This window comes from Pelagicoccus sp. SDUM812005, from assembly GCF_031127875.1.
Classification (GTDB): domain Bacteria; phylum Verrucomicrobiota; class Verrucomicrobiia; order Opitutales; family Opitutaceae; genus Pelagicoccus.
Genome location: NZ_JARXIA010000019.1, coordinates 1 through 57,671, shown reverse-complemented (window position 1 = coordinate 57,671; position 57,671 = coordinate 1). Strand labels below are relative to the sequence as shown.

The 57,671-nt window shown below is 57.9% G+C and carries 48 protein-coding genes (1 of these 48 running past the window's edge); 16 read left to right on the top strand and 32 right to left on the bottom strand.

Going from position 1 to position 57,671, the window contains the following annotated elements:
- Window positions 1-1,451 carry the 3' portion of a threonine--tRNA ligase gene (gene thrS / locus QEH57_RS19595; protein ID WP_343224820.1) on the top strand. Its footprint begins 382 nt before the window's first position, so the window shows 1,451 of its 1,833 coding nt (coding positions 383-1,833); its start codon lies beyond the left edge, outside the window; the stop codon is at window positions 1,449-1,451.
- A 138-nt stretch (window positions 1,452-1,589) separates the two neighbouring features.
- On the opposite strand, the gene QEH57_RS19590 is transcribed toward thrS, so the two are convergent.
- Window positions 1,590-5,459 (bottom strand): beta-propeller fold lactonase family protein, encoded by a 3,870-nt coding sequence (locus QEH57_RS19590; protein ID WP_309008482.1) that lies wholly within the window; start codon window positions 5,457-5,459, stop codon window positions 1,590-1,592.
- Window positions 5,460-5,709: 250 nt separating this feature from the next.
- Between QEH57_RS19590 and QEH57_RS19585 the strand changes: the two genes are divergently transcribed.
- The gene (locus QEH57_RS19585) at window positions 5,710-7,272 is read left to right on the top strand and encodes an adenylosuccinate synthetase (RefSeq protein ID WP_309008481.1); all 1,563 of its coding nucleotides are present in this window, start codon (window positions 5,710-5,712) and stop codon (window positions 7,270-7,272) included.
- A gap of 82 nt (window positions 7,273-7,354) precedes the next feature.
- Here the strand turns inward: QEH57_RS19585 and QEH57_RS19580 are convergent, their stop codons facing one another.
- From QEH57_RS19580 to QEH57_RS19565, 4 genes are all read right to left on the bottom strand, one after another.
- A complete protein-coding gene (locus QEH57_RS19580; protein ID WP_309008480.1) occupies window positions 7,355-8,260 on the bottom strand; it encodes a 2-dehydropantoate 2-reductase in 906 nt (301 codons plus the stop codon).
- Window positions 8,261-8,922: 662 nt separating this feature from the next.
- A complete protein-coding gene (locus QEH57_RS19575; RefSeq protein ID WP_309008479.1) occupies window positions 8,923-9,807 on the bottom strand; it encodes a YegS/Rv2252/BmrU family lipid kinase in 885 nt (294 codons plus the stop codon).
- 43 nt (window positions 9,808-9,850) lie between these two features.
- Window positions 9,851-10,999 (bottom strand): glycosyltransferase family 1 protein, encoded by a 1,149-nt coding sequence (locus tag QEH57_RS19570; RefSeq protein ID WP_309008478.1) that lies wholly within the window; start codon window positions 10,997-10,999, stop codon window positions 9,851-9,853.
- A gap of 40 nt (window positions 11,000-11,039) precedes the next feature.
- Entirely contained in the window at window positions 11,040-11,816 is a 777-nt protein-coding gene (locus tag QEH57_RS19565) for an FKBP-type peptidyl-prolyl cis-trans isomerase (RefSeq protein WP_309008477.1), read from the bottom strand.
- Between the two features lie 132 nt (window positions 11,817-11,948).
- Here QEH57_RS19565 and QEH57_RS19560 point away from each other — a divergent pair, with 132 nt between their 5' ends.
- Entirely contained in the window at window positions 11,949-13,859 is a 1,911-nt protein-coding gene (locus QEH57_RS19560; protein WP_309008476.1) for an LOG family protein, read from the top strand.
- Window positions 13,860-13,934: 75 nt separating this feature from the next.
- On the opposite strand, the gene QEH57_RS19555 is transcribed toward QEH57_RS19560, so the two are convergent.
- The gene (locus tag QEH57_RS19555; protein WP_309008475.1) at window positions 13,935-17,591 is read right to left on the bottom strand and encodes a bifunctional proline dehydrogenase/L-glutamate gamma-semialdehyde dehydrogenase; all 3,657 of its coding nucleotides are present in this window, start codon (window positions 17,589-17,591) and stop codon (window positions 13,935-13,937) included.
- Between the two features lie 249 nt (window positions 17,592-17,840).
- Here QEH57_RS19555 and purD point away from each other — a divergent pair, with 249 nt between their 5' ends.
- On the top strand, window positions 17,841-19,133 hold the full coding sequence (purD, locus tag QEH57_RS19550) for a phosphoribosylamine--glycine ligase (protein ID WP_309008474.1): 1,293 nt from the start codon (window positions 17,841-17,843) through the stop codon (window positions 19,131-19,133).
- A 143-nt stretch (window positions 19,134-19,276) separates the two neighbouring features.
- Window positions 19,277-20,665 carry a hypothetical protein gene (locus QEH57_RS19545; protein ID WP_309008473.1) on the top strand — a complete coding sequence of 463 codons (1,389 nt, stop codon included), beginning with the start codon at window positions 19,277-19,279 and terminating at the stop codon, window positions 20,663-20,665.
- Between the two features lie 94 nt (window positions 20,666-20,759).
- Here the strand turns inward: QEH57_RS19545 and QEH57_RS19540 are convergent, their stop codons facing one another.
- The 6 genes from QEH57_RS19540 to QEH57_RS19515 form a co-directional block, all read right to left on the bottom strand.
- Window positions 20,760-21,593 carry an HAD-IIB family hydrolase gene (locus QEH57_RS19540; RefSeq protein ID WP_309008472.1) on the bottom strand — a complete coding sequence of 278 codons (834 nt, stop codon included), beginning with the start codon at window positions 21,591-21,593 and terminating at the stop codon, window positions 20,760-20,762.
- Between the two features lie 44 nt (window positions 21,594-21,637).
- Window positions 21,638-22,840, bottom strand: a complete 1,203-nt coding sequence (gene mpgS / locus QEH57_RS19535) for a mannosyl-3-phosphoglycerate synthase (protein ID WP_309008471.1) — start codon at window positions 22,838-22,840, stop codon at window positions 21,638-21,640.
- Window positions 22,841-23,009: 169 nt separating this feature from the next.
- Window positions 23,010-23,435 (bottom strand): GNAT family N-acetyltransferase, encoded by a 426-nt coding sequence (locus QEH57_RS19530; RefSeq protein WP_309008470.1) that lies wholly within the window; start codon window positions 23,433-23,435, stop codon window positions 23,010-23,012.
- A 2-nt stretch (window positions 23,436-23,437) separates the two neighbouring features.
- Window positions 23,438-24,094, bottom strand: coding sequence for an alpha/beta fold hydrolase (locus QEH57_RS19525; protein ID WP_309008469.1), 657 nt, complete (start codon window positions 24,092-24,094; stop codon window positions 23,438-23,440).
- A 15-nt stretch (window positions 24,095-24,109) separates the two neighbouring features.
- Entirely contained in the window at window positions 24,110-25,300 is a 1,191-nt protein-coding gene (locus QEH57_RS19520) for a hypothetical protein (RefSeq protein ID WP_309008468.1), read from the bottom strand.
- Between the two features lie 12 nt (window positions 25,301-25,312).
- The gene (locus QEH57_RS19515) at window positions 25,313-25,888 is read right to left on the bottom strand and encodes a Maf family protein (RefSeq protein WP_309008467.1); all 576 of its coding nucleotides are present in this window, start codon (window positions 25,886-25,888) and stop codon (window positions 25,313-25,315) included.
- 181 nt (window positions 25,889-26,069) lie between these two features.
- Between QEH57_RS19515 and coaD the strand changes: the two genes are divergently transcribed.
- Window positions 26,070-26,552 (top strand): pantetheine-phosphate adenylyltransferase, encoded by a 483-nt coding sequence (gene coaD / locus QEH57_RS19510; protein ID WP_309008466.1) that lies wholly within the window; start codon window positions 26,070-26,072, stop codon window positions 26,550-26,552.
- A 41-nt stretch (window positions 26,553-26,593) separates the two neighbouring features.
- Window positions 26,594-27,751, top strand: coding sequence for an iron-containing alcohol dehydrogenase (locus QEH57_RS19505; protein WP_309008465.1), 1,158 nt, complete (start codon window positions 26,594-26,596; stop codon window positions 27,749-27,751).
- Here the strand turns inward: QEH57_RS19505 and recF are convergent.
- The 9 genes from recF to lysS all read right to left on the bottom strand — a co-directional run bounded on the left by recF (window position 27,748) and on the right by lysS (window position 36,620).
- Window positions 27,748-28,830, bottom strand: a complete 1,083-nt coding sequence (gene recF / locus QEH57_RS19500; protein ID WP_309008464.1) for a DNA replication and repair protein RecF — start codon at window positions 28,828-28,830, stop codon at window positions 27,748-27,750. The genes QEH57_RS19505 and recF overlap by 4 nt on opposite strands.
- Window positions 28,831-28,840: 10 nt before the next feature.
- A complete protein-coding gene (locus tag QEH57_RS19495; RefSeq protein ID WP_309008463.1) occupies window positions 28,841-29,524 on the bottom strand; it encodes a 7-carboxy-7-deazaguanine synthase QueE in 684 nt (227 codons plus the stop codon).
- Between the two features lie 25 nt (window positions 29,525-29,549).
- A complete protein-coding gene (locus tag QEH57_RS19490) occupies window positions 29,550-29,999 on the bottom strand; it encodes a 6-carboxytetrahydropterin synthase (protein ID WP_309008461.1) in 450 nt (149 codons plus the stop codon).
- Window positions 30,000-30,048: 49 nt separating this feature from the next.
- Window positions 30,049-30,780 carry a 7-cyano-7-deazaguanine synthase QueC gene (gene queC, locus QEH57_RS19485; protein ID WP_309008460.1) on the bottom strand — a complete coding sequence of 244 codons (732 nt, stop codon included), beginning with the start codon at window positions 30,778-30,780 and terminating at the stop codon, window positions 30,049-30,051.
- Between the two features lie 135 nt (window positions 30,781-30,915).
- Window positions 30,916-32,088 (bottom strand): lipid-A-disaccharide synthase, encoded by a 1,173-nt coding sequence (gene lpxB / locus QEH57_RS19480; protein WP_309008459.1) that lies wholly within the window; start codon window positions 32,086-32,088, stop codon window positions 30,916-30,918.
- Window positions 32,089-32,105: 17 nt separating this feature from the next.
- On the bottom strand, window positions 32,106-33,038 hold the full coding sequence (locus tag QEH57_RS19475) for a Gfo/Idh/MocA family oxidoreductase (protein WP_309008458.1): 933 nt from the start codon (window positions 33,036-33,038) through the stop codon (window positions 32,106-32,108).
- A 25-nt stretch (window positions 33,039-33,063) separates the two neighbouring features.
- Window positions 33,064-33,741, bottom strand: coding sequence for an ABC transporter ATP-binding protein (locus tag QEH57_RS19470; protein WP_309008457.1), 678 nt, complete (start codon window positions 33,739-33,741; stop codon window positions 33,064-33,066).
- Window positions 33,734-34,909 carry an ABC transporter permease gene (locus tag QEH57_RS19465; RefSeq protein WP_309008456.1) on the bottom strand — a complete coding sequence of 392 codons (1,176 nt, stop codon included), beginning with the start codon at window positions 34,907-34,909 and terminating at the stop codon, window positions 33,734-33,736. Before QEH57_RS19465 ends, QEH57_RS19470 begins: the two co-directional genes overlap by 8 nt.
- A 244-nt stretch (window positions 34,910-35,153) precedes the next feature.
- Window positions 35,154-36,620, bottom strand: coding sequence for a lysine--tRNA ligase (gene lysS, locus QEH57_RS19460; protein WP_309008455.1), 1,467 nt, complete (start codon window positions 36,618-36,620; stop codon window positions 35,154-35,156).
- A 142-nt stretch (window positions 36,621-36,762) separates the two neighbouring features.
- On the opposite strand from lysS, the gene lipA reads away from it, so the two are divergent.
- The 7 genes from lipA to QEH57_RS19425 all read left to right on the top strand — a co-directional run bounded on the left by lipA (window position 36,763) and on the right by QEH57_RS19425 (window position 43,346).
- Window positions 36,763-37,644 (top strand): lipoyl synthase, encoded by an 882-nt coding sequence (gene lipA, locus QEH57_RS19455; RefSeq protein ID WP_309008454.1) that lies wholly within the window; start codon window positions 36,763-36,765, stop codon window positions 37,642-37,644.
- A gap of 41 nt (window positions 37,645-37,685) precedes the next feature.
- On the top strand, window positions 37,686-38,147 hold the full coding sequence (locus QEH57_RS19450) for a RidA family protein (protein ID WP_309008453.1): 462 nt from the start codon (window positions 37,686-37,688) through the stop codon (window positions 38,145-38,147).
- A gap of 629 nt (window positions 38,148-38,776) precedes the next feature.
- Complete coding sequence (locus tag QEH57_RS19445) at window positions 38,777-39,553, top strand: DUF3450 family protein (RefSeq protein ID WP_309008452.1); 777 nt, start codon at window positions 38,777-38,779, stop codon at window positions 39,551-39,553.
- Window positions 39,554-39,591: 38 nt separating this feature from the next.
- Window positions 39,592-40,989: a MotA/TolQ/ExbB proton channel family protein gene (locus tag QEH57_RS19440; protein ID WP_309008451.1), complete on the top strand. Its 1,398-nt coding sequence runs from the start codon at window positions 39,592-39,594 to the stop codon at window positions 40,987-40,989.
- Between the two features lie 96 nt (window positions 40,990-41,085).
- On the top strand, window positions 41,086-41,490 hold the full coding sequence (locus tag QEH57_RS19435; RefSeq protein ID WP_309008450.1) for a biopolymer transporter ExbD: 405 nt from the start codon (window positions 41,086-41,088) through the stop codon (window positions 41,488-41,490).
- A 12-nt stretch (window positions 41,491-41,502) separates the two neighbouring features.
- Window positions 41,503-41,913 carry a biopolymer transporter ExbD gene (locus tag QEH57_RS19430; RefSeq protein WP_309008449.1) on the top strand — a complete coding sequence of 137 codons (411 nt, stop codon included), beginning with the start codon at window positions 41,503-41,505 and terminating at the stop codon, window positions 41,911-41,913.
- A 35-nt stretch (window positions 41,914-41,948) separates the two neighbouring features.
- Entirely contained in the window at window positions 41,949-43,346 is a 1,398-nt protein-coding gene (locus tag QEH57_RS19425; protein ID WP_309008448.1) for a tetratricopeptide repeat protein, read from the top strand.
- Window positions 43,347-43,451: 105 nt separating this feature from the next.
- Here the strand turns inward: QEH57_RS19425 and uvrB are convergent, their stop codons facing one another.
- The 8 genes from uvrB to QEH57_RS19385 form a co-directional block, all read right to left on the bottom strand.
- Window positions 43,452-45,455: an excinuclease ABC subunit UvrB gene (gene uvrB, locus QEH57_RS19420; protein WP_309008447.1), complete on the bottom strand. Its 2,004-nt coding sequence runs from the start codon at window positions 45,453-45,455 to the stop codon at window positions 43,452-43,454.
- A 24-nt stretch (window positions 45,456-45,479) separates the two neighbouring features.
- Entirely contained in the window at window positions 45,480-46,751 is a 1,272-nt protein-coding gene (locus QEH57_RS19415) for a dicarboxylate/amino acid:cation symporter (RefSeq protein ID WP_309008446.1), read from the bottom strand.
- A 103-nt stretch (window positions 46,752-46,854) separates the two neighbouring features.
- Window positions 46,855-48,255 (bottom strand): hypothetical protein, encoded by a 1,401-nt coding sequence (locus tag QEH57_RS19410; protein WP_309008445.1) that lies wholly within the window; start codon window positions 48,253-48,255, stop codon window positions 46,855-46,857.
- A 15-nt stretch (window positions 48,256-48,270) separates the two neighbouring features.
- On the bottom strand, window positions 48,271-48,873 hold the full coding sequence (gene cysC / locus QEH57_RS19405; protein ID WP_309008444.1) for an adenylyl-sulfate kinase: 603 nt from the start codon (window positions 48,871-48,873) through the stop codon (window positions 48,271-48,273).
- Between the two features lie 54 nt (window positions 48,874-48,927).
- Window positions 48,928-49,674 carry a hypothetical protein gene (locus tag QEH57_RS19400; protein WP_309008443.1) on the bottom strand — a complete coding sequence of 249 codons (747 nt, stop codon included), beginning with the start codon at window positions 49,672-49,674 and terminating at the stop codon, window positions 48,928-48,930.
- The gene (locus tag QEH57_RS19395; protein ID WP_309008442.1) at window positions 49,664-50,482 is read right to left on the bottom strand and encodes an ABC transporter permease subunit; all 819 of its coding nucleotides are present in this window, start codon (window positions 50,480-50,482) and stop codon (window positions 49,664-49,666) included. Before QEH57_RS19395 ends, QEH57_RS19400 begins: the two co-directional genes overlap by 11 nt.
- Window positions 50,479-51,342, bottom strand: coding sequence for an ABC transporter ATP-binding protein (locus tag QEH57_RS19390; RefSeq protein ID WP_309008441.1), 864 nt, complete (start codon window positions 51,340-51,342; stop codon window positions 50,479-50,481). Before QEH57_RS19390 ends, QEH57_RS19395 begins: the two co-directional genes overlap by 4 nt.
- Window positions 51,343-51,344: 2 nt before the next feature.
- Window positions 51,345-51,629: an acylphosphatase gene (locus QEH57_RS19385; protein ID WP_309008440.1), complete on the bottom strand. Its 285-nt coding sequence runs from the start codon at window positions 51,627-51,629 to the stop codon at window positions 51,345-51,347.
- A 184-nt stretch (window positions 51,630-51,813) separates the two neighbouring features.
- Between QEH57_RS19385 and QEH57_RS19380 the strand changes: the two genes are divergently transcribed.
- Entirely contained in the window at window positions 51,814-52,467 is a 654-nt protein-coding gene (locus tag QEH57_RS19380) for a hypothetical protein (RefSeq protein WP_309008439.1), read from the top strand.
- Window positions 52,468-52,530: 63 nt separating this feature from the next.
- On the top strand, window positions 52,531-53,343 hold the full coding sequence (locus tag QEH57_RS19375) for a hypothetical protein (protein WP_309008438.1): 813 nt from the start codon (window positions 52,531-52,533) through the stop codon (window positions 53,341-53,343).
- 66 nt (window positions 53,344-53,409) lie between these two features.
- Here the strand turns inward: QEH57_RS19375 and QEH57_RS19370 are convergent, their stop codons facing one another.
- The 3 genes from QEH57_RS19370 to QEH57_RS19360 all read right to left on the bottom strand — a co-directional run bounded on the left by QEH57_RS19370 (window position 53,410) and on the right by QEH57_RS19360 (window position 57,400).
- Window positions 53,410-55,143: a response regulator gene (locus tag QEH57_RS19370; protein ID WP_309008437.1), complete on the bottom strand. Its 1,734-nt coding sequence runs from the start codon at window positions 55,141-55,143 to the stop codon at window positions 53,410-53,412.
- A 119-nt stretch (window positions 55,144-55,262) separates the two neighbouring features.
- Window positions 55,263-56,105, bottom strand: coding sequence for a universal stress protein (locus QEH57_RS19365; RefSeq protein ID WP_309008436.1), 843 nt, complete (start codon window positions 56,103-56,105; stop codon window positions 55,263-55,265).
- Window positions 56,106-56,119: 14 nt separating this feature from the next.
- Window positions 56,120-57,400 carry a glucose-1-phosphate adenylyltransferase gene (locus QEH57_RS19360; RefSeq protein ID WP_309008435.1) on the bottom strand — a complete coding sequence of 427 codons (1,281 nt, stop codon included), beginning with the start codon at window positions 57,398-57,400 and terminating at the stop codon, window positions 56,120-56,122.
- Window positions 57,401-57,671: the final 271 nt, after the last annotated feature.

The following is a 57,671-nucleotide window of genomic DNA, read 5'->3' as shown; positions in this document are numbered from 1 at the left end:
ACTACACCAAGAAGATCAAAGCCTTCAAGCTGCTCTCCATCGCCGGCGCCTACCACCGCGGCGACGAGAACAACAAGCAGCTCCAGCGCATCTACGGCACCGCCTTCCCCAGCAAGGCCGAGCTCGACTCCTACCTCGAACAGCTCGAGGAATCCCGCAAGCGCGACCACCGTCGCGTCGGCAAGGAGATGGGCCTCTTCCACATCGACGAAGCCGTCGGCCAAGGCCTCATCCTCTGGAAACCCAAGGGCGCCATCATCCGCCAGGAGCTGCAGGACTTCATCTCCGAGCAACTGCTCAAGCAGGAGTACACCCAAGTCTTCACGCCGCACATCGGCAAGCTCGGCCTCTACAAGACCTCCGGACACTTCCCGTACTACCAGGAATCCCAATTCCCGCCACTCATCGAACGCGATTCCCTCGAGGACCTCGCCAACGAAAACGCCACCTGCTCGACCCTCACCAACCACCTCGAGACCGGCGACATCGAAGGCTACCTCCTCAAGCCGATGAACTGCCCCATGCACATCAAGATCTACGACTCGGAGCCACACTCCTACCGCGATCTTCCCGTGCGCCTCGCAGAATTCGGCACCGTCTACCGCTGGGAGCAATCCGGCGAGCTCAACGGCATGACCCGCGTGCGCGGCTTCACCCAAGACGACGCCCACATCTTCTGCACGGAAGACCAACTGCAAGGCGAAATCCAAGGCTGCCTCGACCTCGTCAAGATCGTCCTCAGCTCCCTCGGCATGGAGAACTACAAGGTCCGCGTCTCCCTGCGCGACCCGAATTCCGACAAGTACGTCGGCGACCCCGCCAATTGGGACAAAGCGGAAAACGCCCTGCGCGAAGCCGTCAAGACCCTCGAAGTTCCCTACGTCGAAGTCGAAGGCGAAGCCGCATTCTACGGCCCGAAAATCGACTTCGTGGTCAGCGACGTCATCGGCCGCGAGTGGCAGCTTGGCACCGTACAGGTCGACTACAACTTGCCCGTGCGCTTCGACATCAACTACACCGGATCCGACAACAAGCCGCACCGTCCCGTCATGGTACACCGCGCCCCCTTCGGCTCCATGGAACGCTTCTGCGGTCTGCTCATCGAGCACTTCGGCGGCGACTTCCCCACATGGCTCGCCCCCGAGCAAGTCCGCGTCCTGCCGATTTCCGACAAGGTGGCCGACTACGCCCAAAGCCTCGTCGACCAACTAAAGGCCAACGGCGTCCGCGCCACCGGCGACTTCAACTCCGAAAAGCTCGGCGCCAAGATTCGCAACGCTGAACTCGACAAGGTCCCCAACGTCCTGATCGTCGGCGAACGCGAAGCCGAAGAAGGCAAGGTCTCCGTGCGCAGCCGCTTCCACGACGGCAAGCCCACCATGCTCTTCGAAGAGTTCGAGACCGAAGTACTGCAGCTCATCAACAACCGCACCCTACAGATCAAGAAGTAGGGTTCGAGCAACGAAACGCTTTACCAAACAAGAGCCGCCTCCCATTCGAGGCGGCTCTTTTTGTATCCAAATTCTCAGTGCGACGCTTTCCCATCCGCTGCAGTCCTGGCGAAGGCGGAAGCCCGCCGCAATACAGGCTCACCGAGCATCATAGATCTCCAGCATCGCGGTCCCCACGCTGCCAGTCGCGCTACTCAACACCGCCACATACCTGCCGCTGCCTAGCATCGTCAAAATCCGAGCTTCACTCCCATCCGGCGAAAGCTCCGCCACCGCTCCCGTTTGCAAGACCGCATCCTCCAAGGTAATCGTAGCGTCCCCCTCAGCCGTAGCCGCATCCGACTTGCTCGCAACCAGCCTCAGAACATTGCCCTCGCCGATTTCATACAAGACTAACTCCAAATCCGTCGCTCGAGACGTCTCGTAAGCGGCGTCGATACTCGAGCCAACAGCCTGCAGCAAAATCGGCAGCTCCATACCTCTCTCTATTTCGAAACCGACCACGATCGCCGCATCCGCGTCGAGCAATTGCCCCATCGCTCTCGCCCCACGCGGAAAGGCATTGCCCTCTCCCAAGCCGCTCGCCGCATAGGCGATATGCTCCCGGCTCAAATCGAAAGCCACGCCGCCCTTGGCCTCATCCAACTGAAAATAGGAATTCCAATCCAGTCCCGACTCCTCCCCCAGCAACTCAAACGCTCCCGCATCCGAATCCAAACGGTAGTGAGATACCGGATACCGAGCACCAAAACTCATCTCTCCAAAACGACCGCCCGCAGCCTCGCGCTGCAGCAAGATCTCCCCATCTCCAGCCAAGGGGATTTTAGCCTCCAACGCCTTGGTATCCGGCGATGCCTCCACATGCAGTGCCACGCTTTTCAGGTAGGCCGAAGGGATCAGCTCGGACGTCGTTACAACTTCATCCGACTCGCCAATCGCATCGTAGGAAACGAGCGCGTACTCCACTTCCTTGCCGCGAGGCGCGTCCCTGTCGAAATACGTCGTCGTCCCCGCCGGCATGTCAGCAACCTCGAAAACGCGCTCCGCGCCCACGGTTCGGCGCCGAATCCTAAAGCCAAGCTCGTCGTCCGACAGATCCCGCCAGACCAGCTCCGCTCCCAGCGGCCCTACCGTTACTCTAACCCATTCCGGTTCGAGCACCTGCGACTCTAGCGGGGGATCCTGGGTGATGCTGATCGCCTGGTCGTTGACCAAAATGTCCGCCGTGCGAACCGAAGGCGTGTCGTTCGCCGCTACCGAAAAAGCCACGACCCCATCGCTCGAGCCACTCGTCCCAGCCGTGAGAGATATCCACGGAACGGATACGCTGGCGCTCCAATCAACGTTGGCAGTAACGGATACAGATCCGGCACCGCCGTCCTGGTCAAAACGTGTTTCAGCGGCACTCAGCTCCAGCACGGGCAGCTTACCCGCCTGTTCGACGATATGCGTTCGATCGTTGATGGTCAGCTCGGCAAGGCGCTCGTCGAAGCTGTCGTTCGCCGCAACGCTCAACACCACCGAACCATAGTTCGATCCAGACGCTCCCGAAGTGATCGAGATCCAATCCGCCGCTTCGCTCGCCGTCCAATCCTGGTTCGACTCGATGCTCACGATCTTCGTCCCACCACTGGCAGCTACTTCCGTGCGCGATGGGCTGATTCTCAAAAACGGAGGCGAGCCCTCCTGCACAACGGTGTGCTCCAGACCGCCTACAATGATCTTTCCCGTTCGCTCGTTCTGCGACTCGTTCAGGAGCGAGCGATAGCTCACCCCTTGATTTCCGGATCCGGCCCCATCCACTGGACTGCTTACGATCAGCCATTCGACCTCCGAAATCGCTTCCCAGCTTTTCGACGAAGTGACGCCGATCGAATAACCGCTAACCGCGTCTCGCGGGATAGGCCGCGATACAGGAGTGATGGATTCGACCGGAATCTCGCTCGTAATCGCCACCACCGAATTCGTGTAGTCGGAATTGCCCGACTCATTGTAGGCCTGAACCCGATAAGCATAGGTCGACAAAGGGTTCACCGTCCGATCCACGTAAGTCGTTACATTCTTCTCAACCGTTGCCACCACGCCCCAAAGCGATCCCGCTTCATCCAAACGACGGTGGATGCGAAAACCGTCTTCCACCGCGGACCGGTCCGACCAGCGCAGCGCCACCTTATTATACGTTTGCTCGGTAACCGTAAGGTTCACCGGCGACTGCGGGGCATCGTCAAACGACTCGATCACCGCATCGTTCGACCAAAGCGATACCGACTCCCCCTTGCGAGCGCGCACTCTGTAAATATAGGTAGTAGACGCCGCCAGGCTCGCATCGTCATATTGTATTTGATTTTCAAGCACAGTTACCAAGCCCGAAAACTCGCCGCCAGGCTGCCGCCTTTGGATCTCGAAACTCGTTTCGTTGTCGCTTTGGTCCTTCCAGATAAGGCGCGCCGAATTGCTGGAAATATCCAAGGCCGTCAGGTCAAGTGGAGCATTTACCACCACCGGCGGCAAGACGGTCAGGTCCACCGCAGCGCTCGTAAGCACGCCTCCCGGATTGCTCACTTGTATAGTAAAGGAGCTTCCATCGTCTCCCGCGCTCACCTCAGGGATCGTCAACACCGGCAGCGTTTCACCGCTTACCGCCACCCCGGCGCGCAGCCATTGGTAGCTTAAGTCCACCCCTTGCGCCAAAGCGTAGAAGGCAACCGTTTCCCCCTCCTCGATGCTCTGGTCAACCGGTTGCACCACGAACTCCGGCGGATCGACCAGGACCTCCCTACGGAACGTCACGATGGAGTGCGGCGTAGACCCCGCTCCCAGATAAACGTGCTCCCCATCCGGACTCGTCCCAATGGAAATCGGCCCCTTCAGTACCCAATCGTCCTCCTCCGTCGAAGTGACGCTCTGGTAATAAGTCAGTCCTCCGGTGCTCGCATCGCGTTCGAAGGAAGTCACCGAATGGCTGCTGGACGCCGCCACGTAGAGGTAGGCGCCATCCGAGCTGATGGAAATCGCATGAGGACCGTCCAAGTTCGAAACGCCGCTCGCTCCATTGAATAGATTCGTCTGGTGCGTGATCGCTCCCGTCGACGTATCCCGCGAAAAGACGCTGATCGCGTCGTTGTTCCAAGAGGCCACATACAAGTACTTCCCGTCCGGGCTCAAAGCCAAGGCCCGATTCGACTCCTTCCTGCTCTCGCCGGCCAGGTAGGACAAGCGACTCTTGTAGGTGAGCAAACCGCTGGAGCTATCGCGGTCGAACACGATGATCTCGTTGCTGAACAACGCCACGTAAAGGCTCTTCCCGTCAGGACTGAGCGCCAACGCATGCGGTGACGAGAGCTCCTCGACTCCCTGATCCCCCTCTTCGTAGACCCCCAAGAAACTGGCCGCTCCCGTTACGCTGTTACGGCTAAACACGCTCAGCTTGTTGTCGTTGTAAGCGGCCACGTACAAATTCTTCCCGTCGGGCGACATCACCAGCGATCGCGGTTGATCCAAAACATCGACTCCATTGTCGGCATCGTAGATAGCATCCACGAAACTCAAGGCTCCCGAAGACCTGTCCCGGTCGAAGGTAGCCAAACTGTTCGAAAACATCGCGACCGCGTAGACGAATTCCCCGTCCGGACTGATCGCCAGCGATCGAGCCCCGCCCAAAGCGTTCTCGCCGATATCCGCCTGCGTTACGTGCCCCGCGTACAGCAACTCCCCATTCTGCTCGTCGCGGGAAAAATAGCCGATCGCCGAATTCCCCTGCGAGGCCACGTAGACGTGCCCCCCATCCGGGGCGACCTTCACGTCATAAGGTTGCCGAATTCCGTCAACGACCCCCGCCTCGTACTCGTGCTGCTCGATGAAAACCAGTTGCTTGATCACCTCAACCACCGGCTCCTCCTCTTCCGCCGCCTCCTCTTGCCCGCACGCGAAAACCGCCGCGATCAACCCCAGCAAAAGGGCGATCGCGGAACGGAACCAAAGGGGGCAGCTAGGCAAAGTTCGTCTCATCAAGTCGTGCGCGTACCCCAGAGCACCCCACATGCCCCACCCCCCGATTTCACAATTCATTTACCGCAAATTCCTCCCGACTCCCGCGCCCCGTCGCGCAAAAAGTTCATCAACGTTGATACGTTTTTCGCGCGCAGACGGGGCCTCGCGGGGAGCGATTGGAAGTTCGCAGCAAGTTTTGCTCGATCTCTGGCGTCAAGCTGTGCATTTTCTCGCGGCTTTGGTCGTAACCGCCGAAGCAGACACAGACATGGCCCTCACAGAGTACAAAAGCAAATTCATAGCCGACTGCGGCATCAGCATGGGAGACGAAGGTAAAGGACGCCTCATCTCCGAAGTCGTCGAGGAGCTTCGTGAAAAGACTGGCGTGGAAAATCCCGTGCAGGTCGTCCTCAAGGTCAACGGAGGCGCCAACTCCGGACACACCGCCGGCGGGCTTAAGCTCAACCTCCTCCCTGCCGGAGTCGTCGACCAATCCGTCGACACCCTCGCCATCGGCGCCGGCGTCGTCGCCGATCCCCGCAAGTTCATGTGGGAACTCCTCCCCGTCGACCACAAGGGCTACCGCGTCACCGAACGCCTAGCCATCGACGAGCGTTGCATGGTCTCCGACGTCATCCACCGCCTGCTCGACCTCGCTTGGGAATGGTACCGCGTCAATATCATCAATGAAGAGCCGCGCGGCAGCACCGGCCGCGGCATTACGCCTGCCTACCTCGACGAAGTCGGCCAATTCCAAATCGTCTACTCGGATTTCCTAGCCGACCAGGAGCTCTACGCGAAGAAGGTCGCCAACCGCGCCGATCGCGCCTGCCGGGTCATCCAGCACGTTTGCCAGGTCACTCCCGAAGCGTGGGACAGCTTCTTCGACACCCTGACCGAAGGCGAAACGCGGGCCAACGAAGAAGCCATCAAGCTCGGCATCTTCGACGAAAACGAATTCGACTTCACCATCTTCAAGGGCGAAGAGCCCTTCACCCTCGACGTCGAGAAGATCGTCGAAATCTATTGGGACACCGCTCAGAACCTCGCCGACAAGGTCGTCGACGTGCGCGAGCTCGTTCGCGGCGCCCAAAGCGCCGACCGCTACGTGATCGGCGAATACGGCCAAGCCTACTGGCTCGACAAGCGCCAAGGCTTCTCGCCAAACGTATCCGCCTCCCACACTTACGCTCCCGAGTTCTTCAACTCCGCCTGCCAGCCCGTGCAACCTCTCCACGTCTTCGGCGTGGCCAAGGCCTACGACACCAAGGTCGGTACCCACGTTTTCATTACGCAAGAGGACCCCGAACACCCGCTCTTCAAGATCCTTCGCAAGTTGGAATTCGGCGTATCCACCGGACGCCAGCGCATGGTCGGTTGGTACGACGCGGTGGAAAAGGGCGACACGCTTCGCTATGGCGGATTCGACGATCTCATGATCAACAAGATCGACGCCCTCACGCATTCCGGCGACTGGAAGGGCAACCTCAAGATTTGTATCGCCTACGAGGATACAGAAGGCAACCGCCTCTATCGCGTTCCACGCACCGAAGCGCTTCGCAAGACGCTCAAGCCCATCTACCAGGAATACGCCGGCTGGACGCAGGACATTTCCCAGTGCCGCAAGTTCGACGAGCTCCCCGCTGAAGCTAAGGCCTACATCGCCGGCATGATGCGCTCGCTGCTCGACTCAGCCTACCACGGCGCCGAATGGCCAAGCGAATTGCCTAACCTGCGCTACGTCGGCGTCGGCCCCATGCCCTCGCAAGTCATTCGCGACATCCCGGAAATCCGCGAACTGCTCAAGCACGACAAGCCACTGGAAGCCTAGACAGGCATCCTATCAGGCGGGACGCATCGGAGCGGGCGCCAAAAGAGCCCCGACTTCGCGGCATCTCATCGATCGCGCCAGCTCAACGGCAAAGCCGCTTGAGCAAGGCGTAGAGCAACTCCAACTTCGGCATCGCAAGGCCCGCCTCCTTGGCCTGGCGCAAGGGCTCGCCCCAGATCGCCTCCAACTCTACGGATCGATCTTCCACGAAATCGATCATGCTCGAGGGACGGTAAGGTCCCATCGGGCGCGTGATCTCGATTTGGTAATCGGCAAATCCATCCCCAAAGTCGTAGCCAAAGCGCTGCGCCGCCGCCAAGATTTCCGCCATCAGCGCCCGCGCCTCCGCGCAAAGCGCCTCGTTCTCCACGATCATATCCGTCGTAACCCCACCTGCCGCGATCGCCAGCCCATTGAACGGCACGTTCCAAACCAGCTTCTTCCACTGCACCTCGCGTAGCTTCGGTTCGCAACGGGTTTTCAAGCCGGCTGCCGCAAAAAGGTCCGCAATTTCCCGAGCAGCTGCCAAATCGCCTTCCACTCGCGGGCCGATGCTGACCGATCCGGCCATGTAGTTTTCGACCACCGCCGGCGCGGTACGATTCAAGCAAACGAAACACAAGCCGCCCAATACCGTGTTTTCCGGAAAAAGCTCGGCCAGCAGACGGTCGTTCCCCAAGCCGTTCTGCAAGGTGAGCAACTTCGTACCCTCGCCCACCAACGGCGGCAAAATCTTGGCCAGCCCGTCGTTGCCAGTCGCCTTCATGGCCACCACCACCAAATCGCAAATCCCGATCTCCGCCGCATCGCCAAAAGCGGCCACGGTGTCCAAAACAAAGGTTTCGTCCTTTTTTACAACTTTGACGCCCTTCTCCTTCGCAACTGCCAAATCGCTTCGCATAAGAAAAGCTACTTCCTGCCCGCTGCGCTGCAGCAAAGCTCCATAGTAAAGTCCGATGGCTCCTGGCCCAACAATCGCGATTTTCATAGTCTGCTGGAGCAATAAAACCGCGTTTTCATGGAAGCAAGACAGCAAGCTAGTGAGATTCCCCGAAACGTTACAACAGGGTTAACTCCCAAGTTTCTTCACAACTTGTTTTCGAAAATAAGAATTTTGCTTCGCGTTCAAAAAAACTAGGGAATTCTCCCTGATTTCCAAGCTACGTGCCAGCCCCGCATTTGCCCCTGAATCGCTCGGTCGCCCCGGAGCCCCGTCACGATACGGAAACGTCCCCGCAGGCCGCTCTGCGCCGACTCAGCCGCTTCCACGAATCGCAGGACAACCGCCCTGAGAACCCGCCAAAAAATCTGTTCGCTACATATTCTCTATCAACAACTTGTGATTCTTACTTAAGACTTCACAACAAAGGACCGGCGACGGCGCGCAACCGACACCTTGCGCCAAATCCGCGACAAGCGAAGCAAAGACGAAAATCGGCCCTTGGATTTCTTTCGAGGCCGGTTCAACGAAAAAATCGAGCCTTCTCGCGGCTCATGTAAAAAGCTCGAAGCGCTCCAAGCCGCTAAATCTGCTCAGATCATGCATCTGCAGCAGTTGCTACCAAGTTATTCACAATGAATTTGAGCGCAATTTAGGGCAAATTCGGTGCTCTTGGCGGCGTTTTTCTAAGCCTAAAAAGCCTCCTCAAGCTAGCACGCCATGGCCACGATACGCAGCGATTTAGGGCAAGCTTTAACGGTAAGATTTTTACCGCATTTGAAGATTTCGCCATCTACATGAAAAAAACCGCCGCTCTTCATGTGCAGGGTAAAACTCTCAGCGCAGATGGGCGTGACGCGCGGGCTATGATAGAGCTTTTTACGAAACATCCGCCAAATAAGGATGAAAAAGCTCAGGAAATTGGGCTCCGAAATCGCTACCAAGTTAAGCTTCCCATCAGTCATAGACGCATCGGGAGCGATAAAAGCGTTGCTGCCGTACTGGGAGGAATTCGCCACTGCCACGATGTAAGCGCTCAAGGACTTCGAGCCGGAACTGGTTTCGATATCGCAATACAGGGAGCGGTATCCGCGGAACGCCTTCCAGCCTTCCCGCATGTAGTTGAGCAACCCGCGTCCTTTGGTTTGGTTAAAGCGCCGGCCGACTTCCGCGTCGAAACCGATGCCCATCACATTGAAAAAGGGACGTCCGTCGGCTTCACCCGTATCCACTTTGATCGCGCAGCCGGTCGCCGCCAGCTTCAAGGCCCGCTCGAACCCCAGCGGTATGCCGATGTGGCGAGCCAGCCCATTGCCCGATCCCATGGGAACGAGGCCAAACTCGCAGCTCGAGCCAACGATCACGCGCCCCACTTCGTTGATCGTGCCGTCGCCGCCGACAGCGATCAAGCGCTTCACCCCCTGGTCGAGCGCCTTTCGGGCCAGCTCGGGAGCGTGTCCCGCTTTCAAGGTTGGCCAGACAACGGCATTCAAACCTTGGCTCTCAACGAAAGCTTGCACCCGAGCGATTCGCTCCGGCCCTTTGAGGCGCTTTCCTGATATCGGGTTAACGATAAATGCCAGTTCCGTTGTCATTTACCCCAATCCTCAACACGCATGATCGCAAAAAAGCAACCACCTAGCTGCTATTGCGATCAACAAGTGCGCGCAAAGAGGTTTGGAAGCTCTCCACAACGGAATCCCAACTGATCCCCTCCGCGGTCTTCCGGGCTGCCCGGCGGATCCGATCCAGCTCCTCGTCGCCGAGCGAGCTCAACGAAACCGCCTGGGACACGAAGGCTTGCTCGTCCCCGAAATCCGCCAGAAATCCATTTTCGCCTGGGCGCACGTACTCGCGTCCGGCCGCGTAATCGTAAGTGCAAACCGCCAGGCCCGAAGCCATCGCCTCCGTTACCACGTTGCCAAAGGTTTCGGTCACGCTGGCAAACAGGAAAATGTCACCGGACGCGTAGTGCCGCGCCAGCGCCTCGCCCTTCTGCATTCCTGCGTAGCGGATATCTGGATACTTACGCTGCAAACGCTCCAGCTCCGGCCCTCCGCCGACCAAAATCAGCCGATCCTTCGGCCGCTCTTTCAAGATTGCCTGGTACGCTCGCACCACGAGGTCGATGTTCTTCTCCTTGGCGACCCGCCCCACGTAGACGATCGCTCTTCCCCCATCCTGGATTCCCCAAGCGCGCCGCAAGGACTCGTCGCGCTTCTCGGGCGAAAAGTGCTCCGTATCGACACCGCGCGAAAGCACGCCCGTGTTGCGATAGCCTTCGCTCGCGAGGGCTTCAGCCATCTGCCGCGTGGGAGCAAGGGTGCAGCCGCAATAGTTGTGCACCATGCGCAAATAGGCGGACATCGCACGCTGCGCCCCGCCGACGCTGTAGTGGTCGCTATACTGGTCGAAGTTCGTGTGGAAGGTAGAGGCGACCGGAATCTCGAGCAGCTTGGCCGCAATCAAAGCCGCAACGCCCAGCGGACCTTCGGTCGCGATGTGAACCACATCCGGACGCTTTTCCTTCCAGATTCGATGCAGGCTGAATCCTGCCGGCTCGCCCATGCGCAAGCTCGAATAGCCCGGCAAAGGCACGCCCGCTACGATAAACTCCTCGAACGGTTTCGACTGCGGAACATCGTCCACTTCCTCATGCTCCTGAACGGGCCGCACGACCAGCAGATCCCAGCCGCGTTGCACGAGTCCGTCACACAAACGTCCCAAAGTCATGGATACGCCATTAACTTCGGGAGGAAAGGTTTCCGTGACCAGAGCGAGCTTCATTGATTCCTAATCAACCAAGAGCTCCGCCAATGCAAGCCGACTATTGGGCTGGAGCCGCCGTATCCGGCTGGGCAGGCGCAGCCGACGGATCGCTTACGCCTTCCGGAAGACCAACCTTGATGAGCTGAACTTCGAAAATCAAAGTCGACGCTGGCGGGATGCCAGGACGGCCCTCATCGCCGTATCCAAGCTTGGACGGCACGTAGAGCTTTATCTTTCCGCCTTCTCCGATCAACGGAATCCCTTGGGTCCAAGCAGGAATCACTTCGTTGAGCTTGAAGGCGATCGGTGTGCCGCCAGCGGTCGTATCGAAAACCGTATTGTCCAGGAAACGGCCTTCGTAGTGCACCACCACTGTATCCGAGGCGGTAGGACGCACGTCGTTGCCAGGCTCCTTGATCTCGTAGAACAGGCCAGTGCCCAATGAAAGCATGCCCGGGCGCCCGAACAAGGAGTCGAAGAACTCCTCTCCCTGGCGGCGGTTTTCCTTCAGCTTTCGCTCCTGGATCATCAGCTCCCGCTGCGAAAAATAATCCTGCAAGGCGAGCTGCGACTGGTTCAAGTCGGTAGGAGCCTCCTCGCCCAGCACCTGGCTCATCATCCCGGCAGCGATCCAATCCAGCTCCTGCGGCGAAATATCGAGATCCCTCAGAGTAAAGCGCTCGGCCAGCAGCCAGCCCCACGAGCGCAGCAGCTCCTCCTCGGAATAGTGAGGCTCAGCGTCTTCGGCCACAGGCATTTCAATCATATCTGCCAGCTGTCCCCAGACGGGCATCGAGAAGGCGCAAAAGGTGGCTGTCGCTAGAAACTTTTTCATAAGATATTAGTCATCAATACATTAATTCTCGCTGATCCGAGAATGAGGTGGGAGCAGTGCTTGCCAGTCGTAGCGATTTGACTAGGCTTGTAAATATCCAAAATCCCAAGCAAACCCTACCACAACTCCCATATGAACGAAGAATCCTTCTGGATAAGCGACGACGGTCTCATCACCTCCATCAAGCAAAGCTCAGACGAGAGCAGTGTTGCACTGACCATAACCTTTAAACTTCGTTCCCCCGAAGAAGTCGCCTTCGTTTCAGAACGACTCGAGAGCATTCAGTTCAGCGAACGTAGCTCGCTAGCCAGAATCGGCATCGAGATCTACACGCCCAAGCCGCCTCGCATCAATCGAGACCGTCTTATCCTAGAAGGAAGCGCCTTCGTCTACGACACGGACTTCCCCTGCGCCCCCTACGCCAGCGAGCTCCTCCAAGCCGGCATCGCCGCTGGACGCGTCTTCTACGCGCCAGAAAGCCAGAAGCTCACCTCCGACGAGATTTGGCAAGCCCTGCAGGAAAACCGTATCAAGCTACCCAATACCACCTCGATCGACCGTTTCGGGCGGGTTTTCCTAACCCCGCACAAGGTCCAGTACACCCTTCCCCCGAACGTCACCGAGCTCGACCACCTTCGACTCGTCAAGGGCCTCCTGCCTCGCAGCTTCCTCGACAAGGTCCAGAGGCGCGAAGACCTGCAGGTCGTCTCCATCGAGCCACACTCCGGACTGCTCACTAGCTGCTCCATGTACTTGAAGGAGCACTACGTCGTGCTCAACCGGGGCGAAGGCAACTTCGGCCTGCACTCCGGCGCCGTCCTGCTCGACCCCATCAAAACCTTCGGCTCCGGTATCATCTTGGAAATCTACAACCGAAGCGACCAACCCGTCATCAACCCGGTCGTATCCATCGAAGTCTACCGAGCCCCACACTTCGACCAGGACCGTCTCGCCGAAAAACGCGACCAACGCATGGTCTTCTTCTCCAATCTCGACAAGGTCTACCGCCAGCTCGACGCCAAGCCCAAGCAGCAGTTCGACCGCCTGCGTCCAACCACCGACATCTCCCTGCGAGGCCAGAGCGCCAAGACCGACAACCAGAGCATCCTCATTCGAGCCGAGAACTCGATTCAGGAGGAACTGAAGCGCGTCGCGCGCAACGGCCACTTCGGTTTCCGCACCGTCAACCAAGCCCTGCGCAAGGGCGACCAAGAGGCCGATACCCTCGTGCTCGACTACTTCCCTAGCCTCGCCGAACACATCGAAATCCTCGCCAACATCAATCGCCTCAAGCTAAAGAATATCGTCTTCCGCAAAGCGACCCCGCTGCAGGAATTCTTCCTCACCAACGAAGCCCATTCCCACCTCGAAACCTACCACCAGCTGGGAATTAAGGTCCATTGGCTTACGCTCGACGACCTCTACGTGCACGCCTACAAGCACGACCACGGTTACTTCATCCGCGAAGAAGACGTGGACCGCTTCCTCGCTTGCACCATCCTCGCCTTCTACGGCTCGGCGCTCGGCATGGATCCCGCAGAGGAAAAGAAGATCAGCGAGCTGGTCGTGCGCATGACCGACTTCTTCGGCAACAACGTCGGCATCCTGACCGGCGGCGGAGAAGGCGTGATGGGACTGGCCAACGACGTAGCCCGCCAACGCGGATGCCTCACCGGTGCCGCCTTCCTAGAGCTGGAAGCCCAACCGCCCAAAGTCGGTGTTAACTTTTTCAATACGTTCCAGGAAACCAATCGTCACAACCGACAAAAGTGGTTCCAAGTCGCTGACTTCTGCATCTTCAACATCGGAGGAGCCGGCACCATGGAGGAAATCGGAATCGAGCTCTGCAACATGAAGCTCGGCATCCGCCCCCGCGTTCCCTACGTCTTCTACCACGACACCTACTGGAAGAACTTGGAAAACCAATTCAGCCAACTGGTAGCCGACGGCCGCATGCCAGCATGGATGAAGGAACAGCTGCTCTTCTCCGGAGACTCCGAAGAAATCATCAACTTCTATCGCAAAAGCCTACAGATACTTTAACGGCGCCGCAGCGCGGTGCGAAACTAACCCGCAACCGCAGCGCCTGATCTAAAGCTTAGGAATCTGAGCTCCTGTTTACTCCTCTTCCTCGTCGCTCTCCTCGTTTCCATTCGACGAATACACCTCTTCCGGCAAGGCGCCGGGCGCCAGCACGTCCGCGGCGTGCACATCGAGCTGGTGCTGGCCGAGGTTTCCGTAGCGATGGTAGCAGTGCGTCACGCACTGCTCGCGGAAGTAGAGCAGCAACTCCAACCTAGCATCCACCAAGGGAGGGCTGGTCGCCACGTAGATCCCTCGTTTCGCCGCGGCCGCCCAAAGCTCATCCGATACCGGTTCGGGACTTGCGAAGCGCACGCGCTCGTACTCGGGCAGCCGGGAACAAAGCTCCGACTGCTCCTCTACCACGAACTCTGCCAACAGATCCGGAGCGTGCATGCGCAGCCAGTCCCTGAGCGGCTCCGGCACTTCCGGCGAAACGCTGATCGTCAGCTCCGTTTTGGAAATGTACGCGTTGAACAAGCGGGAAAAGATACTAAAGGGCGAATCCGAGATTTCGATCCGGACCGCCATGTCATGGATTTTCAGATACCGGCTTTGGTTCGTCTCACCGCGGATCTTAAAGTAATCCTCAATCTTGCTGTACACGTTTTCATATTCGTAGAGCGAACTTTCGAATGCCGCACGCAGCCGCCCCGCCTCCTCTGCGTCGATTTCCGCAGGAAAGCTTTCGATCATGAAGTCGAAACGCGTGAGCAAAGGATCGTTGGGACGCCGATCGCGGGGCAGTCCAACTTCCTCCGCGTCGCAAAACTCCAGCGGGTAATTCCAGCCGCCGACCTTCACGCCCGGCCCGATGGCCGACTTCGCCATCCCGCCAAAAGGCTGGCGAAGAACGATAGCCCCTGTCGTACCGCGGTTGATGTACAAGTTGCCAGCCCGGATCGCCTCGCGCCATTGGGCGATTTCTCGCTCATCCAAAGAATGGATACCGGAAGTTAGCCCGTAATCGGTTTCGTTCACCAAGCGGATCGCTTCGTCCAGAGTGTCGTAACACATGACCCCAATGACCGGCCCGAACAACTCCTTGCGATAGCAATAGGATGACTGGGTGACGTTCCACAGAATCCCCGGCGTTACCATATGCGGGTCAGATTCGGAAAGCTCCGGACGCAAGGCCCACTCCTCATCTTCCCCGATTTCCTCGATCGCCTTCTGGAGCGGACCGCCAAGCGGGTTCGCGAGCGGACCGAACTTGCTCTTGAAATCCCACGCATATCCCACGGGCAAACTCTGAGCCGCATCGACCAAGGAAGCTCGAAACGCCTTGTCTTCGAAAAGCGAACGCTGCAGCAGAACCAACGAGGTCGCGGAGCACTTTTGGCCGGAATTTCCGTAGGCTGATTGCACGATGTCCGCGATCGCCTTGTCGCGATCCGCCATCGACGAAACGATCATCGCGTTTTTCCCTCCGGTCTCCGCATAGAGCGGAAGCCGAGGACGCTTCTTGAGCATATTTAAAGCCGTTCTCGTGCTGCCCGTAAATATAACGTATGCAGTTTTTGGATGCATTGCGAGATGGCTCGCTTCCGGGTCATTCCGGCACGGGAGGAACTGCAGGGCCTTTTTAGGAACGCCGGCCTTCCACAGCGCTTGGCAAATCACCCAACCGCAATAGGTCGCCTGGGGCGAGGGCTTGAGGATCGTGTTGTTTCCCGCTGCTAGGGAGGCCAGCACGCCGCCTGCCGGGATAGCGATCGGAAAGTTCCACGGCGGAATAACCACGCCCACGCCCTTGCCCTTGAACTTCAGGTTTTTGCGCTCTTCGAAACGCCGCATGGCGAAGGGATAGAACTCCGCGAAATCGATCGCCTCCGATACTTCCGGGTCCGTCTCGGCGAATAGCTTTCCGACTTCCGCCGCCGCCACGCCAATCAAGTCGCCCCGAGCTTGCCTGAGCTCATCCGCTGCAGCGCTCAATATCTCATGTCGTTTTGTAAGCGACATTCGAGCCCAACCGCTTTCATCGCTCGCAGCGATTTCCATGGCCCGATCGATATCCTCGACCCTCGCAAGAGCGTACCGAGCGATCGGCAGCTGCTCCTCGTACTGTGAATGATCGATAATTTCCTGCGTATCCAAGTTTTCGTACAAAAACTCATCCCCGACCGATATAGGAATCTCTTCGAGCTTCCCGCGCGGGACAGCCTTCCATTTCCCGCGAATAAGCTCCGCCCAATCCCGATTCGCCGCAAGCGTCCAATCCGTGTCCGGCTCCTCTCGAAACCGGTCGCTGCCCAGGGTAGACCGCGATGCATTCCCTTCTTCGTGCAAACGATCTTGCGTTCGGAAGGCTTCGCTTCGGATCCGGCTGATCCTCCCGAAGGAAAAGCGAAATTGGTTCGCCAGAAACGCCCAATCCTCGTCGCCGGGCTCCAGGTTGAAACTGTGCGTAAGGAAATTTTGCGGACTGGTATTCTCGTCGAGCCGCCGCACGTAGTACGCGATCGCGTGGGTGAAGTGCTCGCGAGTCGCGACTGGAGCGTAGAGCAGAACCGGTAAGCCTTCCTTGCTGAATACCTTGACCGTCGCATCGGCCATGCCTTCCAGCATCTCGAATACCATGTGCTGGGAGGTGCCCAGTTCCTCCGCCAGCAAATGGGCGTGAGCCAACTCGAAAAGGTTATGCGACGCGATACCTAGCTCCACGCAGCGAGCGTTTTCCGGCTGCAACGCGTAGCGCAGCAAGCGCTTGTAGTTCGCATCCGTATCCAATTTCTCATGATATGGAGCTTGCGGCCAAGCTCGCATGGACGACTCCGTTTGCTCCATATCCATGTTGGCGCCCTTTACGATGCGGAGCTTTATGGGAGCTCCTCCATCCGCCACGCGGGCCTTCGCCCATTCCGTCAGACGACGATGCCAGTGGTAGGAATCCGGCAAATATGCCTGGAGCACGATACCGGCTCGAAAGCTCTTAAACTCAGGCTTGTCCAAGGTTCGCTGGAATGCCTCCACCGTGAGGGCGAGATCCCGATATTCCTCCATGTCGAGGTTGATGAACTTGTGCGCCATCTCCCCGTTTTCGCTGGGATAGCGATTCTTTTGGGCGCAGCCAAAAAGCTCGCTCAGCCGCTCCACCAGCACCTCCACCGTTTCCTCGAAAGCAAGCGGAGTGATTTGCGAATAGATCGTGGAAATCTTGATGGACAAGTAGTTGACCGACTCCGACTGCAAGGCCTCCTGGTAAATTTGGATACGCTTCGACGCCTCTTCCTCGCCCAGTAAGGCTTCGCCGATGATATTCACGTTCGAGCCGATCTTCTCCTTTTTGCGACGGCTAACATGCTTCGCTAAGGCCTCTTCTTCGCCCTCGAGGATCACGCCCGACGTTTCGGAACGGATGCGGCCGACGATAGCTGGAACCGAGACGCTGGGAACGCGTTTGCCCACCTTATTGAAAAGCTCGATCAGCAGCGACTCGAAAGGGTCGAACAAGTCCACGTTCTTGTATTTGCCCAGCAAATACCCGATTTGATCGGCGACCCGCTTCGCGTCGCGAGGCCGGAAGCTTTGGTCGATCAATTCCGTGAGGAAGACCTTGTTCACCGGGTTCCTCACCATCTTTGCCACCTTCTCGTCAAATTCGATCTGGCGCTTCGTTTTCAAGCGATTGCTTTCCTTTTGCCAACGCTCGGCGAGCTCGACACTTCGAGTTATGATTCCTTCCTCCATAGTCTTGGGCACCCTCAACACTCAACTTGGTTCAAAAACCTGTTTCCGGGACATCTTACAGCGCAAGCATACGCTCATCCCTCGAGCCTGTCTAATAAAGGTGCAGATAAACCCATCCCATGGGAGCGCCCTCGCCGAATCAAGAAGGAATCCGGATTCCCTTCCCGAAGAAGCGTCCTAGCCTCCGAACTACTCCCTCGCGATCCAAAACAATTGACATCCCTGCAGCCTTCCCAAACTCCCAAACCCATGTCTGAAAACTCTCCTCTCACCGCCCTCGTCGTAGGTTCCGGCGGCCGCGAACATACCCTCGCTGCCGCATGCGTGAAAAGTCCGCTGGTCGGCCGTACCCTCGCCGCTCCCGGAAACCCTGGCATCGCGGCGGATTGCGATTGCTTCGACGTCGCCGCGGACGACATCCCCGGTCTCGTCGCTCTAGCGAAAAAGGAAGCGGTAGACTTCGTGATCGTCGGTCCAGAAGTGCCGCTCACCCTTGGCCTCGTCGACGAGCTGCAAAAGGAAAACATCCTCGCCTACGGCCCTAAGGCCGACGGAGGCCGCCTCGAGGGATCGAAGAACTACACCAAGGAAGTACTGCTCAAGTACAACATCCCCACCGGCGCCGCCGCGAGCTTCACCGAATCCGCCGCCGCCATCGAATACCTCCAGACCGCTTCCATGCCGATCGTCATCAAAGCCGACGGATTGGCAGCCGGCAAAGGCGTGGTCATCGCCCAAGACCTCGACGAGGCCACCAAGACCGTGACCGACATGATCGACGGGGGAGCCTTCGGCGACGCTTCCAAGGAAGTGCTCATCGAGGAATGCCTTTTCGGGGAGGAAACCTCCATCCACGTCATCGTTTCCGGCAAGGACTACGTCATTCTCCCCACCAGCCAAGACCACAAGCAAGCCTACGAAGGCGACGTCGGTCCCAACACCGGCGGCATGGGCGCCTACTCTCCGGCAGACTTGATCAACGACGAGCTCATGGCCGAAATCGAGCGCAGCATCGTCAAGCCTTCCGTCGACGGAATCGCAGCCGAAGGCATCGACTTCCGCGGCACCCTCTTCATCGGACTCATGATCACCAAGTCAGGTCCGAAGGTTCTCGAATTCAATACCCGCTTCGGCGACCCCGAAACCCAAGTCCTCCTGACTCGCCTCGAAACCGACCCAGTCGAAATCATGCTCGCCGCCGCCAAGGGGGAACTCAGCAAGATCGACGTCAAGGTGAAGCCCGACTACGCCATGGTCGTAGTGCTCGCCAGCGGCGGTTATCCCGGCTCCTATCCGAAAGGCGAAGTCATCAGCCTTCCCGAAACGGTCGGCGAAAACGAGATCGTCTTCCACGCGGGCACAAAGTTCGACGCGGACAAGAACATCGTCACCAACGGCGGCCGCGTCCTCGGCGTGACAGCCCTCGGCCCAGACCTCAAGACCGCGGCCGACAAGGCCTACGCCCTCTGCGACCAGATCGACTTCAAGTCCAAGTACCTGCGCCGCGACATCGGCTTCAAGGAGCTGAACCGCCAAAAGTAGCGCCGCTCCCCGACGAGGCTGCTCCAGTCCCACTTTCGAAGGCGACCGATACGGTCGCCTTTTTTGGTCGGCATTCCAAGACTTCTAATTAGTTATTCTACTTTACTTCCACCCCCGCATTAGCTAGATTCACATCAGTAGCCATGAAGGATAAACGCGCAGCAAATAAGCTGCTGTTTTTCGTGGCGGCTCTTGCCCTCTCGGCCTGCAGCGACCCAAGACAAGAACCGACCCCTAGAACGGCGGAAATCGAGGAAGTCACCAACGAGGCGGACGCAAAGTCCTGGTTCCTTAAAAGCATCGATTGGGAAAAGCGCCCTGGAGCCCGAGCCGTCCTCTGCGAGGAGCTGCTCAAGCGAAACGATTCCCTCGGCGAACTGAGCAGCCGAACCAACTATCACCCCAACCAATACGAGTGGTTCGCCTACATCGACTACGAACCCGGCGCCTACTTCCGCCACCCCACCGCCTATGCGCTCCTGAGCTACGAAAAGCCTAGCATCAGCCTATACTTCCGTTCGAATCTTCCCTTGCTCAACTATCAGCTCGTCTGGGAAAACGCCGCCGCAGTGCTGGCCGATCCGAACGTCTTCTACGACAAGTCCTGGCTTCAGCGGACTCCTTTCCGCGACTCTACATCCATTCTCGCCCATGCCCCTCTCGATTGGCCACCTCGCATGTCGGCCGATCGCTGCTCCAACGAAAAGCGAGCCTACGCGCTGCTCATTCACAATCTCGAAGACCTAAGCCACAGCCCCGAAACCGTAGAAAACCTCGCCGGCATGGCCGACGCCCTCGCTGCCAATGGATACAACGTGCAAGAGTTCATCTTCGACGCAGCCACTGGCGAAAAGCGCCCCTACCTCGACCTCTCCGCTCCCAAGGGTGGCGGCATCTACCAGTTGCTGAACTTCATCAATATCCACTTGGACTTCAACGATTGCTGCGAGGAGATCATCGTATACATCACTGGAGAAACCAAAATCGAAACCTCGTCCTACCGGGAAGAGGTATCCTTGGACTTGCCCTTCGCCTACTCCGGCAAGTTCAACGACCGAAAACCGGAGCCGAAACTCTACCCAGAGGATTTAGCAATCATGTTCGACGAGCTTAAGACCTGCCACCTCAACTTCATTGTCGATACCAACAACGCTCACGGATTTGCCGGAGACCTGCTTCGCATCCCGAATACCGAAAGCGTTCTGACCTCGTGCCAGAACCATGAATACACATACTCCAGCGCCGTAGAAACTCTGGCCGGCGGTACCTTCGAAGACACCTACGGCATACGCCACGGGGAGAAAGGAAGCGAGTTCACCAGCAGCGTCGTTAAGGCCCTGCTAGAAAACGCTCAGGCACGCGCCGAGGACGCCTATCCCACTGCCGCAGCGACGCTCGTCAAGGCTGCCTTCGAATCCGTAAAGCTCTTCGACATCGCGTACCACGGGGGCAAGACCACCCCTAACCTCCAAGGCAGAACCCTAAGCTCCCAGTGCCCCTGCGGCGTAGAAAGCCCGGAAACGCGCTATTAGAAACCCCAACTACGGTCGCTCCCCAAACGAAAAGGACAGAGTCGCCACTGACGATCTTCCGTCCTTAAAAATCAACTACCAAGAATGGAGAACCCTAGACCTTCGCGGGCGTTTCGCCGAGCAGCTGCTTGGCTACCTTGATCCAACCTCTGGGGCCCACTCCGTTTACGCGCTCGATGCGACGCCCGGAGATCCCTGCCCACGACCCATTGGGACGCTTCACCAGATGCGGCCAGTCGACATTCTCCAGCAGCTCCTGGTCGTTCTCGCTGTCGCCAAGACCGAAGGATACCAAAGTCTCTTCCGACTGCGCTTTCCACAATTCCGCGAACTTGCGGATCGCGGCGCCCTTGTCCGCGGAGCTGTCGATCACCGTGTGGAATCGTCCCCCGGGCAAACACTTCAAGCCTTCGTACTCGAAGGCCGAGTCCAAGCTCTCCCAAACGTCCAGCGGAAGATTCGCCGACAGCGTCTCGCTGTACTCGCGCTCCTGGGCTCGGCGGGCCGAACCGATATCCAAGCCGGTAATGCTCGCCACGTCTTCCGTCATCATTCGGCTAAAGCCTCGCAGCGACTCCCCGAACTTAGACTCCACCCGAGCCAGGCGCTGGCGGATCTCCGCCGCAGGCTTACCCAGCTCCACGCGCTGCCAGCCATTGACCATGCGCACCGGCGTGATCGACTCGTCCCAGAACCCCGCCGGAGCGACGATGGCGCTGCCGTTCTCGACGATGCAGGGCATCTCGATGCCAAGTTCCTCTTGCAGCACTCGCTGCTCGTGGAAGGTCTTCGACGAGCAAAACACGACCAAGTAGCCGAGCTCGATGAGCTGCAGCACGTAGGGTCGGGCAAGATCGCTGGAGTAGTCGTTGAAGTCGATCAACGTGCCATCCAAGTCGGTGAAAATTGCGATTTTTCTAGATTCCATGAATTGGGGTCCGGGGGGAGTGGAGCTAAGCGAGTGAGCCTTTTTTACACAAGGGAGAGAGATTCGGATTCGCTGCTGAAGGCTGCCTCGCAGTGCTCCAAGAACGTATCCAAATTCAGATTACTTAAATTACTGTAAACGCGAACCGGCGCAACCCCTTCAGGCTGTTCCAGGTTCATTCGCTTGGCGCGATCTTCCGCGATCTCCCGCTTGAGGAGTTCCGGGCAAAGCGGCGAATTGTAAATGACGGAAAGGGACGCGTCGATCATGTCCTCCACGTGTTCGTCGCCCTTGGACTCGTGCAAGTGCGGGTTTCGCGATTCGATCTGGCAGATCGTCACCTTGTCGCGGTGGGCGATTTGCTCCTTGGGCGGCAAGATGCCTCCCCAGCTTTCGATGATGTTTACGTAGTGGTGCGTCTCTACCGCATAGCCGGAAGCGTACTCGAGGTTGAGGGCCAGATCGACGGTCAGGGCATGCTCCCCGGCGTTGCCGGTCTTGACCACTTCCGTTTCGTATCCACTAAAGTGCGACAAAAGCAAATTGAGGGTCTTGTTGGAGTGCACGGAGCTGCGCCCCCACTTCGCGAAGAAGAGGGAGTTTTCCATCACCTTCGGCTTCGAATTCCAGGAGATGCGGACGAACGTGCTGTCCGTGTCGAACATCTCGAATCCCGCCGCGTATTCCTGCACGTACTCGTGCACCGCGCCGGGGAAGTAGTTGTCGCTATCGACGAAGCCGATGTACTTGTTGTTCAACCACCGAGCCAGCAAGGTGCCCATTATCATGCCTTCCGCCTTGCCGGAGCGGACCAGACCGTCCTCGCCTAGCAGCTCGCCGTAGCCTGCCATTTCGATGGCTTTGGCGATACCGGCATCCTTCTGGTGAACCACCAACACCTTCTTGTTGGTGAACTTGCAGAAATTAGTAATCGCTTCCTTTTCGATATGGAAGCGATCTACGGGACCTCGGGGACTGTTGGAAACGACGATGATTTGGCACGGGTGAGGGATTCCTACCAAAACGCCTTCGATGAGCTTGAGGCGTTCGTTCTTCACCGGCACCACGATGGCCATGTTCTTCTGTCGCTCGTAAAGGGCCTCGGAGGGTATGCTGCGGATCACGTCGTTGTGCGAAGTATCTACCTGTCCGGAGTTTCCGCCGCTATCGAGTTCGTAAACCTTCTGAAGGCCGTAAATCTGTACCGCGCCTAGGCGCTCGCAATCTCTGGGTATTTCAATCTTCATAGTCTATCAGCTCTCGGGTTCCTGCTCTTTTCTGAGCAAATCGTTTCAGTGAGTTCCTATAAGCAGGGGCAATGCCAACTGTATCGGGACAACGATTCAAAGTCGTTTCCATTAGAAACATTCACGCTACAAGCGCAGGGCGCTTCCCTGCGAACCCCGACCACCCCGACTAGGCCTCGAGCGTCATTTCCACGTGGGGAATACCGGCTTCCTCGAAAACCGGACCGCGGCGAACGAAGCCCAAGCCCTCGTAGAAAGGAGCCGCATGGACCTGGGCCGACAAGACGAAGCTTCGCAACCCGGCCTCGCGTCCTAGCCGCATCAATTCCTCCATGATGCGAATTCCTACGCCTTGCCCGCGGTAACTGGGCAACACCGCCAGCCGGCCGATATGGCCATCCGGCAACAGCCGCCCCGTGCCAAGCGCGGTGCCAGCCTTGCTCGCCAATACGTGACGCGAGCAGGCGTCCCACTCGTCCATCTCGATCTCGGCAGGCACCCCTTGCTCCTCGACGAAAACTGCGAAGCGCACCGATCGGATCGCATCCAGCCGCTCCGCAAAATCCACTTCCAACACCTCTATCGCTTCGGCCATAGCTACTCTGCCAAAAACGCTCCCGTTCGCACGAACGCCAAGGCGTTCTCCTGAACCTCGCGATTTCTCATGATAAACGGATGGCTAGCCGGCAAGGCGCGAAACGCCTTCTGCCCTGCCAGCTGGGCATGGGAAACAGCGACCTTTCCGTCGTTGGGCTTGGGCAACAGCTGGGAGAGGATGAGATTGATGCTGCGCGTGCCCGCCAAAACGCCTACCTCGAAATCCACCGGACCCAGCGTCGCGGGCAGGCACCCCGGCCCCGTACCCAGCTCCCGACCTGCCGGACCGTTCAACCAGCCGAAGGCCGGCCACGCCCCTAATCGATCCACCACATGGCTGCCTTGGCTCGGCGGGGCCAGCATTACGCAGCGGCCGAGCTTGGGAAGCGGCCCTTTCGCCTGCAGCTGCCTCAGGACGATGCCTCCCATGGAGTGCGTCACGAAGTGCAGCCGTTCGAAACGCTCGGCCAAAGCCAGCAGCTGCGGTCGCAGGCCTTCCGCGATCTCCGCGACTCCCTGCCGCGTCGATGGGTAATCTAAATTCTCCACCGCGTAGCCCTGCGTCTCGAAGATTCGCCGCAACGGCTCCATCGATCGAACGGTGCGACACAATCCGTGCAACAGGACCACGCACTCACATCCTCGCGATTCAGCCATCCCGCTCCAGTCCCTCTAGTAATAATGGAAGGTGAAGGTGATATCCTCCTCCTCGCCGAACATGTCCACCAAACCTTCCGGCCAAGGCCCGAAGGGAACGCTACGCTCAATCGCCTGGCGGCACATGTGCGTGCCGAACACCCGAGCGGTCGTGCCTTCCAAAATTTCAATGTCCGTAACGTAGCCCTCGGACGTCAGCATGAAGCGAATCTTCACCGTGCTCTTGCGCTCCACCGAGGAGCTTCGCTGCACCAGGTCATCCCAATTGAGCTTCACCGTCTCGATCAAGCGCTCCATGTACTCGCCGAACTTGCTCGCCTTCGCGTCCACCGCCAGCTGGCCCACCGACGACACGCCCAACTTCGACTGTCGCGTCGGCGCCGAAGGCAAACGCGGCAGCTGGGGACGCGCTTTGGGCGAAGGAATTCCATCCTCCGAATCCACCGCCTGAACCGGCAAGCTAGCGATCCTGGCCGGAGCCGCCGGGCTCTTCTCCGCCGTAGCCTCGTCCTCGCCCTCTTCCTCCTCGCCTTCGATCAGATCCGTCACGTTGGTCGGCGGTTCCTCCAGCTTGGAATAATCGTAGTCCGCGATGCCCGACTCGTCCTCCTGTTCCTCCTGGGAACCGAAAAGCGGAACCTCCTTGCGCTGGGCCGTAGAGCTGGCGTCGACCGCTTGCAATAGCGGCTGGTTCGGCGACGGTGGCTGGGCCGCTTGCTGCTGCTCCGCCTCCTCCGGACTCGGGCTGGGGGGCGGAGCCAGCACGGGCTCGTGCAAGCTGCCCGTCAACGTCTGATCCGACTCCACCGTGTCCTCGCTCTCCACCGCAGGACGATCCTCCGGGTCGAGCTCCTCGGGCTTCTCTTCGTTGGCCGCTTGCTGGTCGCGGGCCGCATAGCGGTTCGTGTCGTCCGGCTCGTTTTCCGGCACATCCGGATTCGTCTCCGTATAGAACTGCTCTTCCTCCTCCTCTTCCGGATCGGCCAGCTCGATGCTGAAGTCGCGGTAGCGATCCTCCGACTTGATTGGCTCCGTATCGAACCACCCGAGCGAAAGCATGTAGAAAAACCAAATGTGGGCCAGCAAAGTACCCAGCACGCCCACGACCACCTGCTCCCGCGAATAGGCCCGCCTACGCTTCACCGAGCGCTTGAGCGGATGCTCAAAAGTGTCGGTATCTCGATCTGGCGGAGTAGAAACAGGCATCGATTCGGAATTTCAAAGCAAGTTGTGACGCTCCAGCAGAGCCTTTGTTTCATCCAAAGGCAAACCCATGATGTTCGAATGCGAGCCCACGAAGGACGCGATGATCAGCTCCGTGCCTTCCTGTATCCCGTACGCGCCCGCCTTGTCCAAAGGATTCACGATCTTGAAATAAGCATCGATCGTGGCGTCGTCCAAAGGCTTGAAGGTCACTTCGCTGCGGGCCCCGTCGACCACCTCCAACTCCCGATCGCGGCAAATCAAGGCAAAGCCTGTATAGACGAAATGGGTACGCCCGCCCAAAGTCCTCAGCATACGACGGGCATCGTCCAAATCCACCGGCTTGGCGAGCACGCGGCCGTCGATATGTACCGTCGTATCCGATCCCAGCACGTAGCGGCTCGGATGCTGGTCTGCGACCCAAGCAGCCTTCAGCTGGGCATTGTGGCGGACCATGCCCTCGGGATCCCCATGGCCTTCCTCAAACTCCTCCACCTCCGCCGGCAACACCTCGAAACGCGCCCCGATGCGATCCAACAATTCCCTGCGACGCGGCGACTGCGACGCCAATATAAACTTAGCCAAACTCATGTCCCTCCGCTTCTCTCAAGGAAATCCCTCCCCCCGCAACCCCAAACCCCATCCGCTTCGCAACCAAGCCTCCCCAATCCAGACCCAGTCCCTGCGCCTTAGGCCGCTGCGGCGGGAGCTACCGCATTCCGTCATTGCCAAGCCCTTACAGTTTCCGCAAAGTCTTCGTTTTTATCGGCTTATGAAGATTGGCATTTACCCGGGCACCTTCGATCCCATCACCCACGGCCACCTAGACGTCCTGCAACGCGCTTGCAGGCTGTTCGACAAGGTCATCGTCGCCGTTGCCGAAAACGCGGGAAAAGGCCCCTTTTTCTCCACCGAGGAACGCATGAAGATGGTCGAGGAAAACCTGGTCGGCATCCCCAACACCACCGTCATGACCTTTAGCGGGCTGCTCGTCGACCTCGCGAAGCAAGAAGGCGCCATCGCCTTGATTCGCGGCCTGAGAGCCGTATCCGATTTCGAATACGAATTTCAAATGGCCCTGATGAACCGCCACCTCGCCTCCGAGATAGAGACCATCCTGCTCATGACCAAGGAGGGCTACAACTATACCAGCTCCAGCCTCGTCAAGCAGGTCGCCAAGTTCGGCGCGGACATTTCCAAGTTCGTCCCCGCCAACGTGAACGCAGCCCTCAAGGCCAAGCTTCAGTCTTCCTAGACGCTCCCTGCCTCCTCCTCTCCTCACGCTCCGGTTCGCCCATGTCCAGCTTCACCTTCGCCACCTCCCGCAACATCCACTTCGGAGAAGGAGTCGCGAAGACGATTCCGAGCTTGCTCGACGAGTCGCTCTCCCCGCTGTTCGTCCTCACCGGCAGCGACTCGAAACGCTACGCCCAACTGATCGGCCTGCTTACCCAAAGCGGCTTCGAAGTCTTCATTCATCCCGTCAACGGCGAACCGGACATCAAGTCCGTTACCCTCGCTAGCGAAGCGGCCCGCGACGCCGGAGCCAAATGCGTCGTCGCCATCGGCGGCGGCAGCGTGATCGATACCGGCAAGGCCGTAGCAGCCCTCGTCACCAACTCCGGCAACCTGATCGACTACCTCGAAGGCGTCGGCAAAGGCAAAGCCCTCAGCGAAAAGTCGCTCCCCTTCATGGCAGTGCCCACCACCGCGGGCACCGGAGCGGAGGCCACGCGCAACAGCGTCATCGGCGTCCCCAAAGCCGGCGTCAAAGTAAGCCTACGCAGCGTTTCCATGCTGCCGACCTGGGCTGTAGTCGATCCCGAACTCACCTATAAACTTCCCCCAGAAATCGCCGCCTACACCGGCATGGATGCCCTCATCCAGTGCCTCGAGGCCTACCTCTCCAAATTCGCGAACCCGCTCACCGACGGCATTGCCCGGGAAGGCTTGCGACTCGCAGCCCGCTCCCTGCGGAAAGCGTGTAGGACGGAATTGGATACGGAAGCGAAGTCCGACCTCTGCGCCGCTAGCCTCTGCGGCGGCATTGCCCTTGCCAACGCGAAGCTCGGCTCCATCCACGGCTTCGCCGGACCGCTCGGCGGCATGATCCCCGCTCCCCACGGAGCTATCTGCGCCAGCCTGCTCGTCTCTTGCTTCTCCGCAAACCTGAGAGCCTTCGATACCCGCAACCGCGAAAACCCAAGCCGGGCGAAAATGAACGACGTCGCCACCCTGCTGACCGAAAACCCGCAAGCGAAAGCCTCCTACGCGCTCGCCTGGTTCGAATCGCTCTGCAACGAACTCCCCCTCAAATCCCTCGGAGAACTGGGACTCGAGCGCAGCCAAATCGAAGAAGCCGCCCGCAAGTCCGCCAAGTCGAGCAGCATGAAGGGAAATCCTATCGAGCTCACCAAGTTCGAGCTCGTCGAAATCCTCGAAGCCGCCCTTTAGGGAGCGGAAGGCTTAAACTCCCCCTTCTCGACCTCGTAGACGCGCCATTCCTTGCCGCTGGCCGCATCCGGAAGTTCCGTGCCCGTAGCGATCAACTGGATACCGCCGTCCAAGGCATTCCAAAAGCGCTGGCGCCGCATCGGGTCGAGCTCCCCCAGGACATCGTCGATAAGCAAAACCGGACACACCCCGAAACGTTCCCGCCAATACGCGATGGTAGCGAAAGCGAGAGACAAGGCGATGCTGCGCTGCTGTCCATCCGAAGCGAAGTCCGCGGCGGGCCGACCGTTCAAGCTCAGCTCAAAATCGTCGCGATGCGGCCCCTTGCTCGTGCTGTGCATGATCTCGTCGCGACGCCGGTTTCGCTCCAACAAGGCCCAATAGGCGTCCTCGTCTTCCGGCGACGCGTTCGGCTTGTAGCTCATTCCGATCTCCTCCGCCGAACCGGAAAGCATTTCGTAGAAGCGACTGGCCATGCCGCCCAACTCTCCGATCACCTTCTCGCGCTTGCGAATCACCTCCAGGCAAGGCTGCACCATTTGAACCTCGAAGGGCTTCATCAAGTTCGCAGCCGCTCCCTTCTTGAGCAGCGCATTGCGTTCTTGGATACACTTTTGGTAACGCTGCAAAGCAACGTAGTAATCCCGATCGATCCCGCACAAAAAGGTGTCGATAAAGCGCCGCCGCCCACCGGGCGACCCTCGCACGATGCTCAAGTCCTCCGAAGAGAGCATAACCGCAGGGAATCGCCCCACGAAGTCGGAAGCCCGCCGAACCGGCTCGCGGTCGAGGTACACTTCCTTGCCCTTCTTCTTAATCCGAACCCGAGCTTCCACCTCGTCGTACTCCTCGTGCTCCATCTCGAAGAGAATCTCCGCCTGCGGCGATTCGGGGCCTAGCAAGGTCTCGTTTTCCCGAGCTCGAAAGGCTCGCAGCGAAGTCACGTACCCGGTCGCTTCCAGCAGGTTGGTTTTGCCCTGCCCGTTGCGGCCAAGGAAGAACACACGATCCGCGTCTACATCTAAGCGAGCGAATTTTATGTTCCGATAATTGGATACAGCTACCGTCTTAAACCTCATCGCTTAAGCGCTAGTAGCCCTTCGTCTCGTCGCCACCTAAGGGAGCAGATTTTCTGGAATTCGGATCCAGCAAGTCCGCCCGATAAAGCTTATGCATCTGATAGCCCGCCCGATAGGGATCTCCCAAGTCCTTAACCGCTCGAGTGATCGACTCCAATACGGCGGCGTTTCCATGCTGCGACCACTCGGGATGCAGCCAGACCGGGCGCCCTTCGCTGAAGCTGGAGCCAATGGTGGAAATCCATTTCTGGATCGACTCGACATCCTCCACGATGAGCTTGAACTCGGAAGCGATCGCGAGGTTGTCCATCAAGGGCAGCTTCTGCCACTTCGGGCTCAAGGTTATCCAATCGAAATCTCCGCGAATCTCGAATCCGCCGCTGGTTTCCAGATGCCGGCCGATCCCGCGTTCCCGCAGGGCTGCCGTCAAGTCGTTCAAGTCGTGGATCGCCGGTTCGCCACCGGTGATTACCGCAAACTTCGCCCCGCTCTCCAAGGCCGCATCCGCCAAGTCGTCCGCGGAAAAGCGATCCACATTCTTCGGCACGTAGTCCGCATGCCATGTCCCAGCCGAGTCGCACCACGGACAGTGCACCGGACAGCCGAACAAGCGGATAAAGTAGGCGGAGCGTCCCAGGTGCACGCCTTCGCCCTGCCACGAGTGAAAGCGCTCGTGCACTGGCAAGGTCTTCAACGGTCCGCCCATATTCAAAATCCAACTACCGACGAGCCGGCTCGTAAGTCGCGCTGTTCTTGGCGTCCTCGATCACCTCCACCGAAGTCAAGAACGCCCGTCCATTGGTCATCTCCGTCACTTTCGGCCCCATCACTTCGAAGAGATGCTGGGCGATCCCTTCGCTCGAGCACAGCTCCACGACGTAGGGTTGGTATACCCGGCAACCACTCTGCTCGTTGATGGCCAGGATGTCCTGCAGGAGCGGATCGTCATGGTTGAAGACGCAGGCGTGGTCGAGGTTTTCGTCGATCCAAGCCTTGATGGGCTTGAGCTTGCCGAAGTCTACCACGAAGCCGCACTCGTCCAGCTCGTCGCAGCCGAAGGTAAAGGTGAAGCTCCAGTTATGCCCATGGATCTGCGCGCAATGCCCGTCGTGCCGGTGCTGCCGGTGGGCGAACGGAATGTCCGCATAAGTCTTTTTGCAGGTAAACATAGTTATCGAAAGCTACCACCACCCAACACTCGGTACCTAGCAATCCAAATTAGAGTTTCCAGCCGGATTTCACCAGATCGGAAACCGATGGAGCGCTCGCAAGGTAATCGGTCCTATCCTCCACTCCGGCCAAATAAAAGGCTTCCCGCCGCTCGACGCAAGTGCCGCAGCGACCGCAGTGCAAGGCCCCGCCTTTGTAGCAGGACCAGGTTTTCTCCAAGCTCGCGCCGAGACGGTCCCCGAGCGCAGCGATCTCCGCCTTGTTCGAGCGCACGAAGGGGCGGTAAAGGAACACCTTGCTCCAGTCGCACAGGCGAATCGCATCGTCCAAGGCATTCGCGAATTCCTCCCGGCAATCAGGATAAATGGCATGGTCTCCGCCATGGGCCGCATAGGCAACCGCCTCGGCATCCAAGGAAATCGCCCAAGCGGTCGCGGTCGCCAGCAAAATCATGTTCCGATTCGGCACCACCGTGGACTTCATCTGGAGCTCCTCGTAATGCCCTTCCGGAACTTCCTCCTCGCTGTTCGTCAGGCTGCTCTTGCCGAACAAGTCCTGCAATCCGCTGAGGTCCGCCACCTTATGCAAAATACCGAGCTCCTCGCAAAAGTCGGCCGCTACCCGCAGCTCCTTCGAGTGCTTTTGCCCGTAGTCGATGCTCAACGCCCCCTTGATCTCGATGCCAAGCTCCCGCATGCGATACAGCATCACCGTCGAGTCCATCCCGCCCGAGTACACTGCCACCGCCGATCGAGGAATCGAATTGTCCGAAATTTCCATACCGCCCAATAACCGCTGAGCAAAAGCCAAGTCAACAAACCAAAGCCAGATCGATTCCAAATGCGTAACACCTGGCTAAGCGGCTCGCAAAGCAGCGCTGCCCACCCGAATCGCTCCGCTTACAACAATCGCCGCTTACCAGTAGTCGAGAAGCCACTCTGCAGGACCGCCGGACCTTGGCTTATCCAACAACTCTCGCAATTCGGCCGCCCAGTTCCGGGTCTGCTTAATACGTTCCGCATTTTCGATACAGTCCGTAATCTCGGCCGCGAGGCGTTTCTTGGTCGCAGCGCCTTGGATAAACTCAGGATAGAGCGGCTTGCCTAGGAGGATGTTCGCGATCCCGATATAGGGAACCTTTACGAGCATCCGCCCCATCATGTAGGTGAGGGGATGCGTGCGATACACGACCACGCCAGGGATGTTAGCGAGAGCGCAATTCAGCGACATCGTGCCGGAGCTCGTGAGCACTGCCCGAGCTCCAAGCTCGTCGGTGTTCGGCCGCAATTCGATACGTTGCTCCACTTCGGGAAAATTCTTGAGAATACTCTCCAACAACTTCTTCAAGTCCTCCGAAGCGTAGATGCAGACCGCCCTCAATTTGCTCTTACTCTTCAGGCATTCGCTAAAGGCAGAAAAGAGAATGGGAGCGATTCTGCCAATGGCAGCTTTGCGGCTTCCCGGCAGCAGCAGGATCGGCCCACTCGGATCGTAGCTAACCGGCAAATCGTAATCGCTGGACAGAAACGGATGCCCCACGAAACGCGTATCGAGCTTGGTCCCTTCGAAGACATCGACTTCAAACGGGAATATAACCGCCAGAGAGTCGAGCATCTTGGCCATCTTGTACTTCCGCTTCGCCTTCCAAACCCAAACCTGCGGGCTGATGTAATAAAGCAGCTTCACATCTCCCCCGGCCTTATTTGCAATACCCTTGTCCATAAGGGACTTAGCAATGCGAAGATTCATGCCAGGGTAGTCCACAAACACCACCATCTTAGGGCGGTATTTTTCAATCCAACTTATGGTTTCGTCGAAGATTTTCTTATACTCGCTGTAGTGCTTCAGCACCTCGACTAGACCGATGACCGAGTAGTCGATCAGATCGAATATCACCTGGGCGCCCGTCGCTTCGAGATGCCGCCCCCCAATAGCGCAAACCTTGAAATCCGGCCGTTGGGCCATGACAGACTTCATCATGCGAGCGGCATGCTCGTCGCCCGAGTGCTCGCCAGCGATAACGAGAATATCAACCCAACCTCCCTCGGCGGGCGGAAATGAAATTTCTGCGGATTCAGATTTCGACATTGGGAAAAGCGCAGCCCTTACATCGCCGCGCGCTCGCGGATCTGCTTGGTGATCGTAATTGCCAGTTCGAGAGCCGTCTTGCCCAATTCGCCGCCTACCTTGGGTTGCTTGCGCTCGTTCACGCTCTCCACGAAACTAGCCAGCTCCAGCTTAAGCGGCTCGCCCTTTTCGATCGGCACCTCCGAGGTCTTCATCTCGCCGCCGTCGATCTTCACGACATGCCCCGCTTGATTCATGAAATCGAGCGACAAGTAACCGCTCGGCTGAAAAACGCGAATCTCGCGCAGCTTCTTGCTGCTCACGCGACTTGTATTCAGATTCGCAACACAACCGTTTTCGAACTCGATGCGAGCGTTGGCAATATCCTCCGTCGGCGACAAGGCGCTCACCCCCACGCTCTGCACCAGCTTGACCGGCGACTTCACCAGCTGCAGCACGATGCCGATGTCGTGGATCATCAAGTCCAAGGTCACGCCAACCTCCGTGCCGCGCGGCTGGAAAGGCGCCAAGCGATCCGCCGTGATAAACTTCGGAGCCGAAACCGCTTCCTCCAAAAAACTCATCACCGGATTGAAATGCTCGATATGCCCGACCTGCACCAACAGGTTCGCAGCCTTGGCCTTTTCCAGAATGTCCGCCGCCTCTTCCAGGCTTTGGCAAATCGGCTTCTCGATAAGCAAGTGGCAGCCGCATTCCAGCAGCGGCAAGGCCACCTCGTGGTGCTTATCGGTGGGGACCACGATGCTGACCGCATCGCAAACCTCGCCCAGTTCCTTGATCGAAGCGAAAACCGGACAACCGAACTTCTCCGAAATCTCCGCCGCCCGCTCCGGGTTGGTCTCGAATATCCCGGCAAGCTCGACGTTTTCGAGCTCGTTGTAGATTCGCGCGTGATGCTGGCCTAGGTAGCCTACTCCGGCTACGCCACATTTAAGTTTCGATTCGCTCATGGTGATAGAGGTTTGAAGGGAAATGCTAGTGGATGCGTCCTTGCGACAGGGTGAGTTGACGGTCGGCCAAAGCCGCATGCTCCGCGTTGTGCGTAACGAGAACGAGAGAGGTTCCGAACTCTCGGCAAAGCTCACGCAGCTGGTCCATTACCCGATTGCCCGTGGCTTCGTCGAGATTGCCCGTCGGCTCGTCGGCTAGGATCACCGCTGGATTGGTGAGCAAGGCGCGGGCGATGGCAACTCGCTGGCGCTCGCCGCCTGAAAGCGTATTCGGCATTTGGTGACAGCGATCGCCCAGCCCAACCTTCGCCAGCATGGCCCTCGCTTCGTCGACCTGTTCCTTGCCTACCCTGCCATCGACGATGCGTCGGCTCATAAGCACGTTTTGCAAAGAGTCTATTTCCGGAACCAGGTAGTAGGATTGAAAAACGATACCCAAAAAGCCGCCGCGCTTCACGGCGAGGGCGTTGCGTCCCAGCTTCTCGATTCGCTCCGTCCCCCATTGCACGTATCCAGAGTCTGGCGACTCGATCCCCGCAAGCACGTTGAGCAGCGTCGTCTTGCCGCAGCCCGACTCGCCTTGGATACTGACGAACTCGCCCTTGTTCACGCTCAGCTCTACCGACCTCAAGACCTCGAGAGTCGATTCGCCCGTGGTATACGACTTCGCTACGCCGCTGGCAGAAATCGCTAGCTCACTCACTGCGCAAGGCCTCCACTGGTTTGAGCAAGCCAGCCTTGATGGAAGGCACGAGCCCCGCGAGGGTAGCGATGGAAATCGTCAACACCGCGATCACGATCAAGTCGCTCGCATTGTAGTGCACGGGAAGCTCCGAGAAAAAATAGAACTGCATGGTCTGTTCCCTTCCGCCAATTACTCTGAAAATCGCATCGATGATGGTCTCGCGAGCGCTCAGCAAAGCGAAGCTGAGAGCGAACCCGATTCCGGTGCCCACTACTCCAACCGAAAATCCTTGCAGGCAAAAGCAGGCGATAATCTGCCGGCTGGTCGCCCCCATGGAACTGAACAAGCCGATCTCCCGCGTCTTCTTGACCACCGACGTGAACAGCGAAGTCGCGATGGAAAAAGACGCCACCAGCACTATGATCAACAAGATGAAAAACATCATGCGCTTCTCGAACTCGATGATGGCGAGGTAGTCGGCGTTGCTCTCCAGCCAAGTCGAAACACGAAAGGGAGGCTCGAACAATTCCTGCAGCTCGCGGGCCGCTTTCTCCGCATCCACGCCCTCCACCAGCTTGACCTTGAGGGCATGCACCCCTTCGCCAAGTCCGTACAGGTCCTGCATGCTGCGGAGCGTCGTGATGATCGTATTTTCGTCGACCTTCGTAAATCCCGTTTCGAAAACCGCCGCGACCCGCATCAAACGCGGCAGCAGGACCTCGTTCTGGTTGAGTCGCTGGATCATCAGCGGCGTGTAGAGCTCGACCTCGTCCCCCACCCGCAGCCGCAGGGTATTCGCAATGCCAGAGCTGATCAGCAAGGAGTCGTCGTCCAACTCGTCCAAATCGCCATAGCGGATGTAATCGTCCAAAGGAACGATCTGACGTTCCTTGTCCACGTCGATGCCCTGCACCTGCGGCACGATGGGGCGATTGTCCGTTTGCAACATGACCATGCCGAAAGCGGAAGGGGCGGCAGCCGCTACGAGCGGCGAGGCTTCCAGCAGATCGACCTTCTCCTCGTAGTCCTCGAAAATCCGGCCGTTCATGACCTTCAGGTCCCCTGTCGTGTCCGCGACGACCTCGCGGATGGCATGGCCAAAGCCGTTGAAGACGCTGAGGACTACAACCAAAGCCATCGTTCCCAGCACGACACCCGTGACCGACATGATCGTAAAAAAGGGCAAACGCTTCCCTTTGGGAAAGGTGTGTCGGATCGCGATATACAGGTACCAAGGCATCGGCCTGCAAGAATTAGTAAGCGGCGACGCGAGGCAAGCTACTTATAATAAAGAAGCCTTCCGCCCTCCGCATCCCCAGTCCGGCGCACGGGATGAACGAAAAACGAGAACGAGGCGCGCAAAAGAAAGGGACGCCCCTTTTAAAAAGAGCGTCCCTAATGGAAAATGGAATTTCGTATCCGCAGAGCTGTTACGAGCGAAGCTGGGGATAGAGAATCACGTCGCGAATGTTCTCCGCTTCCGTCAGGAGAATCACGATACGGTCGATTCCCATGCCGAGACCGCCCGCGGGAGGCATGCCGTACTCGAGCGTTTCGAGGAAGTCTTCGTCCATGTCCTGCGTTTCCTCTCCAGCTTGCTTCTCGAACATCTCGCGCTGCACGTCCGGATCGTTCTGCTCGGAATACGCAGGAGCGATCTCCATGCCGCCGATGCAAAGCTCGAAAACGTCGATGGTCGAATCGTCGTCCTTAGTGATCTTGGCCAAGGGGCAGAGCTCCTTGGGAAGGTGCGTCACGAAAGTCGGCTGGATGAGGTACGGCTCGATGAGCTTGCCGAAGACTTCGTTGGAAACTTCGTAGTCCTCCCAGTCCGGCTGGCAGTCGAGGCCGAGCTCCTTGGTCTTGGCCAGCTTCTCTTCCTTGCTCTTGGAGAACCAGTCCGGATCGCCCACCTTTTCGCAAACGAGGTCCTTGTACTTGGCTTCGCGCCACTCGCCCATGAAGTCGATTACCTCGCCATTGGGCATCTTTATCTCCTTGCCGCCGAGCACGTCGGTCACGAGGTGGCGGATCAGGCCTTGGATGAGCTCCATCATGCCGCGGTAGTCGGAGTACGCCTGGTAGACCTCGAGCATGGTGAACTCGGGATTGTGACGGCGAGAAATTCCCTCGTTGCGGAAATTGCGGCCGATTTCGAAAACGCGATCGAAGCCGCCAACCAGCAAGCGCTTGAGGTAGAGCTCCAGGGAGATTCGCATGAAGAAGTCGCGATCCAAGCTGTTGTGGTGCGTCACGAAGGGCTTCGCCGCGGCGCCGCCGGCAATGGTCTGGAAAACCGGCGTCTCCACTTCCAGGAAGGAACGCTCCTCGAGGTAGCGACGGATTCCGCTCACGATTCGGCTCCTGTTGAAGAAGCGCTCGCGGGAATCCTTGTTCATGATCAGGTCCAGGTGACGCTGGCGGTACTTCTGCTCCGTATCGGTTAGGCCGTGGAACTTCTCCGGAAGCGGACGAAGCGACTTGGAAACGAGCGCGTACTTGGTGGCGCGAATGCTGATTTCTCCGGTCTTGGTCTGGAAAAGCTGGCCTTCGACCCCGATGATGTCGCCCAAGTCGAGCTTCTTGAAATCCGCGTACTCTTCGGCGCCGATGCCGTCGAGGCGAACGTAGATCTGGATGATCCCGGCCTGGTCCTGGATCTTCACGAACTGGGCCTTGCCCATCTTGCGAATCACGACCAGGCGGCCAGCGACGCTCACGGCTGGCTGCTCTTCCGGCTCCGCGCCGTCAACGAAAGCAGCTACCGCTTCCGACGAGAAGTGAGTCGGCTGAAAGTCGGTGCGGAAAGGGTCCACGCCTTTTTCACGCAGGTCCGCAAGCTTTTGGCGGCGCACTGCCAATTGGTCGTGGGAGATGTCAGACAGGTTTGAACTCATAATCGTAAAGGAGAGGATTAGGCAACTCGCCGCCAAAAGATCAAAGCCTTTCTCGGATCGGCCAAAATAAGCGGCCCTATTGTCGGCCCTCCGGCATTTGAGGGTTGAGTTTTCCTCAGTCCGGCTAATCTCGTGCTTTCTTATGACTACGCGTAAGCCAGACTGGCTCAGAGCCAAACTGCCTAGCGGCAAGCAATACAGCGCTGTCCGCAAACTCGTCGACGACAAGGGTCTCCACACCGTTTGCCAAAGCGCCCAATGCCCGAACATGGGAGAATGCTGGTCGCGAGGGACCGCCACGGTGATGATCCTGGGCAACGTCTGCACCCGCTCTTGCAATTTCTGCGCGATCCAGACCGGTCGCCCCACCGAGTACGACATCGGCGAACCAGCCCGCGTCGCGGAAGCGGTTCACACCATGAACCTCAAGCACTGCGTCATCACCTCCGTGACCCGCGACGAGCTCAAGGACGGCGGCGCCAGCGTATGGGCCGCCACCATCCGAGCCATCCGCCACCGCTGCCCCAACACCGCCATCGAAGTGCTCACTCCCGACTTCCGCGGCAAGACCGAGCAGCTGGACATCGTGCTCGACGCGGAACCGGACATTTTCAACCACAACGTCGAAACCGTCGAGCGCCTGCAAAAGCCCGTTCGCGTGCAAGCCCGCTACGAACGCTCCCTTAAGATGCTCGAGCACGCAGCCAAGCGCGGCTTCGTGGCCAAGTCCGGCATGATGCTGGGCCTCGGCGAGACCAAGGAGGAAGTCGAGCAAACCATGCGCGACCTTCGGGCCATCGACGTAAAGATCCTCACCCTTGGCCAGTACCTGCAGCCCACCAGCAAGCACCTGCCCGTCGAGCGCTGGGTAACGCCCGAGGAATTCGACGCCTACAAGGTCTACGGCGAATCCATCGGCTTCACCAAAGTCGAGTCCGGCCCGCTCGTTCGCTCCTCCTACCACGCCGACGAGCAATCGGCCCACTTCACCGGAGTCGACAAGCTGCGAGCCGAAGCGAGCTAAAGCCTAGGCCAATCCTCGCCGAAAGGCTACACCCACCCTTTATGATCGAAACCATTCTATCCAAGCTCGACAGCCTCGGACTCTCCCTCCCCGCAGCCGGAGAGGTCAAAGGCAACTACCTCCCCTACGCCATCAGCGGCAAGCTCCTCTCCCTCTCCGGCAGCCTGCCCGTCAAGGACGGAGCCATCATCACCGGCCGCATCGGCGGAGACCTCACCATCGAGGACGGCTACGAAGCCGCCCGCTGGTGCTTCCTCAACGCCCTCGCCCACGCTCGCGTCGCCACCAACGACTTCGCCACCTTCGGCCGCATCCTCCACATCGACGGATTCGTCAACGGGGTAGACGGCTTCACGGACGCGCCCAAGGTCATCAACGGCGCCTCCGACCTTAGCGTGGAGCTTTTCGGTGAAGCCGGCCGCCATACCCGGGTTGCCCTCTCCTCCAATGGGCTTCCCCTCAATTCCGCCGTGGAAACGCGGGTGCTCGTAGAGATCGCGTAGCGCTGGCGCCTCGGACCGAAGAGCTTGGTCCCCAATAAGATCAAGCTCCTCCACTCCCCCCCAAAGAACGCCATCGCCGCAGCGGCGACGCGGCGGGCCAAACCCAATTTTTGAATACAGTTCGCTCCCCGCTCCCCGCTCGCCCCAGCCACGCCCCTGAACATAAGGAACAAACGGCTTACCCTAGGTGAAAGCTTGGCGACAAATACGTCGAATCTCGGATCTTTTCCGCCAGACAGTTGACAAAGACATACAATTCCTACAAGTGAAGGAATTAACGGTGCGCTAAAGACTTGCAGAAACCCCGAGGCATCGCCTTTTTCTTCAACTTTCGTACGACCCAAATCCCCCTTAGAAACCCACAATTCGTTTGATCCTAGAAAAAAACACCCCTGAAAAACTAGTTCGGATTCCCGCGGAATCAAACTTCGCTGGAGCCAGTCTCAACCCAGCCCTCTAGAGTTCAACCGTGTTGCCTGCTACCCATTCGTACGCCCCTTCCCTTTCCCCAGTCCCTTTGGAGCTCTCTTCCCTAGTGAAGCAGCTGCGCTCGGACTCAACCCACAATCTAAAGTTTCAAGACTAAGAATAGCTATAGAAAATCCTTACGACTAAACGTAGACCGTACTATGACTAAGAACAAAGTAGTAATGTTAATCGCCGCAAGCATGATGCTTGTAGGCCCAGCAGCGCTCAACGCCGCCCCAGAACTCAAAGAAACGCGCTCGACCCTCAAGCTATGGGTAGAACTCAAGAAGCTCGTTTCCGAAGAGAAGAATAAGTGGGTCGTTGAGAAGCAATCACTCAACGAATCCATCAATCTCCTCAAAGACGAGATCGAGAAGATCGAAGAAGCGATCATCGAATACGAAGCGGAAGCCAGCTCCGCCGACAAGGTTCGCGAAGAACTCGTAGCCGAGGAGAACGAACTCAAGCAAGCGTCCGCCATCGTGAAGAACACGATCGTAGACCTCGAAGCGGAAACCTTGGACATCGTCAAGTACCTCCCCGCGACGCTTCAGGACAAGGTGGCCATCCTCACCCAGCGCATCCCGAAGACGAAGCGCGAAATGGAAGCCAGCACCCTCTCCGCTCGCGTGATGAACGTCATCGCCATCCTCACGGAAGTGGAGAAGTTCAACAGCCAGCTCACCGTCGTGAACGAAATTCGCGAGATCAAGGGCGAGCGCGTTCGCGTCGACACCCTCTACGTCGGACTCGCCGTAGCCTACTACGTCGACGGCACCAAGAGCGAAGCCGGCTACATGGTTCCTGCCAAGGGAGAATGGAAGCGCTTCGAAGACAACACCCTCGCAGCCGACATCGCCGACGCAGTCGCTATGCAGAAGCGCGAAGCGACAGTACGCTTCGTCGACCTCCCGATCACCATCACGGACGTCGAATAAGCCCGTACTTGAAACCACTTCAAAAGGATCAATTTTAGATGAAGACTTTGAAATTCACCACAATCGCAGTCGCTGCCCTCATCGCAGCCGGCACCGCGAACGCACAAAAGACATTCGCGCAGGTCACCGCCGAAGCGAAAGCCGACCTCGTAGCAGCCGAGGCTGAACTCTCCGCCCTCCGCGAATCCATCGCCAACGAGAAGATTCCGCTCTCCAACGAGTTGACTCGCCTCGAGAGCGAAGTGCTCGAGTCCCGCAAGGAGCGCGACGAGAAGAAGTCCGTTCGCGACAACCGCGACCTCAGCCTCAGTGACCTTCGCCGCAAGGTGAAGCTACACAGCGACCAAAACGTTTACCTCCGCAACACCATGGCGGCCTACGTCAAGCAGTTCTCCACCCGCATCCACGCGGCGGAACTCCAGGACTACAAGGAAATCGCCGACGAAGCGGAACACCTCGCCGAAAGAGAAAACGCGACCGACTCCGAAAAGTTCACCGCGCAGCTCAAGGTCGTTAAGGCCTCCCTGCAGCGCATCCGCAACATCATGGGCGGTACCACCATCCAGGGCGACGCCCTCGGAAAGAACGGCCTCCAGGTAACCGGTACCTTCGTACTCGCTGGTCCCTTCGCCTACTTCGGCGACGGTGGCGAAAACGTCGGTTTCGCAGAAGGCGACCACACCAACATCGGCTACCCGCTCGTCGTAAACCGCGGCGTACCGAAGGAAGTATTGGCCACCATCGCGAACCTCACCGCCAACAAGTCCGGCATGTTGCCAGTCGACCCGACCGAAGGCGACGCCCTCAAGCTCGCTCTCGTAGACGAAACTCTCATCGAGCACATCAAAAAGGGTGGCGTAGTGATGATCCCACTACTCGGAATGTTCTTCGTAGCGATCCTCCTCTCCGTTCTCAAGCTCTTCGAAATCAAGTCCGTCAAGAGCCCGAAGGCAGGTACGCTCCAGCGCATCCTCGACAGCCTCAACTCCGGCAACAAGCAGCAAGCTCTCGAAGCGGCCAACTCGGTCGACGGTCCCTTCGGTGACCTCCTCGTCGCCGGCGTAGAACACGCCGACCAAGACAAGGAACTGCTCGAAGAAGTCCTCTACGAGCGACTCCTCGCTGCCCAGCCTAAGCTCGAGCGCTTCATCGCTTTCATCGCCCTCACGGCAGCAGCGTCTCCGCTCCTCGGTCTTCTCGGTACCGTTACCGGTATGATCGATACCTTCAAGGCGATCACCGTCTTCGGTACAGGCGACCCCGCTACCCTCTCCACCGGTATCTCCGTCGCTCTTATCACTACCGAGTACGGTCTTATCGTCGCGATCCCATGTCTCCTCTGCCAAGCGCTGCTCACTCGCATCGCCAAGGGTAAGCTCGGAGAGATGGAGCAAGCTTCCGTCGCCTTCGTTAACGGCCTGAACGGCAAGAAGTAGAAGATCAATCTGACCTGAGTTCATTGCTGGCGGCTCGCCCAAGCGCAAGCCGCCCAGCGAAAACAGGATTCAAACAGAAGGAATTAAACGACCATGATGAAAAATAAGAGAGCCCGCTCCGCGGGTGAACCAGCAGACGATATCAATATCTCTCCGCTGATCGATATGGTGTTCATTCTTCTGATCTTCTTCATCGTAACTACTGTATTCGTCAAGGAGCCAGGCGTGGAGATCGAAAAGCCTTCCGCCATCAACTCCATCGACCTGCCGAAGAACGTCATTCTGATAGCCGTAACGGACCAGAACAACATCTTCTACGGAGGAAGAGACTACGGGCTCGGCGGCATTCGCTCCCAGGTTCGTAGAGTCCTCGCGGGCAACGAAGAATTCCCAGTAATTATCCAAGCGGATCAGAACGCGCAAGCCGGGACGGTTGTCCGTCTCGTGGACGAGTGCAAGCTGGCCAAGGCCCGCCGCATCTACGTTTCAACACTGAAATAGGACGGAAGAGAAATGAGAAACCGCAGAAACCTAACCTCGGGCGACGATACCACCGACATCAACATCTCCCCGTTGATCGACATGGTATTCATTCTCCTGATCTTCTTCATCGTCACGACGGTGTTTGTCGAGGAGTCCGGTCTGGCCGCAAACACGCCCGACCCGACCAGCAACCCAGAAAACGACGAGGACAAGGAACTCGTCAGCTTCCTAGTTCGCGCCAACGGCCAGGTAATCTACAAGGACCAAGACGTAGGAATCGGAGCCGTCCGCGGCATCGTTCAACCTGCCATGCGCCAAGACGAGCACCCGATCACGGTCAACGTGGAGCCCAACGCCCGCATGAGCCTAGTCGTCGCAGTAATGGACGAGTGCGAATCCGGCGGAGCCCCGCAGGTAACCATGAAAGCCGTATCCGAATAAGACCAACCACTTAAATTTAAAGAAAAGCAGTTAAAATGATTAGCAGCAAAACAATCAAAATAGCCGCCACAGGCATCCTCTGCCTCGCCGGCGCCGCGTCGCTGTCAGCGCAGTTCAAGACAGACCAAGAGTTCTGGAACCAGCCACACATCACCAAGACGTTCGCCGCGTCTTACAGCATGCTGGCAAAAACCGAACCAGAGCTCGCCGAAGAAGAGCAAGTCATCGTCAAGCAAGTGCTCGAGCAGCTCAAGCTGACCAACGACAAGGACGCAGCCCTCAAGACCATCCTCGATGCGCTCGCCCTCAATCCGGACGCGACCGCTGCGTTCGACTTTATCGCAGCTAACTTCTACGCCGAAAAGGGCGACCTGAAGAACGCGATCAAGTACTACGACAGCGCCGCGAAGAAGCACCCAAGCTTCCTGCGCGCCGTTCGTAACGGCGCCATCATGAAGGTCAAGGAAGGCCGCTTCGAAGCCGCCCTCAAGGACTTCACCAAGGCAATCGAGCTGGGAGCCAAGGACACCACGACCATGGGTCTGCTCGGACTCTGCTACGTCAACACCGGCAAGTACTTCTCCGCTGAGACCGCCTACCGCGAAGCGATCGTGCTCGATCCCAACGTAAAGGACTGGCAAGTCGGACTCGCAAAATCCTTGCTTCAACAGAGCAAGTACGAAGAAGGCATCGCCGTTCTGGAACAGATCCTCGTCGACGATCCTGAAAACGATATCCTCTGGTCCAGCGCCGCTAACGCCTACCTCGGTCTCGACGACGCGGAAACAGCCGTAGCGATCCAGGAAATCGTCGACCGCCTCGGCAAGTCGACTCCTGAGTCCCTCGTGTTCATGGGCAACATCTACATGTCCCGCAGCCTCAACGATCTCGCCCTCACCTACTTCCAGCGCGCGATCAAGATGGACCCCAAGCAGGACCCGTCCGTCTACGTTTCCGTCGCTGAAACCATGACTGCTCGCGGCACCTACGACCAGGCCAAGACCGTCATCGCAGACGTCCGCTCCAGCTTCGGAGACCAGCTGTCCGACGAAAACTCGCTCAAGCTCCTCCGTTTCGAAGCCCAGATCGGGCTCGCAACCGGCGGCGGCGAAAAGGTTATCCCAATCCTAGAAAAGCTCGTAGAGCGCGATCCAATGGATGGCCAAGCCCTCCTCCTGCTCGCCGAGTTCAACTCCAGCAAGGGAACCACCGACGGCTACTCGCGAGCTGACCTCTACTTCGAGCGCGCCACCAAGGTTCGCGCTTGGGAAGTACGAGCTCTCATCTCCTGGGCACGCTCCTACGTCTCGCGCGAGCGCTTCGGCAAGGCGATCCCATTGCTCGAGCGCGTACAGGTCATCGACCCGCAAGACCACATCGGTCGCTACCTCGACCAGGTCCGCAAGGTCTACATCGCATCCCAAGGCCTCTAGGTCTCGGTACTTACAATTTGTTCTTAGTCAAAATTTCAGCGGAGGCTTCGGCCTCCGCTTTTTTTGTGGAAACTCAAGTATGACCAGCGTCGGCCAGCCAACAAACTAGCGTCGACGCTTACGCCCGTAACCAGATTTCCGAGCGGGAGCAGCAGCTCCGCCCGACTTCAAGGAATCGATCTGATCCCTCAACAAGGCGGCCTTCTCGAACTCAAGCTTCGCTGCCGCTTCGTCCATCTCCACCGTCAGCTCGTCGATAACCGCCTGCACGTCGTCGTCTTCGCCAACCACTAGCGGAGTTTCCGACTCTTCCTCGCGGAGCTCACGGAGGCTCTCCTGGTCGCCGCGGTTGACGCTCCGCGGGACAATTCCATGCGCCGTGTTGTATTCGATTTGCTTGGACCGGCGGTACTCGGTGGTCTCCATGGTCCGCCGTATCGAGTCCGTAATGACGTCCGCATAAAAGATGACTCGCCCTTTCTCATGCCGGGCGGCGCGGCCAGCGGTTTGCACCAGGCTGGTTTCGCTTCTCAAGAAGCCCTCCTTGTCCGCGTCGAGAATGGCTACCAGAGCAACCTCCGGCAAGTCCAGGCCCTCCCGCAACAGGTTAATCCCAACCAATACGTCGAAACGTCCCGCTCTCAAACGCCGCAAGATCTCCACCCGCTCCAGAGCGTCGATGTCGGAGTGGAGATACTCCAAGCTGATATCCTTCTCCCGCAAGTAAGCAGTAATGTCCTCGCTCAAGCGCTTGGTCAAAGTCGTCACTAGCACGCGCTCCCCCGAATCGATCGCCTTGCGGATTTCCGAGACCAGATCCTCAACTTGCCCCTTGGTCGGGCGAATGGTTATCACGGGGTCAAGCAGGCCGGTGGGTCGAATCACTTGCTCGGCGACAACCGCGCTCTTTTCCTTTTCGAACTTCGCCGGCGTGGCGGTCACGTAAATGGTCTGTCCCGTCACCTCCATGAACTCCTGGAAGTTCATCGGTCGATTCTCCAAAGCCGACGGCAGCCGAAACCCATGCTCCACCAAAGTCGTCTTACGAGAGCGGTCCCCCGCGTACATCGCACCCACCTGCGGTATGGTCACGTGGCTTTCGTCGATAAAGGTAAGAAAGTCCTTCTGGAAAAAGTCTATCAGGCAGAACGGCCTTTCCCCCGGCGTACGTCCGGAGAGGTGCATGGAATAGTTTTCGATCCCGTTACAGAAGCCGACCTCCTGCATCATCTCCAGATCGTAGTTCGTCCGCATGGAAATCCGCTGAGCCTCCAGGAGCTGCCCCTTCGCCTCAAAGGCCGCCACTCGCTCCTTGAGCTCCGCCTTGATCACATCGACCGCTCGCTCCATCTTTTCCTTGGTGGTCACGAATTGATTCGCTGGATACAGGTCGAATTGCTCAAGTTCCTGAATCACGTTGCCCGTCAAGGGATCGAACTCCGAAATCCGCTCGATCTCGTCCCCCCAGAACTCCACTCGCAGCCCTTTCTCCAAGTAGGCCGGCATCACGTCCACCACATCGCCGCGCACGCGAAAGCGCCCTCGCTCCAAGTTGATATCGTTCCGCTCGTAGAGGATCTCGATCAAGCCGTTCAGCAGTTTGTCCCGACCATACTCTTCTCCGATGCGCAGCGGGATCATCAACTCCTGAAAATCGTCCGGCGAACCAAGACCGTAAATACAGGAAACGCTCGCGATCACGATCACATCCCTCCGACTGATCAAGCTGCTCGTAGTTGAAATGCGGAGACGATCGATCTCGTCGTTGATCGAAGAATCCTTCTCGATGTAGGTATCCGAGGAAGGAACGTACGCTTCCGGCTGGTAGTAGTCGTAATAGCTCACGAAATACTCCACCGCATTCTCGGGAAAGAATCGCTTGAACTCCGAATACAACTGGGCCGCCAAGGTCTTGTTGTGGGAAATGATCAGGGCAGGCCGATCCAGCTCGGCGATGATGTTCGCCATGGAAAAGGTTTTGCCGGACCCAGTTACGCCAAGAAGGGTCTGAAACTTGTTCCCCGCTCGAAGCGACTTCAGCAAGGCTTCGATCGCCTCGGGCTGGTCGCCCATCGGCTGGTACTCTGAATTGAGCTTAAACAACCCCATAGCGAAAGCTAACGAATCTCCAAGCTAGGAGGCTGCGTCCGGATCCGCGTTGTAGCGATCTTCGTCGAGCTGCCCCTCGCTCTTCGCAACGATACAGGTAACCGCCGCGTCGCCGGTTACGTTCACGGCGGTACGCAGCATGTCGAGGACTCGGTCGATCCCTACGATCAGGCTGACCTTTTCGACCGGAAGACCGACTTGGTTCAGCACCATCGCCAACATGATCAAGCCCACGCCCGGCACGCCCGCGGTACCCACCGAAGCCAAGGTGGCCGTCACCACCACCATGAGGATCTGACCGAAGCTCAGGTCCACGCCGGAAAGCTGTGCGATGAACACCGTGGCCACGCCTTGCATGATCGCGGTCCCGTCCATATTGATGGTGGCCCCGAGCGGGATGGTAAAGGATGCCGTCGAATTGCTGACCCCCAACTTCTTCTCGGCCGTTTCCAAGGTCACTGGCAGCGTCGCGTTGCTGCTCGCCGTGCTGAACGCGAAGATCTGAACCTTGTAGAAATTCCTGAGGAACTGGAACGGACTTAATCCGCTCAGGCTCTTCAAAAGCAGCGGATAGACGATGACCGCATGGATCACCAACGCGAGGATCACCAGCAAGAAATACTTCCCTAGCTCCACGATCGCCGCGATTCCCTGGTCCGCGAAGACGATCGTGATTTTAGCGAAAACGCCAAAGGGAGCGATCAACATCAGCACCAGAACGAGGTTGAGCACGATTTCGTTCAAATCGGAAAAAATGTCCAGGATCCGCTGTCCTGCCTTTCCGGATACAACCATCGCCAAGCCGAACAAGATCGCGAATACGATGATTTGCAGCATATTGCCCTCCGCCATGGCGCTCACGGGATTCGTAGGAAACATGTTCGTAAGGACCTGCCAGATCGTGGGAGCTTCCACAGCGACATAATCTTCCACGCCAGAAGGGGTCACCCCGACGCCCGGCTTGAAGATGAACGCCAACATCATCGCGATGGAGATGGCGATACAGGTCGTCAGCAAATACAGCGACACCGTCTTGAGCCCAATCTTCCCCAGCTTACGCACGTCATCCATCGCAGCCGTACCGCACACCAAGGACACGAAAACCAAAGGGACTACCAAAAGCTTCAAGGAACGGATAAAAACGTCCCCTACGACTCCCAATGCTCCATTCAGGATGTGATCGCTCACGAAGGCATTCTCCTGCAAGCCCGTGACATTTATCACGATCCCCAAGAACAAGCCTAGGACCATGGCGATTAGAATGTTGCGAGTCAGTTTCTGGTTGGAAATTTTCATAGGCAAAGGGTCGAGCAATCGAATAGCAGGAGGTACGCCAACAATGAAGCCAGTTGCGCTGGCAGTATCAAAGCTAAACATGGAGAACGGAAGGTTCCGCAGCTCATACGCCCAAAACCTTCAGCAGGCCATTCCACACGCCGCTCCAAAACCGAGACGCCTGGCTGGCCTCCTCCTCGGAGATCTCCTGGCAAAGAAAGGCGCCTTTTCCGCGAAAAACGTCGTCGAAGAGCGGATTGTAGCCGCGGAAGTACCCCCAAAACGTCTCCGCCCGCACTACGCCGTATCCAAGATCTGGAGTAAAACCGATGGTAGCGATCTGGTTGGAACGCCGGCCTTGGGCCGTATCCGTATCCATCGCTTCGAAACGAACGCCTCGGATCCCCGAAACGATCAGCGAGCATTCGCCCTGGAACACGAAGTAGCGGAACTGGAAGGTCAGCCACGCCTGCGGATGAAAGAGTCGCCACCGCCGCTTGATATCAACTGGCTTGCCGGAGCGAGAAACCAAACCGGCGATGCTGCTGGGACGCACGACCATCTGCCCGCCTTCCGGGATTTCGACGATCGCCACCTCCAACTCCGCCTTTCGCTGGGGAGAGACCGTCACCTGCCCGCCGACGCCTTCCAGAGCCCGCAGCTCCACCAGCTCCACCAAGCCCGCCGCCAAGCAGGTCGCGGGGATACTCCAGTCCAAGATGAACCGCGTCTTCCGCTTCAAGCTCTCGTCCGAAGCCTGCAGGTAAGACTCCTTTACCCAAAGGCGTTCGCCATCCGCCAGACTCACGCGAGCAGAGACACCAGAATCGCCCAGCGAGGCGCTCGGCAAGGTTTCGTCAATCAAGCGAATCGGCCCCGAGAGCGAAAGCAGCGGTGCCCAAACATAGAACGCAAAGAGCTTCCACGCGATCGGCAGGAGTATCGCGCTCGCCAGGGCCACCAAGAGGTAGGGTTTCAGGAGCGTCCACGCCTTCTCCAAATGCTCGACAAAGCCCGAGGCCTCGCCTTCAAGCTTACCGATCCGCGCCTCCAGCGCCTTCGCCTCCTCGCTGTACGTGATCCGCTTCACTCGCAGCTCGGACTGTTCGTTGACCAACAACTTCCGAGCATCCGTCAAGGAGCTCCGTTCCGCCTTGGCCTCCTGCAGCTTCCGTTCGCTTTCCGCCCGCTCCGCGGCGCTCATCGTAATGAATCTTTCGATACGGTTCAAAATGCCGTCGAAGTACTCGATCACCTTATTCGCCGCTTCGATGCGCTTGCGGGTTTCCTCGATCTCCTCGCCAAGCTCTATCAGCCGCTTGTGGGCCGACTCCAGCTCCGTGTAGAGCAGCGACGCCCTCTCCTGCAGCTGAGCCAGCTCGCTAACCCGAGATCCTTCCGAATGGTAGCTCTTCTGGACATACATCCAGAGGGCAAAGGCGCCTACAGCCAATCCTCCGACCACCGCCAAGACAATCCCCTTACTCAGGACCCACTTGGCAAGCTTCAGGAAAATCAGCGGCATAAAGAACAGGTTAGCCTATTCGCTTCGCTCAACCCGCGGAGATACGAAATCGACCAATGCCGCCAACGATTCCTCCACCGTCTGAGCTTCCGTATCGATCAGCAAATCCGTGACCTGCGGCTCTTCGAAGCCAGAATCCTTCCCCGTAAAATTCGGAACGAGCCCTTTCTCCATCTTAGCGTACAGCCCTTTCACATCCCGCTGCTTGCACGTTTCGAAGGACGCTTTCACGTAGACCTCGATCAAGTTTTCCTTGCCGATAATCTCCCGAGCCAAAGCGCGGAGCTCCTCGGTCGGAGTAATGAAGGAGTTAAGCGTGATCATGCCCGCATCCGCGAAAAGCTTGGATACTTCAGCGATGCGACGGATGTTTTCGCGACGGTCGTCGTCCGAAAATCCCAAGCCAGCGTTCAGTCCCGTGCGGATATTGTCTCCATCCAGCACGTACACGTGCTTTCCTTTTTGGTGCAGCGTCTTTTCCAAGGCAATGGCAAGGGTGCTCTTGCCCGAACCCGACAGGCCGCAAAGCCAAACGACCTTGCCCTTTTGTCCAAGCGACAACTCGCGATCCGCCTGCGTTAGCAACCTGTCAGAAATGGGATGTAGATTCTCGTCCATAGTCTGGGCAAATACTCCAGCAAGCTGGCGCGAGGGCAAGCCAAGAGAATCGCTTCAGGAACCGCTCTCCAGTTTCGCCTTCAGCTCTTCGATGCGACGCGCCACGAAGGGCTTCAATGCGGTCCGGTCATCGTCCGACAAACCCGCGTAATGGCTTTTCAAATACTCGTAAGCCTTCTTAACCTCGCCATTCTTGACCAATATCTCCGCATAGACGCGACAAATATGGTTGGGCACGTCTTCCTTTTCCACAGCTTGCTTGAAATAGACCAAAGCCCGGTCGAGATCGGCCAAGCGCTGCCAGCAGATCGACGCCTTTTCCACTAGCACCGGCACCCGCTGGGCCACCGCCCTTGGAGCTTGCTCGAGGAACGCCAAAGCCTGCTCTCCATAAGCCTTGCGGATGGCGATCCCCTCTTCGCTTTCGAAAAGCGACTCCATCAAATCGTCGCCCACCTGCCAAACCGGCATGTCGTTGGCGATGATGCGCGAGCCATCCACCCAAAAGTATACGGAATCCGGATTCAAGGAAACCGCCAGCTGCATCTTTTCCAATACCTCGCCCTTTAGCCGGTACCGCCAGTCCCCGTACATGCTGATCCAAACGAAGTTGGCTGCAATGGTCCGATAACCGCCGAGCGCGGCGAAGGTGATTCCCTGTCCCAAGCCATCCGCCAGCGAGGCCAACGACTCGCCGGACTCCGCGCGGGCGACGGCTCCCTGCCTTAAGGGCTGGGTCAGCAAGCCTACCAACAAGGAGGACGCAAACCAGAGGATGAGTAATCGACGCTTAAAATTCACGATTCTTCAGGACCACAGCCGCCAAGCTACCATAGAGCGCCGCGTAAACAACGGCATAAAGGACCAGCCCGAGCAACGAAACCAAAGAGGCCTCGGCTTCGCCGAACGCATAAGCTCCCAAGTCGAAAATACGAAAGTCCGGGATCAAAAGAGTCAGCGTCTTGAGCAGACTCTGCCCGATTCCCTCTCCCCACTGGGCATCCAAAGATCCGCGCAACTGCCCGATCACCCAAACGAAAAAGCCCATAAAAACGGCGAACAGCGACGAGCTCGCATACGCCGAAAAGAAAGCCGTAACACTAGCCAGCACCATCAGGCGAAAGCACTGCATCAGCGCGAAAAGCAACACCCCCGAAGAGCTCACAGCGCCTTGCTCCAAGAGAGCCTCCTCGCCGAGATCCGGCATCTGCCACTGCCGGATCCACAAGGCCGCAAGCAAGGCAAGCGTCAGGATCCCGATAAACGAGCATATCGTCAGCCATGCCCCCAGGAGCTTGCCCAGCAGAAACTCCCCTCGGCTTACCGGCTTCGAAAGGATGGGAAGAATAGTGCGATGCTCGATTTCTCCGTAAAGAAGCTGCACCGTGGCGACCACTGTCACGATCGACCCCAACAAGGTCATAGCACCGAAACCGAAGTCCGCGATGAAGCGCAACTCGGAGGATCCAAGATTGAACTCCTGGAAGTACAGCCCTCCCACCAAAGACACGATGCCGCTGACCGCCAGCAGCAAAAACAGACGCATCCGGATCGCCTCCCGATAAGTGTTGCCCGCAATGGCGGCAATTCGATCGCAAGCCCCTCTCACGCTTCACCTCCCCGCTGGTCGTCCTTGCTCACCAAGCTGCGAAAAAGGTCCTCCAGGTTTTGGCCGAGCGGGACCAAGTCGCCTCCCTTTTCCTGCGCGAAGCGAGCCACCTCGCCAAGTTCGGACCCCGTCAATCCCTCGATCGCGAAGCGAGCGTCTCCTCCGACGCCGAGCAGCTCGTCGATGCTCCCGCTCGCCAACAGACGCCCCTTGTTCATAATGCCTACCGCATCGCACAAGTCCTGCACCTGCGTCAGCAAGTGCGAGCACAGCAACACCGTCTTGCCCTGCTCCCGCAAACCACGGACGAAATCGCCCACCTCCGCAGCTCCCACTGGATCCACTCCAGCAGTCGGTTCGTCCAGGACCAAAATATCCGGATCTCCCAAAAGCGCTTGGGCAAAGCCGAGCCGTTGCAGCATTCCCTTCGAGTAGGCGCCCAGCTTGCGATCCATTGCATCCGCCAAGCCAAATTGAGCCAGCAGCTCTTCCGCGCGCCTCTCCAATTCGCTCCGGGACATGCCCAGCAACTTGCCGAAGAAGCGCAGCAACTCCCGCCCCGTGAGAAACTTGTGATAGTAGGGCGCGTCCGGCAGGTAGCCGACCCGGCGACGCGCCTCCGCCTCTTGAGGCGACGCGCCAAAGATGCGGATCTCGCCGCGAGAAGGCTCCGACAGCCCTAGCAGCATGCGAATGGTCGTGCTCTTACCCGACCCGTTCGGCCCCAAAAGCCCGAAAACCGAATTTTCTGGAATCCTCAAGGTCAGCCCGTCCACTGCCCGCAAGTAGCGACCCCTTTCCATCAACGGAAAGTCCTTGGTCAGCTCGCGCAGCTCGATTGCCTGGACCGACTCCTTCAACGCTAAGCGATCCGAAAAGTGGTAAAGCTCTGCGGGCGCCGGCCTACCGAACACTCCGTCTTGCGCACGTACGCATCGAGCTCGTCTTCCACGCTGGCCAACATGCCGCGACACTCGTCTTCCTCGCCCTCGATCTCCAATTCAACTCGCCCGTCCGCCAGGTTCTTCACGAACCCGGTTACCTCGAAGCCCTTGGCGAGCTGGGCAGTCGAATAGCGGAACCCCACCCCTTGGACGTGGCCGGAAAAGTAGGCCGTAAGATAGAAAGTCGAATCCGAATCATTCATAAGCCCCTAATAAACAGCCATAAACGCAAGACACCAGCGAAATATCTCCCGCGAAACCAATTCTCAACCTCCCCGCTTTTGTGAACAACGTATTGGGAATAATAACTATCAATATTAAGTTGCATCGCCGAAACCCCATTCTTACGTTTCGGCGACTTTTTTAAAAAGCCAGTAAACGAACCGAATGGGAAATTACGAGAGCGACGCGAACCCGAACAACGAGTGGGAAGAAAGCTGGGAATCCACTTGGAACGAATTCAACTGGGAGCAGTACCTCCAGTCCGAATCCGACGAAGTCAGGAAATACCAAGCGATCTACAGCAAACTGATCCGCAGCTCTAACCGGCTAGACGAGGTAGCGCTCTACATGGGCTGGCAACCTCGCCCCGAAGGCCTCGAGCAAGACGGCGATGCGGAGCCCGAACAAAGCGTTCCCTACACCCTTCACCGCCATCCCCTCTTCGTATCCAGCAAGGCCCTGCACGGATGGCTCGTCGAACAATGGGGACGCCGCGTGGCGCTCACCCCCGAATCGGTAGACGCCGCCCAAGCCCTTTCCTACCAGACTGCACTTACAGAATCAGACTACTACGGACTGCTAGCCGTAACCGCATTGGACATGGACGACTTCGCCTTGGCGATCGCCTACTTCAAACGCGGAATGGTGTCCCTTAACACCGCCCTCGGCATGCTCTCCGACTTTGAGAAACTACAAACCGAATCGCTTTCACTCTATGTGAAGCATGCTCGAATTCGTCTCTTCGATATTCGAGAAATTTGGCTTCGAGTCACTTACGATTGTCGCGCGACAATCGCTAGAGGCTCCGACGAAGACTAGGCGCGCCCCACTTTGGCCTAGCTTTTCGTCACTCCCTTTAGACCACACGATCCATCTAGTAGCATGACTCTCAGAAAGTTCAGAGTCCAGCGCTTGTCGCAGGACTCCTTCTCCCCCGAGCGCCGTCTTATCCGCTCCCTGTTTCGCAAAGCCGCCCGAGGAAACGTGCACGCCTACGTGCAAGCGACCTCCAACTACGCGAACTTTATTTCCGAGTACCTTTTCCTCGCCGGCGTCGACAACAAAGCCGAACGCCTTTTCGAACTCAAAAACGTGCTGGCAGACTGCTGGCGCTACCTCCCCTACACGCGCCGCGTATCCGACTTCGAACGCTTCCTGCAAGTTCGCCTCGAACGCTACCACGCGAACTTCACGCCGCGCTTCTCCTCGCCTCACCACCCCCTCAACAAGCTCAGCCACGAAGGGCGCTTCCTGCTCGTAGGCCGCTTCCTCAACAACTGGAGCCACAAGTCCCTCCGACTCGCCCTACGCACCAAGAAAAAGGAGCTTTCCGAGTCGATCATGCGACTACGCTGCCTGCTGACCGAAGTCGAAGCCGAGAAGCTCACTTGGGTTGAGCAAGCCCAGATCCTACGGATCAGCGAATTGCTCGAAGGCGAATACTCCAACAAGGATTGCCGCAAAATCGAAAGAGAAGTCAGCGGCCAATACCACGCCCTCCAATTCAAGGCAGACTGGCTCAGCTACCGTTGCGAACTCGCTAACCTCAAGTCCGACATGACCTTGAGCGACTCCGTGCTCCTCGAGCTCAACGCCGCTATCATCGAACTCATCAAGGTTCAGCCCATGGAGAAGCCGCGCCTCTACGACAGCCTGGTCAACCAGATCTCCTTCGTTCGCCTTCCGCTTCTCTAAGGAACGGACAAAAATCACGCCAGAGGCGGAGCCATCGACTTCGAACACCGCTCCCCCTAGAACAGCTCAGCCGTTTTTCGCCCGGCAATAGTAGTTCACCGCGCCCAGCAAGGTTTCCTTTTTCACCGGCTTCGCAAGAAAGTCGTTCATACCGGCATCGAAACACAGATCTCGATCGTGAGCGAAGGCGTTCGCCGTCAAGGCAATGATCGGCGTTCCGCGATTGGCATGCCCCTCCGGCAGGGAACGGATCCGCTTCGCCGTCTCGAAGCCGTCAAGCTTCGGCATCAGGCAATCCATAAAGATCAAATCGAATGCGTGCTGCTCAATCAACTCCAACGCCTCAAGCCCGTTGGAAGCGATATGCACTCGATGCCGAGCTCGCTCCAGGAGCGACTCCAGGACATGCTGGTTAATCCGGTTGTCTTCCACGACCAAAATGCACGCATCCTCCACCACGACGTCCGAGCGAGCAAGTTCGACCTCCTGAGCTACCGGAGTGCCCGCGTAATAAGGAATCCAAAAATCGAATACTGACCCAGTAGGCGTATTGCCGCGGTAGCTCAATTCACCATCCATCAACGAAGCCAGGCGCTTGGAAATCGCGAGCCCCAAGCCCGTCCCCTTTTGCTCCAATCCCGTTTCAGCCTGCCCGAACGCCTCGAACAATCGATCGAAGGATTTGGGATCGATGCCAATCCCAGTGTCGGCGACCGAAATCAACAAGCCTTCCGCCTCCCGTCTCTCTTTCTTGATCGTCAAAGAAACGCCTCCCTCGTCGGTAAACTTCAAGGCATTGCTCAACAGATTCGCAATCACCTGACGTACGCGGACGGAATCGCCCAATATATACTGCGGAACATCGGAAGCGACCGAGAGCGTGTAATCCAGCCCCTTCTCCCGCGCCAATGCGTTGAAGAGGGAGTGCGTCGCGCTACAGGCAAAGGTGAAGTCAAAGGACTCCAGCTTCACATCGAGCTTGCCGGCCTCGATCTTCGAAAAGTCCAACACGTCGTCGAGGATTCGCACCAAAGACTCGCCGGACAGCTTTATCATCTCGACCTTGTCCGCAATCTCCCGATCTAGGTCATAACTCAGCAAATCGTCAGCGACAGCTAAAACGCCGTTCATCGGAGTGCGAATCTCATGGGACATCGTCGCCAAGAAATCTCCCTTCTTGGCGCTGAAATCCACCGCGGAACGAGCGGATTTCGATTTTTCGGACAATTTCTCCAACAAGGAAAAGCGCTCCTTCTCCAGCTCGGACAAAGCGTCCGTCCGGTCGTTGTTCAATCGCTCGATCCAATCGTCGAACGAACGCAACCGCGACTGAAGCTCCGCCGCCAAGGAGCGAACCTGCGGCAAAGCGATCGCCTCCACTCCACCGCCCCCCACCGAAGGCTCATCCGACAACAGTCGATTCAGGACGCCGAGCCCCGAATCCATCCTACGAGCGTAGTTAAAAGAAGAATACAGGCTGAAGATTACCATTCCCGCCCCCAGCCCGACGCTCAGCATACTCACCGTCGACAGTCCTTGAAACGTGGAACGAGACTGAGTTCGGGCGGCGAACGCCTCGAGCTGCGCCTCCGCAATCTCCAAGGAGTCATGAGCTCCCCCTAGGTCGGCAGCATCGATCTTCGAACGCAACGCCTCCGACAGAATGCGAGCATCATGAGCGACCGACCGAGACTCCCCCAAAGCCCGCGCGAAAGACAACGCCAACGGGACGGCGATAAACGCCAGCCCTAAAAGCAATATCAAGGAGTTTCGTGTTTGGATTCGCGTACTGCTATTCATCGTAGAGGCACCCATTTCGGAGCGGTCCGAAAAGGACCGGGGAACGCTCCGTCAGGCAACGCAATAAGAACGGCAAAAGCCGTTCAAATGCAAATGCATCCGCTAAAACACTAAGTAAGCTAACGGAACAGCAAAGTAGGCAAACGACAATCCCGGAGAATCTCCGTAGTGGTGCTTCCAATGATCAGGTGGCGAATCTTGGAATGTCCGTACGCCCCCATGGCCAACATGCCGATTCCCGTCTCCTTAGCGTATTCGGAAAGCTCGGGAGCCACCGCTCCATGCAGCATCTGGCAAGTCACCCTCAAGCCTGCCGAACGCAGGCGATCCTCCGCCGCCTTCAACTCGCTCAACACGTCACCCTCGTCATCTTTCTTGGATACGCTTACCAAGTGAAGCTCGATGTCCGAAAAGCAGATCGAATTGCAAAAGTAGTCTATCGCAGCGTTGCAGCTGGCTACGTTCTCGTAGGCCAAGAGCACCTTTTCGACCGGCTGGAACGCCCGAGACGCAACCAGACAGGGCTTGCTCGAAGCCCGCACCACACGCTCCATGGTGGAACCGAGGTGCTCAGCCGCGAAATTCGCGTTTTCTCCACGCTTGCCAATTACGATCAACTCCGCCGACTCCTCCAGTTCACTCAAGGAATCGACCAAAAAACCCGTCTTGTGGATACGCGAAACAGCGCCCTCGTACCCCGCCTTGCGAAGCAAACTCTCAGCCCTCTCCAATACGAGGGAAGCCTTTTGCTCTTCGAGCTGCTGCAGCTCCCCCATGATCGATTGGTAAGGCTGCAGCCCAAGGCTACCGCTAAGATCCGCGACGAACGGAATTTCGAACTGCCGCAGATCTGTGACGTAAACGACGTCGATCGACGCCTTCATACGGCTAGCCACCCAGGCAGCGTATTCGCAGCAACTTTGGGAATATTGGGAGCCGTCTATGCAAGCGAGGATCTTCATCGGAAAATAAGCGTTTAAAATACCGTGTTCGAGGGCACGCAGGTGTTCTTGGTCACGATAACCACGCCGTCCCTCACAAAGACGCCGTTCTTTTCGTACATGTCCGGCTTCCCTTCGGGGTTCAACTTCACGTTGTCACCTATGCGAGCGCCCTTATCGATGATGGCATTCTTGATTTCGCAGTTGAGGCCCACGCCCACGTCCGGACGCCCTAGCTCCTTGTTTTGGCGACGGTCCTCCGCGCTTTCGAAATCGTCGGCCCCCATCATGATGACGTTTTCGAGACGAGTACCCTCGCGCAGCACCGAGCGAATGCCGATCACGCAGCGCTTGAGATAGGAGTCGGTAATGATGCAGCCATCGCCAATGATAACATGGTTGATCGAACAGCGATTGATCTTGCTGGCTGGAAGGTAGCGAGCGCGGGTGAAGATCGGACGCCCGCGCGAGAAAAAGTTGAATTGCGGCATAGGATCCGCGAGCTGCAAGTTCGCATCGAAAAACGCCTTAACCGTTCCGATATCTTCCCAGTACCCTTCGAAAATGGAGGCGCGGAGCTTGGATGTGCCAAGCAAGGAAGGAATCACCTCCTTGCCGAAGTCCGTCATCGAATTATCGAGGGCGTCGATCATGGTTTTGCGATTGAAAACGTAGATACCCATCGAAGCCAGGCAGCACTCCTTGGAGTTGCTGGTCTTGAGCGTGCCGGCAATATTCTCCGGAATCTTCAAGCCTTCGATCACCTTCGGGTCGGTCGGCTTTTCCACGAACTCGGTAATTTCGAGCGATTCGGAAACGCGCATCAACCCTAGGCCGCCGCAGTTTTGCGCGGGAAAAGGAATCGCTGCAACCGTCACCTCCGCATCGTTCTTTATATGCTCGGCGATGATCTTGTCATAGTCCATGCGGTAGAGCTGGTCGCCCGAAAGGATAATGACATAGTCGTATTCGCTGTTGGTAAAGTGGTGGATGTTCTGGCGTACCGCGTCAGCAGTCCCTTGGTACCAGCTGTCCCCCTTTTCCGTCTGCTCCGCGGAGAGAATATCAACGGTGCCGCCTGCGAACGGATCGAAGCGGTAGGTCTCCTGGATGTGGCGATGCAGCGATGCCGTATTGAACTGCGTAAGCAAGTAGATGTTGTTGATCCCGGAATTGAGACAGTTGCTGATAGGGATATCGACCAATCGGTACTTCCCCGCTAGCGGCACGGCAGGCTTGCAGCGCTCTTTTGTCAGTGGATAGAGGCGCGAACCACGGCCACCTCCCATAATTACGGCAATTGCTTTTTTTTGCATGATATTCTCTAAGCGTGTTTGGAATCAACTAGTTCCACGCGACACCCTATCCAGCTTTGTAAAGTTCACAACCACAAAACCAAGAACGCTTTGTGAATTTAAAGAGACGCCCGACGCCCAACGACTCCGAACCGCTTTCAGCCCACGCCAAGTCTCACATCAAAGCCAGCCAGCAGAGCACGGCACCGGGCAAGTTCGCCGTATCCAAAATCCGAGACACAAGCGACAGTACGCCGCCTTCAGGCGCGATAGCAGAGCGGAACTGAACCGC

What these genes read in the sequence shown, in the direction of transcription:
- lipA (WP_309008454.1), top strand. Translation starts at nt 36,763, where the DNA reads ATGACTACGCGTAAGCCAGACTGGCTCAGAGCCAAACTGCCTAGCGGC.
- queC (WP_309008460.1), bottom strand. Translation starts at nt 30,780, where the DNA reads ATGGAAATTTCGGACAATTCGATTCCTCGATCGGCGGTGGCAGTGTAC.
- recF (WP_309008464.1), bottom strand. Translation starts at nt 28,830, where the DNA reads ATGAGGTTTAAGACGGTAGCTGTATCCAATTATCGGAACATAAAATTC.
- QEH57_RS19430 (WP_309008449.1), top strand. Translation starts at nt 41,503, where the DNA reads ATGAGAAACCGCAGAAACCTAACCTCGGGCGACGATACCACCGACATC.
- QEH57_RS19540 (WP_309008472.1), bottom strand. Translation starts at nt 21,593, where the DNA reads ATGGAATCTAGAAAAATCGCAATTTTCACCGACTTGGATGGCACGTTG.
- QEH57_RS19585 (WP_309008481.1), top strand. Translation starts at nt 5,710, where the DNA reads ATGGCCCTCACAGAGTACAAAAGCAAATTCATAGCCGACTGCGGCATC.
- QEH57_RS19360 (WP_309008435.1), bottom strand. Translation starts at nt 57,400, where the DNA reads ATGCAAAAAAAAGCAATTGCCGTAATTATGGGAGGTGGCCGTGGTTCG.
- QEH57_RS19565 (WP_309008477.1), bottom strand. Translation starts at nt 11,816, where the DNA reads ATGAAAAAGTTTCTAGCGACAGCCACCTTTTGCGCCTTCTCGATGCCC.
- QEH57_RS19490 (WP_309008461.1), bottom strand. Translation starts at nt 29,999, where the DNA reads ATGTTTACCTGCAAAAAGACTTATGCGGACATTCCGTTCGCCCACCGG.
- QEH57_RS19590 (WP_309008482.1), bottom strand. Translation starts at nt 5,459, where the DNA reads ATGAGACGAACTTTGCCTAGCTGCCCCCTTTGGTTCCGTTCCGCGATC.
- purD (WP_309008474.1), top strand. Translation starts at nt 17,841, where the DNA reads ATGTCTGAAAACTCTCCTCTCACCGCCCTCGTCGTAGGTTCCGGCGGC.
- QEH57_RS19415 (WP_309008446.1), bottom strand. Translation starts at nt 46,751, where the DNA reads ATGAAAATTTCCAACCAGAAACTGACTCGCAACATTCTAATCGCCATG.
- QEH57_RS19425 (WP_309008448.1), top strand. Translation starts at nt 41,949, where the DNA reads ATGATTAGCAGCAAAACAATCAAAATAGCCGCCACAGGCATCCTCTGC.
- QEH57_RS19570 (WP_309008478.1), bottom strand. Translation starts at nt 10,999, where the DNA reads ATGAAGCTCGCTCTGGTCACGGAAACCTTTCCTCCCGAAGTTAATGGC.
- QEH57_RS19365 (WP_309008436.1), bottom strand. Translation starts at nt 56,105, where the DNA reads ATGAAGATCCTCGCTTGCATAGACGGCTCCCAATATTCCCAAAGTTGC.
- QEH57_RS19515 (WP_309008467.1), bottom strand. Translation starts at nt 25,888, where the DNA reads ATGAGTTTGGCTAAGTTTATATTGGCGTCGCAGTCGCCGCGTCGCAGG.
- QEH57_RS19560 (WP_309008476.1), top strand. Translation starts at nt 11,949, where the DNA reads ATGAACGAAGAATCCTTCTGGATAAGCGACGACGGTCTCATCACCTCC.
- QEH57_RS19525 (WP_309008469.1), bottom strand. Translation starts at nt 24,094, where the DNA reads ATGGCTGAATCGCGAGGATGTGAGTGCGTGGTCCTGTTGCACGGATTG.
- QEH57_RS19505 (WP_309008465.1), top strand. Translation starts at nt 26,594, where the DNA reads ATGTCCAGCTTCACCTTCGCCACCTCCCGCAACATCCACTTCGGAGAA.
- QEH57_RS19575 (WP_309008479.1), bottom strand. Translation starts at nt 9,807, where the DNA reads ATGACAACGGAACTGGCATTTATCGTTAACCCGATATCAGGAAAGCGC.
- QEH57_RS19435 (WP_309008450.1), top strand. Translation starts at nt 41,086, where the DNA reads ATGAAAAATAAGAGAGCCCGCTCCGCGGGTGAACCAGCAGACGATATC.
- QEH57_RS19440 (WP_309008451.1), top strand. Translation starts at nt 39,592, where the DNA reads ATGAAGACTTTGAAATTCACCACAATCGCAGTCGCTGCCCTCATCGCA.
- QEH57_RS19450 (WP_309008453.1), top strand. Translation starts at nt 37,686, where the DNA reads ATGATCGAAACCATTCTATCCAAGCTCGACAGCCTCGGACTCTCCCTC.
- QEH57_RS19380 (WP_309008439.1), top strand. Translation starts at nt 51,814, where the DNA reads ATGGGAAATTACGAGAGCGACGCGAACCCGAACAACGAGTGGGAAGAA.
- QEH57_RS19530 (WP_309008470.1), bottom strand. Translation starts at nt 23,435, where the DNA reads ATGGCCGAAGCGATAGAGGTGTTGGAAGTGGATTTTGCGGAGCGGCTG.
- QEH57_RS19545 (WP_309008473.1), top strand. Translation starts at nt 19,277, where the DNA reads ATGAAGGATAAACGCGCAGCAAATAAGCTGCTGTTTTTCGTGGCGGCT.
- QEH57_RS19375 (WP_309008438.1), top strand. Translation starts at nt 52,531, where the DNA reads ATGACTCTCAGAAAGTTCAGAGTCCAGCGCTTGTCGCAGGACTCCTTC.
- QEH57_RS19555 (WP_309008475.1), bottom strand. Translation starts at nt 17,591, where the DNA reads ATGGAGGAAGGAATCATAACTCGAAGTGTCGAGCTCGCCGAGCGTTGG.
- QEH57_RS19370 (WP_309008437.1), bottom strand. Translation starts at nt 55,143, where the DNA reads ATGAATAGCAGTACGCGAATCCAAACACGAAACTCCTTGATATTGCTT.
- cysC (WP_309008444.1), bottom strand. Translation starts at nt 48,873, where the DNA reads ATGGACGAGAATCTACATCCCATTTCTGACAGGTTGCTAACGCAGGCG.
- coaD (WP_309008466.1), top strand. Translation starts at nt 26,070, where the DNA reads ATGAAGATTGGCATTTACCCGGGCACCTTCGATCCCATCACCCACGGC.
- uvrB (WP_309008447.1), bottom strand. Translation starts at nt 45,455, where the DNA reads ATGGGGTTGTTTAAGCTCAATTCAGAGTACCAGCCGATGGGCGACCAG.
- QEH57_RS19385 (WP_309008440.1), bottom strand. Translation starts at nt 51,629, where the DNA reads ATGAATGATTCGGATTCGACTTTCTATCTTACGGCCTACTTTTCCGGC.
- QEH57_RS19520 (WP_309008468.1), bottom strand. Translation starts at nt 25,300, where the DNA reads ATGCCTGTTTCTACTCCGCCAGATCGAGATACCGACACTTTTGAGCAT.
- mpgS (WP_309008471.1), bottom strand. Translation starts at nt 22,840, where the DNA reads ATGAAGATTGAAATACCCAGAGATTGCGAGCGCCTAGGCGCGGTACAG.
- QEH57_RS19580 (WP_309008480.1), bottom strand. Translation starts at nt 8,260, where the DNA reads ATGAAAATCGCGATTGTTGGGCCAGGAGCCATCGGACTTTACTATGGA.
- lpxB (WP_309008459.1), bottom strand. Translation starts at nt 32,088, where the DNA reads ATGTCGAAATCTGAATCCGCAGAAATTTCATTTCCGCCCGCCGAGGGA.
- QEH57_RS19475 (WP_309008458.1), bottom strand. Translation starts at nt 33,038, where the DNA reads ATGAGCGAATCGAAACTTAAATGTGGCGTAGCCGGAGTAGGCTACCTA.
- QEH57_RS19410 (WP_309008445.1), bottom strand. Translation starts at nt 48,255, where the DNA reads ATGCCGCTGATTTTCCTGAAGCTTGCCAAGTGGGTCCTGAGTAAGGGG.
- QEH57_RS19445 (WP_309008452.1), top strand. Translation starts at nt 38,777, where the DNA reads ATGACTAAGAACAAAGTAGTAATGTTAATCGCCGCAAGCATGATGCTT.
- lysS (WP_309008455.1), bottom strand. Translation starts at nt 36,620, where the DNA reads ATGAGTTCAAACCTGTCTGACATCTCCCACGACCAATTGGCAGTGCGC.